50 protein-coding genes and 1 pseudogene (2 of these 51 running past the window's edge) are annotated in these 57,131 nt (G+C 70.5%); 21 read left to right on the forward strand and 30 right to left on the reverse strand.

All coding sequences use genetic code 11. The annotated features are described in order from the left end of the window. Nucleotides 1-546 carry the 3' portion of a DUF6879 family protein gene (locus ACIA5C_RS03975; protein ID WP_396050973.1) on the forward strand. 426 nt of this gene lie to the left of the window's left edge, so the window shows 546 of its 972 coding nt (coding positions 427-972); the start codon falls outside the window, past its left edge; the stop codon is at nt 544-546. A gap of 77 nt (nt 547-623) precedes the next feature. Here ACIA5C_RS03975 and ACIA5C_RS03980 read toward each other — a convergent pair whose 3' ends face one another. Continuing rightward, a complete protein-coding gene (locus tag ACIA5C_RS03980) occupies nt 624-998 on the reverse strand; it encodes a YciI family protein (RefSeq protein ID WP_396050975.1) in 375 nt (124 codons plus the stop codon). Between the two features lie 141 nt (nt 999-1,139). Between ACIA5C_RS03980 and ACIA5C_RS03985 the strand changes: the two genes are divergently transcribed. The 6 genes from ACIA5C_RS03985 to ACIA5C_RS04010 all read left to right on the forward strand — a co-directional run bounded on the left by ACIA5C_RS03985 (nt 1,140) and on the right by ACIA5C_RS04010 (nt 6,463). Next, entirely contained in the window at nt 1,140-1,967 is an 828-nt protein-coding gene (locus ACIA5C_RS03985; protein ID WP_396050977.1) for a M55 family metallopeptidase, read from the forward strand. Between the two features lie 84 nt (nt 1,968-2,051). Further along, nucleotides 2,052-3,968, forward strand: coding sequence for a putative bifunctional diguanylate cyclase/phosphodiesterase (locus ACIA5C_RS03990; protein WP_396050979.1), 1,917 nt, complete (start codon nt 2,052-2,054; stop codon nt 3,966-3,968). A gap of 10 nt (nt 3,969-3,978) precedes the next feature. Then, entirely contained in the window at nt 3,979-4,809 is an 831-nt protein-coding gene (locus ACIA5C_RS03995) for an LLM class F420-dependent oxidoreductase (protein WP_396050981.1), read from the forward strand. Beyond that, complete coding sequence (locus ACIA5C_RS04000; RefSeq protein WP_396050983.1) at nt 4,806-5,213, forward strand: TIGR03668 family PPOX class F420-dependent oxidoreductase; 408 nt, start codon at nt 4,806-4,808, stop codon at nt 5,211-5,213. The genes ACIA5C_RS03995 and ACIA5C_RS04000 overlap by 4 nt, the downstream gene beginning before the upstream one ends. A 54-nt stretch (nt 5,214-5,267) precedes the next feature. Next, a complete protein-coding gene (locus tag ACIA5C_RS04005; RefSeq protein WP_396050985.1) occupies nt 5,268-5,855 on the forward strand; it encodes a TIGR03086 family metal-binding protein in 588 nt (195 codons plus the stop codon). Between the two features lie 5 nt (nt 5,856-5,860). Next, on the forward strand, nt 5,861-6,463 hold the full coding sequence (locus tag ACIA5C_RS04010; RefSeq protein WP_396050987.1) for a hypothetical protein: 603 nt from the start codon (nt 5,861-5,863) through the stop codon (nt 6,461-6,463). On the opposite strand, the gene ACIA5C_RS04015 is transcribed toward ACIA5C_RS04010, so the two are convergent. After that, nucleotides 6,460-7,347, reverse strand: a complete 888-nt coding sequence (locus tag ACIA5C_RS04015) for a LysR family transcriptional regulator (protein ID WP_396050990.1) — start codon at nt 7,345-7,347, stop codon at nt 6,460-6,462. The genes ACIA5C_RS04010 and ACIA5C_RS04015 overlap by 4 nt on opposite strands. Nucleotides 7,348-7,418: 71 nt before the next feature. Here ACIA5C_RS04015 and ACIA5C_RS04020 point away from each other — a divergent pair, with 71 nt between their 5' ends. After that, nucleotides 7,419-8,330, forward strand: a complete 912-nt coding sequence (locus tag ACIA5C_RS04020) for a DMT family transporter (protein WP_396050992.1) — start codon at nt 7,419-7,421, stop codon at nt 8,328-8,330. Here the strand turns inward: ACIA5C_RS04020 and ACIA5C_RS04025 are convergent. Continuing rightward, on the reverse strand, nt 8,257-8,682 hold the full coding sequence (locus ACIA5C_RS04025) for a winged helix-turn-helix transcriptional regulator (RefSeq protein ID WP_396050994.1): 426 nt from the start codon (nt 8,680-8,682) through the stop codon (nt 8,257-8,259). The genes ACIA5C_RS04020 and ACIA5C_RS04025 overlap by 74 nt on opposite strands. 59 nt (nt 8,683-8,741) lie before the next feature. Between ACIA5C_RS04025 and ACIA5C_RS04030 the strand changes: the two genes are divergently transcribed. Next, a complete protein-coding gene (locus ACIA5C_RS04030; protein ID WP_396050996.1) occupies nt 8,742-9,611 on the forward strand; it encodes an aldo/keto reductase family oxidoreductase in 870 nt (289 codons plus the stop codon). 56 nt (nt 9,612-9,667) lie between these two features. After that, a pseudogene (locus ACIA5C_RS04035) lies at nt 9,668-10,009 on the forward strand (class I SAM-dependent methyltransferase); the annotation flags it as partial. Here ACIA5C_RS04035 and ACIA5C_RS04040 read toward each other — a convergent pair. The 8 genes from ACIA5C_RS04040 to ACIA5C_RS04075 all read right to left on the reverse strand — a co-directional run bounded on the left by ACIA5C_RS04040 (nt 9,999) and on the right by ACIA5C_RS04075 (nt 19,910). Continuing rightward, complete coding sequence (locus ACIA5C_RS04040; protein WP_396052010.1) at nt 9,999-10,637, reverse strand: hypothetical protein; 639 nt, start codon at nt 10,635-10,637, stop codon at nt 9,999-10,001. The pseudogene ACIA5C_RS04035 and the gene ACIA5C_RS04040 overlap by 11 nt on opposite strands. Then, complete coding sequence (locus ACIA5C_RS04045; RefSeq protein WP_396050999.1) at nt 10,634-12,229, reverse strand: dipeptide ABC transporter ATP-binding protein; 1,596 nt, start codon at nt 12,227-12,229, stop codon at nt 10,634-10,636. The genes ACIA5C_RS04040 and ACIA5C_RS04045 overlap by 4 nt, the downstream gene beginning before the upstream one ends. Continuing rightward, nucleotides 12,226-13,875, reverse strand: coding sequence for an ABC transporter substrate-binding protein (locus ACIA5C_RS04050; RefSeq protein WP_396051000.1), 1,650 nt, complete (start codon nt 13,873-13,875; stop codon nt 12,226-12,228). The genes ACIA5C_RS04045 and ACIA5C_RS04050 overlap by 4 nt, the downstream gene beginning before the upstream one ends. 15 nt (nt 13,876-13,890) lie before the next feature. Further along, on the reverse strand, nt 13,891-14,883 hold the full coding sequence (locus ACIA5C_RS04055; RefSeq protein WP_396051001.1) for an ABC transporter permease: 993 nt from the start codon (nt 14,881-14,883) through the stop codon (nt 13,891-13,893). Next, nucleotides 14,880-15,809 (reverse strand): ABC transporter permease, encoded by a 930-nt coding sequence (locus ACIA5C_RS04060; RefSeq protein WP_396051003.1) that lies wholly within the window; start codon nt 15,807-15,809, stop codon nt 14,880-14,882. Before ACIA5C_RS04060 ends, ACIA5C_RS04055 begins: the two co-directional genes overlap by 4 nt. 247 nt (nt 15,810-16,056) lie before the next feature. Continuing rightward, nucleotides 16,057-16,557, reverse strand: coding sequence for a hypothetical protein (locus ACIA5C_RS04065; RefSeq protein ID WP_396051005.1), 501 nt, complete (start codon nt 16,555-16,557; stop codon nt 16,057-16,059). Nucleotides 16,558-16,578: 21 nt separating this feature from the next. Next, nucleotides 16,579-17,295 carry a RibD family protein gene (locus ACIA5C_RS04070; protein WP_396051006.1) on the reverse strand — a complete coding sequence of 239 codons (717 nt, stop codon included), beginning with the start codon at nt 17,293-17,295 and terminating at the stop codon, nt 16,579-16,581. After that, a complete protein-coding gene (locus ACIA5C_RS04075; RefSeq protein ID WP_396051008.1) occupies nt 17,292-19,910 on the reverse strand; it encodes an MGH1-like glycoside hydrolase domain-containing protein in 2,619 nt (872 codons plus the stop codon). Before ACIA5C_RS04075 ends, ACIA5C_RS04070 begins: the two co-directional genes overlap by 4 nt. A gap of 109 nt (nt 19,911-20,019) precedes the next feature. Here ACIA5C_RS04075 and ACIA5C_RS04080 point away from each other — a divergent pair, with 109 nt between their 5' ends. Continuing rightward, a complete protein-coding gene (locus tag ACIA5C_RS04080; protein ID WP_396051010.1) occupies nt 20,020-21,927 on the forward strand; it encodes an amylo-alpha-1,6-glucosidase in 1,908 nt (635 codons plus the stop codon). 7 nt (nt 21,928-21,934) lie between these two features. On the opposite strand, the gene ACIA5C_RS04085 is transcribed toward ACIA5C_RS04080, so the two are convergent. The 4 genes from ACIA5C_RS04085 to ACIA5C_RS04100 are packed head-to-tail and all read right to left on the reverse strand — an operon-like array spanning nt 21,935 to nt 28,189. After that, nucleotides 21,935-23,035 carry an AraC family transcriptional regulator N-terminal domain-containing protein gene (locus ACIA5C_RS04085; RefSeq protein WP_396051013.1) on the reverse strand — a complete coding sequence of 367 codons (1,101 nt, stop codon included), beginning with the start codon at nt 23,033-23,035 and terminating at the stop codon, nt 21,935-21,937. Between the two features lie 35 nt (nt 23,036-23,070). Continuing rightward, a complete protein-coding gene (locus tag ACIA5C_RS04090; RefSeq protein WP_396051016.1) occupies nt 23,071-26,265 on the reverse strand; it encodes an Hsp70 family protein in 3,195 nt (1,064 codons plus the stop codon). 41 nt (nt 26,266-26,306) lie between these two features. After that, entirely contained in the window at nt 26,307-26,981 is a 675-nt protein-coding gene (locus tag ACIA5C_RS04095) for a response regulator (protein WP_396051019.1), read from the reverse strand. Further along, a complete protein-coding gene (locus tag ACIA5C_RS04100; protein WP_396051022.1) occupies nt 26,978-28,189 on the reverse strand; it encodes a sensor histidine kinase in 1,212 nt (403 codons plus the stop codon). Before ACIA5C_RS04100 ends, ACIA5C_RS04095 begins: the two co-directional genes overlap by 4 nt. Before the next feature lie 219 nt (nt 28,190-28,408). On the opposite strand from ACIA5C_RS04100, the gene ACIA5C_RS04105 reads away from it, so the two are divergent. The 4 genes from ACIA5C_RS04105 to ACIA5C_RS04120 all read left to right on the forward strand — a co-directional run bounded on the left by ACIA5C_RS04105 (nt 28,409) and on the right by ACIA5C_RS04120 (nt 31,288). Continuing rightward, a complete protein-coding gene (locus ACIA5C_RS04105; protein ID WP_396051025.1) occupies nt 28,409-28,873 on the forward strand; it encodes a DUF1707 domain-containing protein in 465 nt (154 codons plus the stop codon). Between the two features lie 116 nt (nt 28,874-28,989). Then, the gene (locus tag ACIA5C_RS04110; protein ID WP_396051028.1) at nt 28,990-29,817 is read left to right on the forward strand and encodes a metal-dependent hydrolase; all 828 of its coding nucleotides are present in this window, start codon (nt 28,990-28,992) and stop codon (nt 29,815-29,817) included. An 80-nt stretch (nt 29,818-29,897) separates the two neighbouring features. Then, entirely contained in the window at nt 29,898-30,821 is a 924-nt protein-coding gene (locus ACIA5C_RS04115) for a DUF5995 family protein (protein ID WP_396051031.1), read from the forward strand. Between the two features lie 8 nt (nt 30,822-30,829). Next, nucleotides 30,830-31,288, forward strand: a complete 459-nt coding sequence (locus ACIA5C_RS04120; RefSeq protein ID WP_396051033.1) for an NUDIX hydrolase — start codon at nt 30,830-30,832, stop codon at nt 31,286-31,288. Between the two features lie 37 nt (nt 31,289-31,325). On the opposite strand, the gene ACIA5C_RS04125 is transcribed toward ACIA5C_RS04120, so the two are convergent. The 3 genes from ACIA5C_RS04125 to ACIA5C_RS04135 form a co-directional block, all read right to left on the reverse strand. Next, a complete protein-coding gene (locus tag ACIA5C_RS04125; RefSeq protein ID WP_396051035.1) occupies nt 31,326-32,279 on the reverse strand; it encodes a zinc-binding alcohol dehydrogenase family protein in 954 nt (317 codons plus the stop codon). A gap of 74 nt (nt 32,280-32,353) precedes the next feature. Continuing rightward, a complete protein-coding gene (gene metH / locus ACIA5C_RS04130) occupies nt 32,354-35,947 on the reverse strand; it encodes a methionine synthase (RefSeq protein WP_396051037.1) in 3,594 nt (1,197 codons plus the stop codon). A gap of 150 nt (nt 35,948-36,097) precedes the next feature. Further along, complete coding sequence (locus tag ACIA5C_RS04135; protein WP_396051039.1) at nt 36,098-37,849, reverse strand: bifunctional 3'-5' exonuclease/DNA polymerase; 1,752 nt, start codon at nt 37,847-37,849, stop codon at nt 36,098-36,100. 66 nt (nt 37,850-37,915) lie between these two features. On the opposite strand from ACIA5C_RS04135, the gene ACIA5C_RS04140 reads away from it, so the two are divergent. Together ACIA5C_RS04140 and ACIA5C_RS04145 are read left to right on the forward strand one after the other, a co-directional pair. Then, nucleotides 37,916-38,236 carry an ATP-binding cassette domain-containing protein gene (locus tag ACIA5C_RS04140; protein ID WP_396051041.1) on the forward strand — a complete coding sequence of 107 codons (321 nt, stop codon included), beginning with the start codon at nt 37,916-37,918 and terminating at the stop codon, nt 38,234-38,236. Further along, complete coding sequence (locus ACIA5C_RS04145; RefSeq protein ID WP_396051044.1) at nt 38,233-39,255, forward strand: ATP-binding cassette domain-containing protein; 1,023 nt, start codon at nt 38,233-38,235, stop codon at nt 39,253-39,255. Before ACIA5C_RS04140 ends, ACIA5C_RS04145 begins: the two co-directional genes overlap by 4 nt. Here the strand turns inward: ACIA5C_RS04145 and mgrA are convergent. Continuing rightward, the gene (mgrA, locus tag ACIA5C_RS04150) at nt 39,224-40,258 is read right to left on the reverse strand and encodes an L-glyceraldehyde 3-phosphate reductase (protein ID WP_396051046.1); all 1,035 of its coding nucleotides are present in this window, start codon (nt 40,256-40,258) and stop codon (nt 39,224-39,226) included. The genes ACIA5C_RS04145 and mgrA overlap by 32 nt on opposite strands. A gap of 53 nt (nt 40,259-40,311) precedes the next feature. Between mgrA and ACIA5C_RS04155 the strand changes: the two genes are divergently transcribed. Continuing rightward, on the forward strand, nt 40,312-40,596 hold the full coding sequence (locus ACIA5C_RS04155; RefSeq protein ID WP_396052012.1) for a LysR substrate-binding domain-containing protein: 285 nt from the start codon (nt 40,312-40,314) through the stop codon (nt 40,594-40,596). Here ACIA5C_RS04155 and ACIA5C_RS04160 read toward each other — a convergent pair. The 9 genes from ACIA5C_RS04160 to ACIA5C_RS04200 all read right to left on the reverse strand — a co-directional run bounded on the left by ACIA5C_RS04160 (nt 40,574) and on the right by ACIA5C_RS04200 (nt 52,525). Beyond that, the gene (locus ACIA5C_RS04160; RefSeq protein ID WP_396051048.1) at nt 40,574-41,512 is read right to left on the reverse strand and encodes a carbohydrate ABC transporter permease; all 939 of its coding nucleotides are present in this window, start codon (nt 41,510-41,512) and stop codon (nt 40,574-40,576) included. The two genes, ACIA5C_RS04155 and ACIA5C_RS04160, sit on opposite strands and share 23 nt — an antisense overlap. Before the next feature lie 20 nt (nt 41,513-41,532). Beyond that, complete coding sequence (locus ACIA5C_RS04165) at nt 41,533-42,432, reverse strand: carbohydrate ABC transporter permease (RefSeq protein WP_396051050.1); 900 nt, start codon at nt 42,430-42,432, stop codon at nt 41,533-41,535. 29 nt (nt 42,433-42,461) lie between these two features. After that, on the reverse strand, nt 42,462-43,901 hold the full coding sequence (ngcE, locus tag ACIA5C_RS04170; protein ID WP_396051053.1) for an N-acetylglucosamine/diacetylchitobiose ABC transporter substrate-binding protein: 1,440 nt from the start codon (nt 43,899-43,901) through the stop codon (nt 42,462-42,464). Nucleotides 43,902-43,941: 40 nt separating this feature from the next. Beyond that, on the reverse strand, nt 43,942-44,850 hold the full coding sequence (locus ACIA5C_RS04175; RefSeq protein ID WP_396051055.1) for a carbohydrate ABC transporter permease: 909 nt from the start codon (nt 44,848-44,850) through the stop codon (nt 43,942-43,944). Then, on the reverse strand, nt 44,850-45,830 hold the full coding sequence (locus ACIA5C_RS04180; RefSeq protein ID WP_396051057.1) for a carbohydrate ABC transporter permease: 981 nt from the start codon (nt 45,828-45,830) through the stop codon (nt 44,850-44,852). The genes ACIA5C_RS04175 and ACIA5C_RS04180 overlap by 1 nt, the downstream gene beginning before the upstream one ends. Before the next feature lie 70 nt (nt 45,831-45,900). Next, nucleotides 45,901-47,211 (reverse strand): extracellular solute-binding protein, encoded by a 1,311-nt coding sequence (locus ACIA5C_RS04185; RefSeq protein ID WP_396051060.1) that lies wholly within the window; start codon nt 47,209-47,211, stop codon nt 45,901-45,903. Beyond that, nucleotides 47,208-48,128 (reverse strand): MurR/RpiR family transcriptional regulator, encoded by a 921-nt coding sequence (locus ACIA5C_RS04190; RefSeq protein ID WP_396052013.1) that lies wholly within the window; start codon nt 48,126-48,128, stop codon nt 47,208-47,210. Before ACIA5C_RS04190 ends, ACIA5C_RS04185 begins: the two co-directional genes overlap by 4 nt. Before the next feature lie 2,726 nt (nt 48,129-50,854). Continuing rightward, nucleotides 50,855-51,106: a hypothetical protein gene (locus ACIA5C_RS04195; RefSeq protein WP_396051062.1), complete on the reverse strand. Its 252-nt coding sequence runs from the start codon at nt 51,104-51,106 to the stop codon at nt 50,855-50,857. 546 nt (nt 51,107-51,652) lie between these two features. Next, a complete protein-coding gene (locus ACIA5C_RS04200) occupies nt 51,653-52,525 on the reverse strand; it encodes a hypothetical protein (protein WP_396051064.1) in 873 nt (290 codons plus the stop codon). 78 nt (nt 52,526-52,603) lie between these two features. On the opposite strand from ACIA5C_RS04200, the gene ACIA5C_RS04205 reads away from it, so the two are divergent. Both ACIA5C_RS04205 and ACIA5C_RS04210 read left to right on the forward strand, forming a co-directional pair. Continuing rightward, nucleotides 52,604-53,890 (forward strand): hypothetical protein, encoded by a 1,287-nt coding sequence (locus tag ACIA5C_RS04205; protein WP_396051067.1) that lies wholly within the window; start codon nt 52,604-52,606, stop codon nt 53,888-53,890. Continuing rightward, complete coding sequence (locus tag ACIA5C_RS04210; RefSeq protein WP_396051069.1) at nt 53,874-54,266, forward strand: signal peptidase I; 393 nt, start codon at nt 53,874-53,876, stop codon at nt 54,264-54,266. The genes ACIA5C_RS04205 and ACIA5C_RS04210 overlap by 17 nt, the downstream gene beginning before the upstream one ends. On the opposite strand, the gene ACIA5C_RS04215 is transcribed toward ACIA5C_RS04210, so the two are convergent. Next, nucleotides 54,248-55,417, reverse strand: a complete 1,170-nt coding sequence (locus ACIA5C_RS04215) for an FAD-binding oxidoreductase (RefSeq protein ID WP_396051071.1) — start codon at nt 55,415-55,417, stop codon at nt 54,248-54,250. The two genes, ACIA5C_RS04210 and ACIA5C_RS04215, sit on opposite strands and share 19 nt — an antisense overlap. Before the next feature lie 39 nt (nt 55,418-55,456). Here ACIA5C_RS04215 and ACIA5C_RS04220 point away from each other — a divergent pair, with 39 nt between their 5' ends. Next, nucleotides 55,457-56,011, forward strand: coding sequence for a hypothetical protein (locus tag ACIA5C_RS04220; RefSeq protein WP_396051073.1), 555 nt, complete (start codon nt 55,457-55,459; stop codon nt 56,009-56,011). A gap of 487 nt (nt 56,012-56,498) precedes the next feature. On the opposite strand, the gene ACIA5C_RS04225 is transcribed toward ACIA5C_RS04220, so the two are convergent. Next, on the reverse strand, nt 56,499-57,131 hold the 3' portion of the coding sequence (locus ACIA5C_RS04225; RefSeq protein ID WP_396051076.1) for a MalY/PatB family protein. 402 nt of this gene lie beyond the right edge of the window; 633 of the gene's 1,035 nt are visible here — the last part of the coding sequence; the start codon falls outside the window, past its right edge — the gene reads right to left on this strand; it ends in the stop codon at nt 56,499-56,501.

The raw sequence follows: 57,131 nt of genomic DNA on the forward strand, positions 1-57,131 counted from the left end.
TCGGACTTCCTCAAGGAGCTCGCCGAGGGAGGCGCCGTCACCTACTACGGCGAGGACCGGGAGTGGCTGCTCGGCCTGACCAGAAACGCTGCCGAAAGCATCGACGCGATCAGTCTCGCCGCGGTCGACCATGACCTGTGGCAGAGCGAGATCGGCCGGCGGTACCTGGACGCCCAGCGGCAGGTCGCCAGGACCGGCCGGAGGGTTCGGCGCATCTTCGTGCTGGACCGGCCGGAGGCGGAGCACGACCCGGCGCTCCGCCGCGTGTACGACGAACAACGCCGAATGCTGATCGATGTGCGCCTGCTTGATCGGTCCGCCGTGCCCGGGCCGCTCCAGATCCAGGTGCGCGACCTCATCGTCTTCGACGACGCTGTGGCGTACGAGACGACACCGACCACGTCCGACCCGGAGCAGGCGCAGGTGGCTGAGACCCGGCTGGTGCTCACCACCTCCCGGGTAAAGGAGTGTGCCCAGCTGTTCCGTGAGCTGTGGGACATCTCCCGGGACCTCGGTGATTCGCCGTTCGCGCCCGACAGCATCTAGCGACCGATTTGGCCGGCGTCCGTCCGGTCGCCGGCCGAGAGGGTGAGGGCCACGCCATGGCGACCCCCACGGCCGGGTCACCGGTGTCGGTCGGCTTCGCGGAGCATCGTGTCCTGTTCGGGGTCGGGCAGGAGCTCGCGGACCTCCTGGGCACAGCGGCAGGCGAGGGCGATCTTGCCGGCCCAGGTCAGCGCCTCCTCGCGTGAGGGCACCTCGACGATCACGAACCCGCCGATGACCTCCTTGGTCTCGGGGTAGGGGCCGTCGGTGACCGTGCCGTCCGTGGACACGACGCTCGCCCTCTGGCGTTCCAGTCCGGCGCCGTACACCCACACGCCGGCGCTCACGGCGTCCTGTATCACCGCGTGCGCGGCCTTGCCGACGTCGGGGATCTCCTCGTCGGGGATGTGGTCCATCGCGCCGTCGTTGAACGAGATCAGGTACCGCGGCATCGCATGACTCCTTCGTCCCGGCGGCCTCGGCGGCCGCCTCTCACCCGTTCTACGAACGGCTTACCCCGGATCCGACACTCCCCCGGAAGAAGTTTCGCCGGCCGGTCGATTGTCCGGCCCGGCGAGGAGAGTATTGATCACATGAAGGTGTATGTATCGACGGACATGGAGGGGACCGCGGGCATCGTCGACTGGGCGCAGTGCGTCGGCGACGGCCCCGAGGCGGCGGCGGGCCGGGAGTTGCTGCTGGCCGAGGTCAACGCGGCGATCGACGGGGCGCTGGCCGGCGGGGCGACCGAGATCGTCGTCAACGACTCGCACTCGGTGATGCGCAACCTGGCGCCGGAGCGGCTGCACGGGCGGGCGGCCTACATTTCCGGCAGCCACAAGCCGCTTTACATGATGGAGGGGCTGGATCCCTCGTTCGACGCCATTTTCTTCGTCTCCTACCACGGGTCGATGGGCGGCGACCCGGCCGTGCTGTCGCACACCTACAACCCGCGGGCGGTCGCCGAGGTGCGGCTCAACGGTCAGGTCGTCGGGGAGTCCGGGGTCAACGCGCTCGTCGCGGCCCACCACGGGGTGCCGATCGTGCTGGTGACCGGCGATCAGACCGCGTGCGAGGAGACCGTCGCGGTGGTCCCGCGGGTCGAGACGGCGGTCGTCAAGAAGTCGATCACGCGGTTCGCGGCCGAGAGCCTGCACCCGGAGGTGGCCCGTGACCTGATCCGGGCGGCGGCGACGCGGGCCGTCGAACTGGCGGATCGACCGGCGCCGGATATTGCGGTCCCGTCGACGCTGGAGGTCACTTGGCGTACGGCTGACATGGCCGAGATGGCGACCTGGATCCGGGGGGTCGAGCGTGTCGCGCCGCGGGTGACCCGGGCCGGCGACACCGACCGGTTGCGCCTGTTCCGCACGTTCATCACGAGTGTTCTGCTCACCCGCGGGATCGCCCTGGAGCGTTAGCACCGTGCCTGCCCTCGGCTCGCAGCTCATGCCGGGGCCGCCGCTGCCGATGATGGTCCCTGAGCGAGATCGAGGAGGCCACACGTGCGTTCCACCATTGCCCGCCGGCGTACGCCACGCTGGATGATGTGGGCTCTCGCCGGCCTGCTCGCGTTGCTGTCCGGTTACGCCGTGCTCGGCAGCCTGCGTCAGAGCGAGCTGCTCCAGCGGATCTCGGTCGACGCCTCGAACACCGACCTGGCCCAGGACGCCAGCTATCAGGCGATCCGGGAGCTGTCGCTGATCCAGGCGTCGCTGGTCGAGCCGGGCGGCGAGGAACAGCAGCAGCTGCCGCTCGCCGAGGTCCAGGTCACCGCCGCGATCAGGCGGCTGCTCGCCGCCGACACCGACCACCGCCCACGGGTGGAGATCATCGCCGATCGGCAGGCGCGCCTGCAGGTCGCCACCGGCACCTACCTCGACCAGCTCGACCGCTCCGACAAGGCCGCGGCCGGTGTGACCCTCGAGGGCCAGATCGAGCCGCTCACGTCGGTGATCACCAACGACCTGATGGCGGAGCAGAACGAGCACCTCGCGGTGTACACCCGCAATCAGGCCTCGGCCCGCTCCGACTCGCACCGGCTGGTCGGCGGCAGCCTCGTGATCTTCGCGCTCGGGCTGTGCCTGCTGGCGCTGTTCGCCCGGTCGAACCGTACGCACCGGCGCCTGGTCGAGCGGATGTCGACCACCGACGCCCTCACCGGCCTGCCGAACCGCAACGCCTTCGGCACCGCCGTCGAGGTCGCCCTGGCCCACGGCCGCCCCACCGTCCTGATCGCCAACCTCGACGGCTTCCGCGACGTCAACGACCGCCTCGGCCACCGCATCGGCGACCTGCTGCTGGTCGAGGTCGGCCGGCGGCTCTCCGCCTCGGTGCGCGACCTGGACGCCGTTTCCCGGCTCGGCGGCGACGAGTTCGGCGTACTGCTGCCGGAGGGCGACCCGCAGGCCGGCGCGGCCATCGCGGCCCGGCTGATCGAGGCGTTCAACGAGCCGTTCATGATCGGCGAGGTGATCATCGACCTCGAGGTCAGCATCGGCGCGTCGATCGCCGCGCCCGGCACCGACGTGACGACGCTGCTCCAGCAGGCCGACATCGCGCTGCACACGGCCAAGGAGCAGCGGTTCGGCTTCCACCTGTACGACGCCGACCACGCGCAGGACACCGCGGCCCGGCTCACCCTGCTCGGCGACCTGCGGCGCGCCCTCGAGGTCGACGACCAGATCGCGCTGCACTACCAGCCCAAGATCGACGTCGCCACCGAGGCGGTGGTCGGCGTCGAGGCGCTGGCCCGCTGGCAGCACCCGGAGCGCGGCCCGATCCCGCCCGGCGAGTTCATCGGAGTGCTCGAGACCACCAGCCTGATCCACCGTTTCACCGACCGGGTTCTGGCGATCGCTCTCGACCAGGCCCGGGCCTGGCTCGACGCCGGGCACCGGGTGCCGGTCGCGGTCAACGTCTCCACCCGTTCGCTGCTCGACACCTCGTTCCCGGACCGGGTCGCTGAGCTGCTGTCGGACACCCGTGTGCCCGGCGAGCTGCTGTGCATCGAGATCACCGAGCACACGGTGATGAGCGACCCGGCGACCACGATCGAGGCGCTGCGCCGCATCCGGGCGCTCGGCGTGAAGACGTCGATCGACGACTACGGCACCGGCTACTCGTCGATGACCTACCTGAAGCTGCTGCCCCTCGACGAGCTGAAGATCGACCGCTCGTTCGTGAGCGACATGGCGATCGATCACGCCAACCGCGCGCTCGTGCGCTCGACCGTCGAACTGGGCCGCAACCTCGGCCTGACCGTGGTCGCCGAGGGCGTCGAGGACGCGGAGACCCACGTGGCGCTGCACTCGGTCGGCTGCGACCTGGCCCAGGGCTACCACTTCGCGCGGCCGCTGCCGGCCGATGCGCTGACCGCCCGGCTGAGCCGGACGTCGGAGACCCTGCTCGTCGCGCCATAGGATGGCCCGCATGGACTTCGGCGTCGGTTATTTCCCCACGCACGACGGCATGCGGCCCGGCGACATCGCCCGGCGGGTCGAGGAGCGCGGCCAGACCGCCCTCCATTTCGCCGAGCACACCCACATCCCGGCGAGCCGGGAGTCGGCCTGGGGCGGCGGCGCGGTGCTGCCGCAGAAATACTTCCATACGTACGACCTGTTCGTGGCGCTGACCGCGGCCGCCGAGGCGACCCGTTCCCTGCGCGTCGGCAGCGGCGTCTGCCTGGTGATCGAGCGCGACCCGATCGTGCTCGCCAAGGAGGTCGCCAGCGTCGACCACCTCAGCGGGGGCCGGTTCGAGTTCGGCATCGGCTCCGGGTGGAACCGGGAGGAGATGCGCAATCACGGCACCGACCCGCGCACCCGCCTGGCGCTGCTCGACGAGCGGGTGCGGGCCATGAAGGAGATCTGGACCGCCGACGAGGCGACGTTCCACGGTGAGTTCGTCAACTTCGACCGCATCTGGTCGTGGCCGAAGCCGGCCCAGAAGCCGCACCCGCCGATCTACGTCGGCGGCGGCGGGCCGACGGTCATCGACCGGGTGCTGGCGTACGCGGACGGCTGGTTCCCGCAGTGGCACGACAACGACCTCGTGGCGCGGATCGGTGAGCTGCGCGCCAAGGCCGACCGGTACGTGCCGGTGCAGGTGCTGAGCGTGCCCCCGGAGGCGTCGGCGCTCGAGCAACTGGCGGCGGCCGGGGCCGACCGGGTGTCCTGCTGGCTGCCGTCCGGGCCGTGGAGCAAGGTCGAGCCGGCGCTGGAGAAATGGGAAGCGGCGATCGGGGAACTGACCGGGCGGTGAACCCTCGCGACCGCTTCTCCGCCGAGCCGGTGGCCCGGCTCGCGACCGTGTCCGGCGACGGCGAGCCGCACCTCGTGCCGATCGTGTTCGCGGTCGACGGCGACACGATCTACTCGGCGGTCGACGGGAAGCCGAAGCGGCTGCGCTCGTTGAAGCGGCTGGCCAACATCGCCGCGAATCCGCGGGTGAGCCTGCTGGCCGACGCGTACTCGCCGGACTGGTCGCAGCTGTGGTGGGTGCGGGCGGACGGGATCTGCACCGTCGTGGACTCGTCCGCGCCCGCCGTGGGCGCGCTGACCGCGAAATATCCGCAGTACCGGGAGGTCTCGCTCGACGGGCCGTTTCTGCACATCGCCGTCACGCATTGGTCGTCCTGGGAAGCTTCGGCCCCCGGCGAACCCTAACCCGAAGTCCGATTTCCGCCAGAGTTCCGCGGCCGGTGACGCCAGGCTCGGTGTATGACCGATCCACTTGACCGCTATCGGCGGGCCGCCGCGGGATTCGCCGCGGCGCTCGCCGAGATGCGGCCCGCGCAGCTGCGGGCACCGACGCCGTGCACCGAGTGGGACGTGCGGCGCCTGGTCAACCACATGACCCGGGGCAACCTCAACTACGCGCTGCTCGCCCGCGGCGGCAGCAGCTCCGAATTCCTTGCGCTCCGCGATCGGGACGCGGTGGGCGGGGAGCCGCTTTCGGCGTACGGGAAATCGGTGCGCGAGTGCGCCGGGAGCTTTCGCCTTCCCGGCGTGCTCGACCGGGTCCTGGATTATCCGCTCGGCAAGGTGACCGGGCGGCAGGCGCTCGCCGTGCGCACCGCCGACTCCGTGATCCACACCTGGGACCTGGCTCGGGCGCTGGGCGGGTCCGGCACCCTGGATCCGGGCCTGGTGTCGTGGATTCTCGAGGAGTCCCCGGCGATCTACGCCGGGCTGGACGTCTCCTCGTTCTTCGAGGCGCCGCTGCCGGACGCTTCCGAAAACGATCAGGATCGGCTGGTGCGGCGCTTCGGCCGTACCCCCGGCTGGCGTACTCCTGTGGGAGGGTGACCGGCATGGGGTTCTTCGATGACCGCCCGCTGCCGCCGCCCCCGCCGGAACCACCGCGCCGCCGGCGTCCGGTCTGGGACCGGCCCGAGGCGGCGGTCGGCGGCGTGGCGCCCGGCGAGTTTCTGGTCGCGAGGTCGGACGAGGCCGCGGTCGCGGTGAGCGGATTCCGGGCCTTTCCGAACGGCTTCGAGATGACCCTGACCGTGCTGCTGCGGCGCGATGACCAGTGGCGACACGGGAGGGTGTTCCAGCAGCTCCACGAGGGGCCGGAGCCCGGTGCCCCGCTGCCGGACGAGTTTCTGCGGTTCGGCGTTCTGTTCGCGGACGGCACCTCGGCCACCAATCTGGGTGGGCGGCACATCGCACCCGATGCGTCGGTGGCGCCGCCCATGCTGATGCAACGGGGCGGCGGGGGCGGCGGGCGCCGCTTCGATCTCGGCTACTGGGTGTGGCCGTTGCCGCCGCCCGGACCGATGACGCTGGTGGTCGAGTGGCCGGCGAGGGGCATCACCGAGTCGCGGGCCGAGGTCGACACGCAACCCATCCTCGAGGCGGCGTCGCGGGCGATCCAGGTCTTCGACGAGGACGAGGACGAGGACGCGAACTAGGCGGCCGCGCACTCCTGGAGCACCGCGAGGGCACGCCGGGCGGGCGGCGCCGACTCGGATGCCGTCTGGACCAGGGCGAAGATCGAGCGCAGCGGGGTCGGACCGGTGACCGGCACCGCCGTCACCGCCGGCGGCAGGCGGATCGCGCCGAGCCGCGGGAGCACGGTGATGCCGATTCCGGCCTCGACGAAGGCGATCGCGCTCGGATAGTCGTGCGCCTCGACCCGGAACGACGGGCGGAAACCCGCCGCCTGGCACGCCTCGAGCAGATTGCGCCGGCACCAGCCCCGGGCGACGTCGTTGTCGATCCAGCGTTCCTTCTGCAGCCGCGACAACTCGACGCCGCCTTCGGTGGCCAGCGGATGGTCCCGGTGCACGACCGCGAGATAGGGATCGTCGATCAGGTGGTGGGCCCGCGCCTCGCGGGTGCCGGTGAAGTCCCGCGGCCCGACCACGATCTGCACGTCGGGACGCTTGCCCGGCCCGGTACTCAGATCGTCGCGCAGGGCCAGGTCGAGCCGCAGGGCCGGGAACTCGTGCAGCAGCGTGCGGGCGACGGTCGGCATCCAGGCCGAGCCGACCGACGCGAAGTACGCGATCGAGAGCGACCCGGTGCGCCCGTCGCGCAGGTCGCCGACGAACGCCTCGACGTCGCCGAGCCGGGCCAGCACGTCGTCGATCTCGGCGGCCAGCGCGAGGCCGACCGCGGTGGGCTCGACGCCGCGGCCGCTGCGGGCGAGCAGGGTGAGGCCGGTTTCGCGCTGCAGCGCGGCGACCTGCTGGCTGACCGCGGAGGCGGTGTAGCCGAGGTTGCTCGCGGCGGCGTTCACCGAGCCGCCGGCGACCACGGCCCGGAACACCCGTAGGCGGTGAACGTCGATCATAAAGCGCAACTTAACAGAAGTGCAGAAATCATTGCTTGTCCTTCATTGAGCGCTAGAGGAGCGTGATCGTCATGAGCCGTTACGGAGCCGTGGCCGCCGCCGGCATCACGATGCTGCTGTGGGCGTCCGCGTTCATCGTGATCCGCGCGGTCGGCCCCCACTACAGCCCGGGTGCGCTGGCGCTCGGCCGGATGCTCGTCGGAGCGGTGGCCCTCTCGGCGGTCGCACTGGTGGTCCGGCCCCGCCTGCCGCGTGGCCGTCCGCTCCTGCTGGTCATCGCGTACGGCGCGCTCTGGTTCGGCCTCTACACCGTGCTGGTCAACGCGTCCGAGCAGCACGTCGACGCCGGCACCGCCGCACTCATCGTCAACGTCGGCCCGATCCTCATCGCCGTCCTGGCCGGCCTCTACCTGGGCGAGGGCTTCCCCCGCAGCCTCCTGGCCGGTCTGGCCGTCGCGTTCGTCGGGGTGGCCGTCATCGCCGTCGCCACCTCGACCGGCCGGCACGACTTCGTCGGCGTGCTGTTCGCCCTCGGCGCGGCCGTCCTCTACGCCGTCGGTGTCCTCCTGCAGAAGCAGGCCCTCGGCACGGTCGGCGCCTTCGCCGCGACGTGGATCGGCTGCCTGTTCGGCGCCGTCGTCTGCCTGCCCTTCGCGCCCGGCCTGGTCCGCGAGGTCGCGTCGGCTCCCGCCGCCGCGAGCCTCGGCGTCATCTATCTGGGGGTCTTTCCGACGGCGATTGCCTTCGGCACCTGGGCGTACGCGTTGAAGCGCACCACCGCCGGCAAGCTCTCCTCGTCGTCGTACCTGGTGCCCGGAATCGCCGTCCTGCTGTCGTGGCTGGCCCTCGGCGAGGCCCCGACCTGGCTTGCCCTGGCCGGCGGCGCCCTGTGCCTGGCCGGCGTGGCGGTCACTCGGCTGCGCGGTCGTACGCCCCGCGATGCGCCAGCACCTCGTCCATATGCGTCTGAGCCCACGACTTGAGGGCGCGCATCAGCCGATGCAGCGAGAGGCCGAGCTCGGTCAGCTCGTAGGTGACGGTCACCGGCACGGTCGGGGTCACCGTACGGGTGACCAGGCCGTCCCGCTCCAGCGAACGCAGCGTCTGGGTCAGCATCTTCTGACTCACCCCGGCGAGCAGCCGGGCCAGCTCGGAGTAGCGCATCGCCCGCGGCTCGCCGGCACAGTCGGGGCCGCTGCCCAGCGCCGCCAGGATCAGCGTGACCCATTTGTCGGAGATCCGGTCGAGCAGCCGGCGGCTCGGGCACCCCGCCAGGAACGCGTCGTACTCCACCTTGGCCTGCGCCCTCTTCTGGGCCGCGGTCGTCGTCGGCATGTTACGAACCTCCAGGTGCCTACTTCCCGTAAGGAAGTTACCCCCTCAGAGTAGAGCGCATGATCTCCACTCCTTCCCTCCCCGGCGGCACCTGGACCCTGGGCGACCTGACCGTCACCCGCTTCGGCTACGGCGCGATGCAGCTCGCGGGCCCCGGCGTCATGGGACCGCCGGCCGACCGGCCGGGCGCGCTGGCCGTCCTCCGGGAAGCCGTCGACCTCGGCATCACCCACATCGACACCGCCGACGCGTACGGGCCGCACATCACCAACGGCCTGATCCGCGAGGCGCTGCACCCGTACCCGGCGTCGCTGCAGATCGTCACCAAGGTCGGCGCCACCCGCGACGGGCGGGGCGGCTGGCCCCCGGCGCGTACGCCGGGCGACCTGCGCCGGGCCGTACACGAAAACCTGACCCACCTCGGCCGGGACGTGCTCGACGTGGTCAACCTGCGCCTCGGCAACGCACAGGGCCCCCGGCCCGGCTCGGTGGCGGAGGCGTTCGGGACGCTGGCCGACCTGCAGCGGCAGGGCCTGATCCGCCACCTCGGCGTGAGCAACGCGCAACCCGAACAGGTCACCGAGGCCCAGTCGATCGCGCCCATCGTGTGCGTACAGAACATGTACAACCTGGCCCACCGCGACGACGACCAGCTGATCGACGCGCTGGCCGCCCAGGGCGTGGCGTACGTCCCGTTCTTCCCGCTGGGCGGCTTCAGCCCGCTGCAGTCGTCGGCGCTGTCGGCGGTGGCGGCCCGGCGGGAGGCGACCCCGATGGGGGCCGCCCTGGCCTGGCTGCTGCAACGGTCACCCAACATCCTGCTGATCCCGGGCACGTCGTCGGTGGCCCACCTGCGCGAGAACGTCGAGGGCGCAGGTCTCGCCCTCTCCGACGAGGACCTCACCGACCTGGACAAGATCGGTCGTTAGCCGGGCGCCGAGCCCTCCCCGGCGATGCGTGCCCAGGCGCGTCGCGCACCCGGAAGTTCCGCGACCGGGTCCGGCTGGTCGACGCCACCGCCGGCTCCCTGAGCCTGCCGGCGGCCGGTGCCGACGCGGTCTGCGCGATCAACAGCGTGCAACTGTGGCAGCCGCTGCCCCAGTCCCTCGACGTCGTCCACAACCTGTTGCGTCCCGGCGGCACGCTGGCCCTCGGCCGCACGGAGCACGCTGTGCTTCCGGGTGGCGGCTCAGTGGGAAGGGATTATGAAGTTTTCCTCCGGCCCCACCTGCTCGAGGCGGGCTTCGAGGTGACGACCGCGGAGTGGGAGCCGGGCGGGAACGGCCACGAACTGCTGCTGACAGCGCGCCGACAGGTCAGCGGCTGAGTGCGCGGCCGGCCGGGCCCGCATTGCGGCTCAGGTGGTCGACGATGACGGCGTGCGGGTCGGGCAGATGGCGCCCCCGCAGGGCGTGCAGGCCCAGCCCGGCGATCACCAGGACCAGGCCGACCAGGGTTTCCCACCAGGCGATGAAGAACAGCTGCGCGCCTGCGGCGATCAGCCCCAGCGCCGGGAGTAGCGGTCCGCCCGGCAGCCGGATCCCGGCGGTGGCCCGGTCGCCCGGAGCCGAGCCGGCGCCAACGGCCGGGCCCCGAAGCCAGGCGGTGCCGGCGTCGGCCCGAGCCGAGCCGACGCCGGCGGCCGGGCCCCGAAGGTCGGCCGTGCGGGCGTCGGCCGGAGCCACCGGCCGCCGGCGCTGGGCTCGGATCGCGGCCGCGTTGACCAGGATCATCGCGGCGATGGCGGCCACGTTGCCGAGGGCGACGATCGTCTGGATGTCGCCGGTCAGCAGCAGGATCACCGAGATGACCGCGCCCCCGAGGACGCTTGCCGCCGGGTGGCCGTGCCACAGCCGGCCGGCCGCCGTCGGCACCTGGCGGTCGGCGGCCAGCCGCACCATGATCTCGGAGGAGCCGAGCGTGTTGGCGTTGGCCGCCGACAGGGTCGAGATCAGGGCGCCGACCGGGACGCCCGGCGCGACGCTTGTTCGACCGGATCCGCGACCGGCGCGGCCGCCAGCAACCGCTGCGTGTAGGGGTCGGACGGGGCGAGCAGCACCGACGAGGGCGGCCCTTCCTCGACGATCCGGCCCTGATGCATCACCGCGACCCGGTCGGCGAGCCGCCCGACCACGGCCAGGTCGTGGCTGATGAACAGGCAGCCGAAGCCGAACTGCTCCTGCAACGACTCGATCAGGTCGAGGATCCGCGCCTGCACCGACACGTCGAGCCCGCTCGTGGGTTCGTCGGCGATCAGCAGCGCCGGATTCAGAGCGAGAGCCCGCGCGATCGCGACCCGCTGCCGTTGGCCGCCGGACATCTCGTACGGGAACCGGGCCCGGAATTCCGGGCCCAGCTGGACCGCCGAAAGAAGTTCGTTCACCCGTTCCTGCTGTTGCGCCGGGGTAAGCGAGCGGTGCACCACCAGCGGCTCGGCGATGCTGTCGGCGACGGTCCGGCGCGGGTTGAGCGACGACGCCGGGTCCTGGAAGACGATGCCGATGTCGGCCCGCAGGTCGCGCATGCCGCGCCGCGACACCGTGCCGAGGTCCGTGCCGTTGACCAGCACGGTTCCGGCGGCGACCGGCACCAGCCCGGCCAGCGCGCGCCCGGCGGTCGACTTGCCCGACCCGGACTCCCCGACCAGCCCGAGCACCTGACCTCGGGTGATCTCGAGCGAGACGCCGTCGAGGGCCCGCACGTGGCGCCGCCCCCTATATTCGACGACGACGTCCCGCAGGGACGCGACCGGAGCCGCGGGCGGGGACGACGACCCCGGCCGGATCGTCGGCACGGCACTCAACAGCTCGCGGGTGTATTCCTGCGCCGGGGCGGCGAACAGCGACGGCACCGACGCCGACTCGACGATCGAGCCGCGGCGCAGTACCACCGCCGCGTCGGCCAGGTCGGCGACCACCCCCATGTCGTGGGTGATCAGCAGGATCGCCATGCCGAGCCGATCCCGCAGGTCGCGCAGCAGATCGAGGATGCCGGCCTGCACGGTCACATCGAGCGCGGTCGTCGGCTCGTCGGCGATCAGCAGCATCGGGTCGCAGCTGATCGCCATCGCGATCATTGCCCGCTGCAGCTGGCCGCCCGAGAGCTCGTGCGGATAGGAGCGGACGACCCGGTCCACGTCGGTCAGCCCGACCGTCGCGAGCAACTCGCGCACGCGGGCGCGTACGGCCGAGCGGGAGAGCGCCCGATGGGCGCGGATCGCCTCTTCGATCTGGTTGCCGATGGTGAAAACCGGGTTCCAGGCCGTCATCGGCTCTTGGAAGATCGTGCCGATCTGCCCGCCGCGCAGCTCGCGGAGGCGGTCCGGGGGCGCCCCGAGCAGCTCTTCGCCGTCGAGTTCGACGCTGCCGGTGACGGTCGCGGTGCCGGGCAGCAGGCCGAGCACGGCCATCGCGGTGACGCTCTTGCCCGAGCCGGATTCGCCGACCAGCGCCAGCACCTGCCCGCGGCGCAACTCGAAGGTCACGCCGCGGGTGGCCGCGACATCGCCGAAGGCGATGTCCAGGTTCGAGACGGCAAACAGGCTCACTGCTTCAGCGACACCTTCAGGTAGTTGGGGTACGCGGGGAAGGCCGCCACGAAGAAGTTCTGGACGTTCGATCCGTGCAGGAACGAGTTCTTGGTGTAGATCAGCGGCACCACCGGCGCGTCCTGCATGATCCGCTTGTCGGCCTGTGCCCAGAGCGCCTGCGCCTTGGTCTGGTCGACCTCGGCGGTCGCCTGGTCGATCAGCTTGTCCACCTCGGGCGAGGAGTAGCGCGAGATGTTGTAGCCGCCGCCCCCGATCTCCTTGGTGGCGAACAGCGGCTCGATGTTGCCGTTCGCGCTCGGGAAGTCGGGCTGCCAGCTGCTGACCGTCAGGTCGTAGTCGGACCGGTCGCTGGTCACGTCGGCGACGTAGCTGTCCTGGTCGGTCGGCTTGATCGTCGTCGCGATCCCGGCCCGCTGGAGGCCCTGCTGGATCGCCTGGGCCTGGGCCAGGTTGACCTGGTCGTTCTGCGACAGCAGCACCAGCTTGGGCACGGTCGTACCGGCCAGCAGTGTCTTGGCCTTGGCCGGGTCGCCCGCCGGGTCGGTCGGGTAGAGGTTGTAGTCGGCGCGCCCGGCGATGCCCGGGGTGATCAGCGTGGTGGCCAGGTCCCCGCCGGTCGGGCCGCCGGCCGCGATCTGGAAGGCGTGCTTGTCCACCGCGTACTCGATCGCCTGCCGGACCTTCGGGTTCTTGAGGACCGGCCGCTGGGTGTTGATCGCGAGGTACTGCAGCGCGCCGGCGTCGGAGGTGACGAGCCGCGACTTGGCGGCCGGGTTCTGCTGGATCTGTGCGAGCTGGGCGGGCGGGACGAAGCCGGCCCCGAACGCGTTCTTGTCGGCGCCCGAGTCGGCGATCAGGCGCTGGGCGGCGACCGTGGTGTCCTGGCCCAGCTGGAAGACGATTTTGTCAGGGCCGCCGGTGCGCGCCTGGTCGGTGCTCGCGACCCACTTCGGGTTGCGGGTCAGCGTGACCGCGGTGCCCTGCTGGTAGCTTTCGATCTGGTAGGGCCCGGACGCGACCGGCTTCTGGTCGTACGTCTTGAGGTCGTCCTTCGCCTTGGGAACCGGCGAGAAGGCCGGCATCGAGGCGATCCAGGGCCAGTCGCCGTACGCGGCCTTCAGCTTGAACGTGATCGTCTTGGTGTCCGGGGTCTCGATCGAGGCGAGTTCACCACCGGTGTACGGCCCCTTGTACGTGTCCCCGCCGATCAGCAGGCTCTTGTGATAGCCCAGGCCACCCGAGAGTTCGGGGGCGAACGAGCGTTCCACGCCGTACTTGATGTCGGCCGCGGTGATCGGCGTGCCGTCGGCGAAGGTCAGGCCGTCCTTGAGCGTGTACGTCCAGGTCTTGCCACCGTCGGTGGTCTTGCCGGTGTCGGTGGCCAGGTCGGGCACCACCTGGGCGGTCTTGCCCGGCTCGACGTCCCACGCGGTGAGCCGGCGCAGCACCAGCCCGAGCGACGTGATGGCCAGGCTCTGGCTCTTCGCCGGGTCGAAGTGCATGACCGTCTGCGCGTTGAGGATGGTCAGCGTGCCGCCCTTGGCGGTGCCGGTCGTCGTGCCCTTGTCCGACGTGGTGCTCGGGTTGGCGTCGCACGCCGCCAGGCTCAATACGGCGGCAAGCGCGATAAGGGTCCGTCTCATAGGTGCCTCTTTCCTTTACCGCGCGACTCGTGGGTCGAGCAGGCTGTAGACCATGTCCACGACAAAATTCGCGAAGATCACCAGAACGGCCGCGAACAGCGTCACGCCGACGATCAGCGGCAGGTCGGTGCTGCTCACCGCGTCCAGCAGCAGCGCGCCGAGGCCCTGCATGCTGAACACCCGTTCGCTGATCACCGCGCCGCCGAGCAGCGTGCCGAGGTCGAGCCCGAACACGGTGATCACCGGGATGAGCACGTTGCGTAGGCCGTGCCGGCCGATCACCCGGCGCTCGCGCAGGCCCTTGGCCCGGGCCGTACGGATGTAGTCCTCGCCGAGCACCTCGAGCATCTGCCCGCGGGTCAGCCGGGCATAGACCGCGGCCGAGAGCAGCGCGAGCACGCACCACGGCAGGATCAGGTGCCAGGCCCAGTACAGCGGGTTCTCGGTCAGCGGCACATATCCGCCGACCGGCACCATGTTGAGCGTGAAGCCGAAGAGCAGAATGCCGAGCAGGCCGGCCAGGTAGGCGGGCGTCGATACGCCGATCGTGGAGAACACCATCGCCGCCCGGTCGACCACGGTGCCGCGCCGGACCGCCGCGATCACCCCGGCGCCGACGCCGAGGAGCAGCCAGAGCACGGCCGCGCCGATCGCGATCGAGAAGGTGATCGGCGCCCGCTCGACGATCAGCTGGGTGACGCTCGCGTTGAGCCGGAACGAGTAGCCGAAGCAGGGCGCGGAGCAGTCGACCGCGGCGGCACCCGACCCGAAGTGCCGGCCGGCGACGATACCGCCGAGGAAGTCCAGGTACTGCTGTGCCCACGGCTTGTCGTAGCCCATGAACGCGCTGGCCTCGGCCAGCCGCTGCGGGGTGCAGGGCCGGCCGCACGACAGCAGCGCCGGGTTCGACGGCAGCAGATAGAAGATCGCGTACGTGATGACGCTGATCACCAGCAGGGTGGCCACCATGCCGAGCAGGCGCAGGACGATGTAGCGGAAGGTTCTCATCGGCGCGTCCGGGGGTCCAGGGCGTCGCGCAGGCCGTCGCCGAACAGGTTGAAGGCGAAGGTCACCAGGAAGAGCGCGGCGCCGGGGAAGACGAGGAACATCGGGTCGGTCTGCACCCACGAGACGGCCTCGCCGATCGAGCGTCCCCAGGCCGGGGTCGGCGGGGGTACCCCCACGCCGAGGAACGAGAGCGCGGCCTCGGCACCGATCATGCCGGGGACGGTGATGGTGGCGTAGACGATGATCGTCGACCAGAGGTTGGGCAGGTACTGCCGGCGGAGCTGGTGGGCCGGGCCGGCACCGAGCGCGGCCGAGGCGACCACGAACGTGCGGCGTTTCAGGGCCAGCGTCTGGCTGCGCACCACCCGGGCGATCGACGGCCAGCCGAACAGGCCGATGACCAGGATGACCAGGAGCTGTTTGGGGAACCCGGCCGGGGCGATCGCCCCGATCGCGATCACGAAGACCAGCCAGGGGAAGCCGAACAGTACGTCGATGATCCGGCTCATCACCTGGTCGTACCAGCCGCCGAAGTAGCCGGCGGTGAGCCCGGCGAGCACCCCGATCAGCACCGCCATGACCGTCGCGGCGAAGCCGACCAGCAGCGACGTGCGGGCGCCGTGCACGACGACGGCGAACAGGTCGCGGCCGGTCACCGGCTCGACGCCGAACCAGTGCGAGCCGCCGATGCCGCCGCCGAAACCGAGCGGCTGACCCGAGTCGTTGAGGGCCTTGGTGTCGTAGGTGTAGGGGTCGTGACCCTCGATCGAGGAGAGCAGCGGAGCCGCGACGGCGAGGACGATGAAGAACAGGACGATGGCGCCGCCGGTCATCGCCCAGCGGTCGCCGAGCAGCCCGCGCAGCGGGTGCCGGGCGGGCCGGAACTCCGGCGGCTCGGACGAGACTCGGGCAACATCGACTACCATCGTTCCTTCTCTACCACAATTCCGGCACGGTGGAGCGGCCGTGATCAATGGCGACGACGGTAGGTCGTCTCCGAGGTAATGGGAAGAGACCCGCAACACATATAGGGCCAATAGGCTTTGCGACGTTGATCACCCGGGGTTTTCGGCCCGGACTATTCGCGTCGGGCCGGCACCACCGAGGTCACCGAGGTCGCCGGCGGGAACGCGTCGGTGATCTGCGCGTCGAGCGTCGCGTCGTCGAACGAGGTCACCAACCGGCCCTGGTGAGCACCTCGCGGGCGGTGTCGGCGATCGGGCGGTCGTGGGTGCTGACCCGGAAGTCACGGATGCGGTCGAGGTCGGTGCGGGAGTCGAACAGGTCGACGAAGGCCAGCAGGCGGTCGCGCCAGAACTCGTTGGGTTCGCGCGCCGTCACCCGCGCCTCCAGCACCGGGCGGGGCGCGGTCAGCTCGCAGACCTGGAAGCGGTCGCACGGGACGGCGGCCCGCAACGACGCCAGCTCGGCCTCGTCGGCGATCACGCTCGGCAGGATCAGCCGGAGCCCGGGAACGGCGGCGTAATGCGGCCAGATCGCCGCGAGGTTGCGCAGCGCGAAGTCGCGGCCCGGCGACGGGAAGATGATGCTGATCTCATCGAGGTCGATCGCGGCGTGCGCCTTGCCGTCGACCCGCAGCAACTCGGCGATCGGCCCGGCGAGCGTCGACTTGCCCGACCCGGGCGAGCCGTGCAGCACCAGCACCTCGCTCATGTTTCGAACCTAACAAGACCCTCAACCGATTTCGTAGCGGGTCCAGACCGAGCCGTGCGAACCGACCTGCACGTCGACCGTTCGCAGCTTCACCGGCGCCTCGGACAGGCCCAGCGGCGGGCCGTCGAACATGGACGGGGTGCCGAGTCCACCGACCAGCGCCGGCACGGTAATGACGTGCAGCTCGTCGACCAGGCCGGCGCGGAGCAGGGCGCCGTTGAGGCCGCCGCCCGCCTCCGAGACGACGCAGGTCGCGCCCAGTTCGGACCGGAACTTCTCGAGCATCACCGGGAGGCCGGAGGCGCACAGATAGGGAATGCCGGAGGACCGAAGGAAGCCGAGGTAGCCCGACGGCGTCGACTCGTTGACCACGACCAGCAGGCGGGTGGTGTCGTCGCCCTTGAACGACCACTCCATCCGCCCCCGCCCGTCGACCACGGCGAACCACCGCGGGCTGCCCACCGCCGGCAGGAAGTCACCGGGCGGCACGTTGACCGGCGCCAGCGGCAGCGACGGGGCGGAATCGGGTACGAACGTGCCGCTCCCCTCCAGCACCACGGTCGGCGCCGACTCCTCGAGCACGGCCGACCCCCGCGCCAGCAACTCGGGCACATCCGGCGGCCAGGCCGACTCCCACAACTGCCGGGCCGACGCATCGAGCAGCCGCGACCACCGGTTGAGAGCCACCCGGCCGTCGACGGTGGCGATGACGGAGACGATCACACGAGCACGAATCACCGGTGCAGTGTAAGGATCAGATCGACGACCAACGCGGTCCAGCCCGTCTGATGCCATGCTCCCAGCCCGGCCCCGTTGTCGCCGTGGAAATACTCCGGGAAGACGATCAGATCCTTCCAGTCCGGATGCGTCTGCAGCGTCTCGTTGGCGCCGTAGATCGGCCGATGACCCCACGAGTCCGGGATGAACAGCGAGATCAGCCGCCGGGACAGGTCGTCGGCCACCTCGCTGAGCCGCACCTTGTGCTGCGATCCGGTCGGGTATTCGACCAGCAGGTCCTCGCCGAAGAACGCCGCGAACTCGCGCAGTGCCTCGACCAGCAGATAGTTGACCGGCATCCAGACCGGCCCGCGCCAGTTCGAATTGCCGCCGAACAGCCCGCTCGTGCTCTCCGCCGGCTCGTAGCCGACGGTGAAATCGGAACCGCCGAGCGACACCGTGAACGGCTTCTCCAGATGCGCCCGGGAAAGAGTCCGCAGACCGTGCGGGGAAAGGAACTCCTCCGGGTCGAGCATGCGGGCGAGGATGCGCAGAAGCTGATCCTGGCCGACCATCGACAAAAGGCGTTGCTGCTGGCCCTCGGGCGAGAGGCGCCGGGCGCTGATGACATCGGCGTACTCGCCCTGCGCGGTGCGCAGCCAGCGCAAGCGGGCGCTCAGGTCGGGAAGTCGATGGAGGGTCGCGGCGGTCAGCCGTGTCGTTGCCGCAAGCGGCAACAGGCCCACGATGGAACGGGTTTTCAGCGGCAGCCGATGGCCGTCCGGCAGCCGGAGTACGTCGTAGAAAAAGCAATCCTCGTCGTCCCAGAGACCCTGCCGATAGGCGGCCTCCGCGATGTACGCGAAATGCTCGAAGAACTTCGTGGCCATGTCCTCGTAGGTGCGGTCGTGCAGCGCGAGCCGGATGGCCATGTCGAGCAGGTTGAGCGCGTACATCGCCATCCAGCCGGTGCCGTCCGACTGCTCGAGCACCCCGGCGACCGGCAGCGCCGCCGACCGGTCGAACGGGCCGACGTTGTCGAGTCCGAGGAAGCCGCCCTCGAAGACGTTGTTACCGCCGACATCCTTACGGTTGACCCACCACGTGAAGTTGAGAAGCATTTTGTGCATGACCCGGGCGAGGAAGTCGTGATCGCGGCCGCCGTCGATCTCGAACACCTGCAGCGCGGCCCACGCGTGCACCGGCGGATTGACGTCGCCGAATGCCCATTCGTAGGCCGGGATCTGCCCGTTGGGATGCATGTACCACTCGCGGAGCAGCAACAGCAGCTGCGACTTGGCGAAGCCGGGGTCGACGCGGGCGATCGAGACACAGTGGAATGCCAGGTCCCACGCGGCGTACCACGGGTATTCCCAGGGATCGGGCATGCTGATGACATCGAAGCTGTTCATGTGCCACCAGGCGTTGTTGCGCCCGTAGCGCCGGCCCGGCGGAGGTGGCGCCGAGCCCGGGTCGCCGGTCAGCCACTGCTTCACGTCGAAGTGGTAGAACTGCTTGCCCCACATGAGACCGGCGACGCCGGCCCGGACGACCGCCGCCTCCTCGGCCGAGGCGCCGTCGGGGATCAGGTCGTCGAAGAACTCGTCGGCCTCGGCGAGCCGCTCCCGCATCACGCCGGCCCAGCCCGCGCCGAGGTCGAGCGGGCCGGGCCCGTCGTCGGCCTGCACCAGGCGCAGCCGCAGCGTGCGGGTCTCCCCCGGCCCGAGCGTCAGCTCGTAGTGCAGCGCACCCTTGGTGCCGGTGCCGTCCGGGTTGACCGTCGGGGCGCCGTTGACCAGGTGGTCGTTGATGCCGTCCTTCGGGTACAGGCTGGTGCCGGGCAGGCCCCACAGCCGCTGCGAGTTGGTCTCGTTGTCGCACATCAGCGCCGGCACCGGACGGTCCGCCTCGAGCACGAGGTGGCCGAGCGAGCGGTGCTGCGCCTCGAGCCGCCCCGGGGTGCCGGCCATGGTCGGCACCGGACGGTTGGTCAGGCCCCACGACCAGGTGTTGCGGAACCAGAGTGTCGGCAGCACGTGCAGGGTCGCCGCTTCCGGCCCCCGGTTGGAGACGGTGACGGCGATGCACATGTCGCGCGGCGTCGCCTTGGCGTAATCGACGGTCACCGCCCAGAACCGGTCCTCGGCGAAGACGCCGGTGTCGAGCAGCTCGTACTCCGCCTCCTCGCGCGACCGCTGCCCGTTGACCCGCACCAGGTCGTCGTAGGGGTAGGCGGCCTGCGGGTAGTGGTAGCGCCAGCGCATCCACGAGTGGGTGGGCGTCGAGTCCTGGTACCACCAGTACTCCTTGGCGTCCTCGCCGTGATTGCCGCCGTCGCCGCCGAGACCGAACATGCGCTCCTTGACGATCGGATCCTGACCGTTCCAGAGGCCGAGCGCGAAGCAGAACGTCTGCCGATCGTCACAGAGGCCGGCCATGCCGTCCTCGTTCCAGCGGTACGCGCGGGAGCGCGCATGATCGTGCGGGAAGTAGTCCCAGGCCGTCCCGTGCTCGCTGTAATCCTCACGGACGGTGCCCCATGCGCGTTCCGAGAGATAGGGACCCCACGCCCGCCACGGCTGCTCTCCGGAGTCGGCTTGCGCCAGGCGTTTCCGCTCCGCCACGCCGTGCTTCACCCCCATAACTCTTTTCATCGGCTCCCGTACGGCGACACTGAGATTGTCCCCTCCCGGTGTTACAGACGTTGACACCGAATGATTGTGCCCGACAACCGGAGGTCATCTGATGGCTACCGTGCGCCGCCTGGCGTTCGGCCCGCAGGTGTGCGGGCGCCTCGACGAGGGCTCGGCCCGCGAGTGGCTGGTGCCGGACGGCTGCGGCGGCTACGCCATGGGCACCGCCGGCGGTCTGCGTACCCGCCGCTACCACGGACTACTCGTGGTCGCCGGGGAGCAGAGCCGTCGTCTCGCGCTGGCCTCGCTCGACCCGGTCGTGACCCTGCCGTCGGGCACTTCGGTGCGGCTCGGCACCCACGAATGGGCGGACGGGACGATCGCCCCGCGAGGGCACGAACTTCTCGCCGGGTTCGAATTGGTCGACGGCCTGCCGCGCTGGCGGTGGCGGATCGGCGACGTCGTCATCGAGCGGGAACTCGCCATGGCGCCCGGCCGCCCGGCGGTCGCGGTGGTCCATCGGTTGCTGACCGGCGGCCCGATCACGCTCGCCTTGGACACGCTCTGCACATGGAGAGACGTACACGGAGAGCGAACCGCCGACGGTCCGCCACTTTCCGTGGTCGACGCTTCGGACGGCTTCGTGGTCGACGACGCGTACCGTCTCCGCGGCCCCGGCTTCCGCCGGGCCGGAACCTGGTGGCGGGGTGTTCATCATCGCGCCGAGGCGGCCCGCGGCCTGACCCCGTCGGAAGACCTCTGGCATGCGGGCCGTTTCCACGCCGAGCTGCGCCAGCCCGGGGCGACGGCCTCGGTGACCGCGTGGGCCACCGACCTGCCGTCCGCGCCGGCGCCCGCCATCGACGTCGTCGCGGCCGCCCGCGCCCGCAATCGCGCGATCGTGGCGGCGGCCCGGCCGGCCGACGACGCGCAGGCCACGCTGGCGCTGGCCGCCGACGCCTTCATCGTGCAGACCGCCGCCGGACCCGACGTCGTCGCCGGCTACCCCTGGTTCGGCGCCTGGTCGCGCGACACGATGCTCAGCTACGAGGGCCTCTTCCTGGCGACGGGTCGCGCGGCCGAGGGCCGCTCACTCCTGCAGGCGTACGCGGGACGGCTGTCCCGCGGCATGCTCGCCAACACCGCCGACACCGGCCGGGTGGAATACAACACGGCCGACGCGACCCTGTGGTTCCTGCACGCGGTGGGCCGGCACGTCGCCGTCACCGGCGACACCGACCTCGCCGCCTCCCTGCTGCCGGCGCTCCGCGACGTCGTCGACCACCACTTGGCGGGCACCCGCTACGGCATCGGCGCCGACCCGTCCGACGGGCTGCTCCGCCAGGGCGCCCCCGGCGAGGCCCTGACGTGGATGGACGCCCGCGTCGACGGCGTACCGGTGACCGCCCGCGCCGGCAAACCGGTCGAGATCAACGCCCTCTGGGTCAACGGCCTCGCCATGGTCATCAAGCTGGCGTGGCAGGTCCGGGTCAGCGCCGGCGCCGCCGCCCGGGCCCACCCGGCCGCGCTGGCCTCGTTCGCCCGCCGCTTCCCCGCGCCGACCGGCTGGCTCCACGACGTGGTCGACGGCCCGTCCGGCGACGACGCCTCCCTGCGACCCAACCAGCTGCTGGCGTGGTCACTCCCCTACGCCCCGCTGCGCCCCGACCCGGCCGCCCTGCAGACCATCGGCTCGGCGCTGATGACCCCGCTCGGCCTGCGCAGCCTGGCCCCCGGCTCCCCCACCTACCACGGCGTACACCGCGGCGACCCGGCCGAGCGCGACACCGCCTACCACACCGGCACCGTCTGGCCCTGGCTGATCGGCCCGTTCGTAGCCGCCTGGCACCGCCTGGGCGTCTCCGCCGACCAGACCCTCTCCGACGCCGACGACCACCTCGGCGAGTACGGCCTGGGCTCGGTGTCGGAGACTGCCGACGGCGACGCCCCGCACGAGGCGACCGGCTGCCCCTTCCAGGCCTGGTCGGTCGCCGAGACGCTGCGCGCCCGCCGCCTCTAATGGGTGTTCAGGGCAGTGCCGGCACCGCGGCCGGGGCCGCGTCGCCGAGGCGGGCAGCGTCGCCGAGGCGGGCAGCGTCGCCGAGGCGGGCAGCGTCGCCGAGGCGGGCCGCGTCGCCGAGGCGGGCCGCGTCGCCGAGGCGGGCAGCGTCGCCGAGGCGGGCCGCGTCGCCGAGGCGGGCCGCGTCGCCGAGGCGGGCCGCGTCGCCGAGGCGGGCCGCGTCGCCGAGGCGGGCCGCGTCGCCGAGGCGAGCGGCGTCGCGGAGGCGGGCGGCGTCCTGGCCCGGTGGGGCGCCGAACTGGCGGCGGTACTCCCGGCTGAACTGCGACGGGCTGTCGTAGCCGACCCGGTGGCCGACCCCGGCCACGTCGGCCGGGCCGGACGCCAGCAGCAGGCGGGCCTCCTGCAGGCGGATCTGCTTCTGGAAGCGGATCGGGCTCATCGTCGTGACCGCCTGGAAGTTGCGGTGGAAGGCGGAGACGCTCATGCCGGAGGCGCTGGCCAGGTCCTGCACGCGGAACGGCTCCCCGTAGTTCTCCCGGATCCAGCGGACCGCCCGGGCGATCTGGGTCAGGCCACTGTCGGCCAGGCCCAGCTGGCGCACCGTGCCACCCTGGTCACCGGTGATGACCCGCCAGAGGATCTCCCGGATGACCAGCGGGGCCAGCACGTCGCGGTCGCGCGGCGAGTCGAGCAGGCGCAGCAGCCGCACCACGGCGTCGACCAGTTCGTCGCCGGCGTCGCTGACCGCGATCGCCGGGGCCGCCGGACCGGTGCGGAGCTGGTCGCTGTCCTGCAGGAGCAGCTCGGCGACCGCGGCCGGCTTGAGCACCAGTCCGAAGCCCAGCGCGGGCGCCTCGGTGAACTGCCCGATGATCGGCATGTCGACCGAGGCCACCACGTACTGCCCGGCACCGTAGTCGTAAACCCGGTCACCCAGCGCCAGCCGCTTCGCGCCCTGGGCGACCAGCGCCACCACGGTGCCGGTCATCGAGACGGCCGGCTTGCTCGGCCGGTCGACCCGGGAAAGCAGCACACCGTCGATCGGGGTGCTCAGATCGGGGCGGGCGTGGCGGGCGATCAGGGCGCGGAGCTCGTTCAGGCGCACTACCCGATTCTGCTCCGGCGAGCAGAATCGGGCAATCAGCCGGGGTCCGCGCCTTCGGAGGGCGGGTCCGACTTCGGCGGGTCCGAGTCGGGCGGCTCGGAGGACGGCGGGTCAGAGGACGGTTCGCTCGACGGGGACTCCGACAGCGACGGGTCGGCGCGGTGATGGGCGGGCGGGTCGTCGCCGCCGACCGGCGGCCGGTCGGTCGGCTGCGGGGTCGCGGTCGGCGACGAGCCCAGCCCGGCCGCGATGCCGGGCGGCCGCAACGCATAGAGGGTGCCCGACCCGCCGAGCAGGAACAGACCGCCGTCGTCGCCCGACGGGTCCGCGGACGGCGCCTCCGGGATCGTGTACTGCCAGCGCGGGGCGCCGGTGCGAACGTCCAGCCCGGCGAGGCGGCCGTCCGGGTAGGCGACGTCGATCTCGCCGGTCCGGACCAGCAGCCGACCCGCGTCGGCGGAACCGGCCGGCGGCCGGTAGACCCAGCGCTGCTGCCCCGACATCGGCTCCCACGCGCTGACCGAACCGTCGGAACCGGCCGCGAAGACGAGCCCGCCACCGCCGGCAATCGACGTCACGGCGGCGCCGTCGGCCCGGATCAGCGGCAGCAACGAACCGTTGCCGGCGTCCACGCAGCGCACCGAACCGTCCCTCAGCGGCAGGCAGGCGGCCCCGGCGGCGGCGACCGGGCCGGCACCGGCCGGGCCGACCGACGGCTTCCACATCGGGGTTCCATCACGGTCGGTGCCGTAGAGGCGGCCGTCGGCCGCGAAGGCCACCGCGACCGTACCGACCAGGGCCGGGCTCATGCTGAAACGGTCGTCGGCCCACACCCGCCAGCGGGTGTGGCTTCCGCTCAGGAGGTACGCGTAGAGCACCCCGTCCCGGCCACCCGCGTAAACCCGGCCCGCCCCGACGACCGGCCGGGAGTCGAACGTCGTGCCCGTCGTACGCCGCCACACCGTCGCACCGGTTCCGGTGTCGACGGCGAGCACGGCACCGCCGGTCGTCACCGCGTACGCCCGGCGGCCGGGAATCCCGGCCGCGACCCGCGCCCCGGCCCCGACCGGCACCGACCAGGCGAGGCTGCCGTTGTCGCGGCGATAGCCGAGCAGCTTGCCGTCCGCCGACGAGAGCACAATGCGGTCGGCGCTGACCGCGGGCGGCTCGGTCCCCCCGGAACCGGTCGGAACCTTCCACAGCAACGCCACCGGCGGCGTGGCCGGCTCGGCAGCCGGCCCGGCGGGCGGGGCCCCGTCACCCGGCCGCAGCGCGACAACGGTGACGGCGGCCGCAACCGCAAGACCGGCCAGCCCGACGGCGATCGGCCAGCGGTAGGTCCAGACCCGGCCGCGCCGCCTCCGCACGACGGCCTGGGTGTCGGGGTCGCTGTCAACCGCCGGCCGCACCGCAACGGTCTCGTCGAACGAGCCGGCCAGGAACGGCCCGGCCGCCAGGAAGGACGGCGCAACCGGGGCGGCCGGCGTCGGCGAGGAGCCCGCAGGACCAACCGCGAACAGGGACACGGCGGAGTGCGAGACGCCGCCCGACGAGAAGGCCCCCGGAGAAGCGGCAGCGCCCAGGGAGGCCGGGGCACCCACGGAAGCCACGGCACCCGACGAACCAGCAGCACCCGACGAACCAGCAGCGGCCGACAGAGGAGCGGTACCCGACTCCGAGGAGTTCCCCGACGTCAACGACGCGCCTGACGATGACGACGCCGTCGAGGGCGCCGCCGCCTGGGTAGCCGACACGGCCGATGACAACGGTTCCCCTGTGGAGACTGCCGGGGGCGAGGACGCAGCCGGGGGCGAGGACGCAGCCGAAGACGCGGCCGGGGACGACGCAACCGGCGCAGACAGCTCGGCTGGGGACGACGCAACCGGCGCAGACAGCTCGGCCGGGGACGACACAACAGTCGATGACGACAGCTCGGCCGTGGAGGAAGGGGCGCCGGTAGACGACGACGCAATCGCCGTGGAGAGCTCGGCCGGGGACAAAGGCGCGGCCGGGAACAGCGACGCAGTCGGCCCTGACGGCTCGGCCCGGGACGAAAGTGCGGCTCGGGACAGCGGCGCGGCCGGCGTGGAGGGGTCGGCCGGGAAGGGCTCGGCCGGCGAGGAAGGCGCGGCCACGGGCGGCGGTGTCTGCGGCGCCCCGGGGGGCGGGGGCGTGGGTGGGGTGCCGAGGAGGATGGCCGGGAAGGCGACCGAGACCGCCAGGTCGGCGCCGGGCAGGCTCAGGCGGGCGGCGCCCATCGCGACGGCCATCTCGGGCTGTTCGCCTGGGGGGACCGAGCGGCCGATCGCCGCCGAGACCAGGGCGCCGACCAGGGGGATGCGGGCGGAGCCGCCGGCCAGGACTACGGCGTCGGCGTCGTCGGCGCGTACGGAAGCTGCCGCGAAAGCGCGCCGCAAGGCGGCGACCGTTTCGGTCAAGGCCGGGGAGATGAGTTTTTCGAGGTCGGACCGGCGGTAGGTGATGCGGGTGTGTACGCCCGGCAGGTCGACCGCGATCTCGGCTTCGGTGTCGAACGAGAGGCTCTCGACCGCCTCGGCGCACTCGCGCCGCAGGCGGGCCAGGTCGGCCGGCGCATCGGCCGCGGTGATGTCGAAGCGGGCCCGGATCTGTTCGTAGACCATTCGGTCGAAGTCGACGCCGCCGGCCCGCTCGGTGGCGAGGATCTCGGTGCCCTCGTCGGTGCGCCGCAGAACCGTTGCCCGGAAGGTCGCGCCCAGGTCGTAGACGGCGACCAGGTCGCCGGGCCGGTAGCGTGCGGCGGCCGCCGACGCCTCGTCGTGCAGGGCGATCTCGGGGAGACCGGCCAGTTGGGCCGCCCGGCGCAGGGCGTCGACCGAGTCGGAGCCGACCGGGTGGGTGAGCACGACCCGGCCGAGCCGGCCGGACCGGCCGCGGGAGGCGGTCGCGATGACCTGGTCGAGGAATTGGGCCATCAGGGCCGGGCCGCTGAGTTCGGTGTCGCCGAGCATGATCGGCGCCGGGTCGTCGAGCCGGGTCAGCAGGTCGACGGCCAGCCGCGACGGATCCGACTCGCCCCTGCGCCGGGCGCCCTCGCCGATCAGGACGGTGCCGTCGGGGCGGAGGTAGACCGCCGTGGGAATCTCGGTCCGCCGCCCACCCAGACGCACCGCTTCCACGGCGCCACCGGCCGTGATCGCGGCAGCCGTGAACCTGCTCCCGAGATCGATCCCGAGGCCGTACTCCCCCATCCGATTGATGCTAGGCGATCGCCGCGAGTGCCTTCGGGCGGTCAGCCCAGCCAGCCGGGGCGGATGAGACCGGCCTCGTAGGCGTAGACCACCAGCTGGGCACGGTCGCGGGCGCCGATCTTGATCATGGTGCGGCTGACGTGGGTCTTCGCGGTGGCCGGGCTGATCACCAGGCGGCCCGCGATCTCGTCGTTGGAGAGGCCCTCGGCGACCAGCACCAGCACTTCGCGTTCGCGGTCGGTGAGCTGGTCGACGTGGGCCGGCGGCGCGGCCTGTCGCCCCGGGCCGCCCGCCCCGGCGAACTCGGCGATCACCCGGCGGGTGACGCTCGGTGAGAGCAGGGCGTCGCCGGCGGCGACGGCCCGGATGCCCCGCAGCAGTTCGACCGGTTCGGTGTCCTTGACCAGGAACCCGGACGCGCCGGTGCGGAGTGCCTCGAATACGTACTCGTCGAGTTCGAACGTGGTCAGGATGATCACCCGGGTCTCGGAGAGCGCCGGGTCGGCGGCGATGCGCCGGGTCGCCTCGAGGCCGTCGACGCCGGGCATGCGGATGTCCATCAGCACGACGTCGGGCCTGGTCAGCTGGGCCTGCCGCACCGCCTCGACGCCGTCCGACGCCTCGGCCACCACGCGAATGTCGGCCTCGGCGTTGAGCAGCGCCCGGAATCCGGCCCGGACCAGCGCCTGGTCGTCGGCGAGCAGCACCGAGATCACTGTTTGTCCTCCGTTGGTAGAAGCACCGACACCAGATAGCCGCCGTCGACCGGGCCGGCTTCGAGGCTTCCCCCGAGGGTCTGGGCGCGTTCCCGCATGCCGGCGATGCCGGTGCCCTCGGACGGCTCCAACCCCTCGGGAGCCAGGCCACCCTCGTTGCGGATCGCCAGGTGCAGGGCGGTCGGTAGGTAGTCGACCGCGATCGTCGCCGACGCCTCCGGACCGGCGTGCTTGCGCACGTTGGTCAGCGCCTCCTGCACGATGCGGTATGCCGCGCGGTCGACCTCGGCCGGCAACTCGCGCCCCTCACCGCTGACCGTGGTGGTGACCGGCAATCCGGCGTCGGCGGTCAGGTCGCCGAGCCGGCTGATGCCGAGCGCCGGCTGCCGGGGCGCGGCCTCGTCCTCCGTGCGCAGGACGCCCAGCACCGCCCGCACCTCGCGCAGCGCCTCCGAACTGGCCGTCTTGATCGCGCTCAACGCCTCGCGGGCCTGCTCGGGCTGGTTGTCCATCAGGTGCAGCCCGACCCCGGCCTGCACGTTGATCAGCGACAGGTGGTGGCCGAGCACGTCGTGCAACTCGCGCGCGATCCGCAGCCGCTCCTCGGAGGCCTGCCGTTTCTCCTGCTCTTCGCGGGCGCGGGCCTTCTCGGCCCGCACCTTCATGACCTCGGCCATCTGCTCGGAGCGGATCTTGGCAGCGCCGCCGAGCAGCATGAGCACGAACAGCCAGATCGCCAGCACGATCGAGTCGCCGAGATCGGGCCGGGTGCGCGGATCGAGGCCGAGGCGACTCGCGAAGACCACGGTGACCAGAAGGTAGGCGAGGTAGGCGACGGCCGCGCCGATGACCGGGAACCAGCGGCGGCCGCGGCGGGTGAGATTGAACAGGGCCATCGCCGGGGCCACCGCGTAGGACCACTTGGGCTCGGCGAACGTCACGAAGCCGATCGACGCGGCGGCGGCCAGCACGAACACGACCTCGGGCGCCTTGCGCCGCCAGAGCAGCACGAACGGACCGGCCAGCAGTAGCGCGTAGGAGAGGTTGTCCATCGGGCGGAACACCAGGCCGTGCCTGGCTGCCTCACGCGCCGACCAGATCTGGATGACCGCGGCCAGGACCGCCGCGCCGGGCGGGAAACGATGCGGTGGGCCGCCACGCCGCTGAAAGCCCTCGCGGGGCATTCGGCGGTGCGGTTTCTCGGTCACAGGGGAAAACTACGGCACCTTGCGGTGCCACGGCATCGGCTCGCGGCAGGGGCATCTCCTACGCCCACGGGCGTACGCGGTGAGCCCGCACTGCTCCCACGGGAGTACCCGGACGGTGGCCGCCGGGCCAATTGACGCCCGGAAGATGCTCCCGGGAGCCGACGTCCGGCGCGGCCGATCGGGCGACTCTGGGTTCACAACGCCACCAAGGAGGACACGGTGAACCCCGAGAACAACTGGAGCGTCCCGAACGGCCGGATCCGCACCTCCGACCAGGAGCGCGAGAAGATCGCCGAGATCCTGCGTGCGGCCATGGCCGAGGGCCGGCTCAACCTCGAGGAGGGCGAGGAGCGGCTGGCCGCGGCGTACGCGGCAAAATATCGCGACGACCTGAGGCCGCTGACGGCCGATCTCCCCGACGGTGGCCGGCGTGCCCTGGCCGACACGCCGGAGGCACGTCAGGCGACACGCCGCCACCTCAGCCGCCACGCCGGATTCGTGGTCTTCGTGGGCCTGGTGCTGACCGGCATCTGGGCACTCTCCCACGCGGTCTTCTTCTGGCCCGCGATCCCGCTCTTCTTCCTGGTCATGGGTCTGGCCCGGCACGCCGGCATGCGCCGGCGCGGCTTCGGACACCCGTACGCCGAGCGGCTCGCACCCTGGAACGCGCCCGGCCACCGGTGATCTACGACATTCCTTAATGGACGTGTCGGTCGTTGATCGACTCCCCCCGCTCTGTCACAGTGACCGGGTTTGCCCCCGGTCACGTCGGAACGGGGCGCGGGGAGGGTCAACTACACATGATGGGTCCGTCGCACGCCCTGTCCGGAGCGGCCGCATGGCTCGCCGGAAGCTGGGCGCTCGATCAGTACGCCGGATACCACCAGTCGCCGCTGGCGATCTCGGTCGGTGCCCTGGTTTGCGCCGGGGGCGCCCTCTTACCCGACCTCGACCTGTCCGGCCGGGTGACCACCAACCAGGGCGGCGCCACCGTGGCCCACACGTTCGGCGTGTTCTCGCTGTTCGTGGCCGAGGTGATCGAGAAGTTCAGCCTCGGCGTCTACACGGCGACCCGGCTCTCGAAGGACCCGCGGCGCAACAACGGTCACCGTACGTTCACCCACACCCTTCCGTTCGCCGCGCTGGTCGGCTGGGGAACCACGGCGCTGGCCGCGCACTTCGGCAAGTGGGCGGTCGTCGCGATCGTCTTCCTGATGGCCGGCATGGCGCTGCGCGGCCTGTTCGAGGAGTGGGCCGAACGGGCCGGATGGGTCATCGTCGCCCTCGCCTCGGGCGGCATCGCCTGGTTCACGGCGGCCAACCTGCCCGGTGACCGCGGCTATCCGATGCTCGGATTCGCGGCCGGAGTGGGCTGTTTCGTTCATCTGATGGGCGACATCGTCACCAGTGCCGGCGTACCCATCGCGTGGCCGATTCCGACCGGACGCCGGATGTGGCGCATGATCGGCATCCCGAACGCCATAGCGGTCAAGGTCGGCGGCAAGGTCGAGGTGTTGGTGCTGCGTACGGCGTTCACCATCATCTCCCTGCTCGCCATCGCGGGACTGATCGCACCGTGGGCCCTGCATCGGTTCGCGCCGTCGACGTTCGCCGGGAGTGACCACTAGGGACCACTGTGTGGTAGATCCTGCGACATTTTGCCGACAGGGCGATGGTGTCCGGGTCGCTCATCGTCGAGGCTGGCCCGATGACCACCTCGCTCAACCACGGCGAACCCACCCCGTTCGACCGGGAGCTCGCCCGCACCAGCGCCGAAACCCTGCGCGAAAAGCGGAATCGGCTCACCGGCCCGGCTGCGCCCCTGGTGCGCGGCTGGGCCCCGCTGCAGGCGGCGATGCACGACGCCCTGGTCAATCCGCCCAAGGGCATCGCGGACGTGCTCGCCATCCAGGTCGTCGTGCAGGCGATCCTCGACCAGCTGCCGCCGAGCCCCGCCAACAACCGCGTCGCCGCTTTCAACAAGCTCTATCTGACGATCACCCGGCGGGTCGACACGGCGCTGCAGACGACGGCCCAATGGCCGGAATTCCTGGAACGCCTCGACGTCGAATTCGCCAAGCGTTACTTCCTCGCCCTCGACCTGTGGAACCGCGACCAGGCGGAGACGCCGGACGTCTGGGAGGTGCTGTTCCGGCGGGCCGGCGACACCCAGATGAGCGAACTGATAGCCGCTGTGCTCGGCGTCAACGCGCACATCAACCATGACCTGTCGCTGGCGCTGATCTCGACGTGGGAGCAGCTCGGACCGCCGCCGGACGACAAGATCTACCCGGACTACGAGCTGGTCAACAAGATCTTCTACGAGGAGATCCAGCCGTTGCGCCGAGGGTTCTCGGACGACTGGCAGATGGATATCGACAGGCTTGTCGGGCCGTTGGACGACTGGAGTCAGCGGATTCTGGTCAAGGTCACCCGGGCGCAGGCGTGGGAGCAGGCTCGGCGGTTGTGGCCTCTCCGGGATGATCTCGAGGATTTCCGGGCGGCGTGCCATTTGATGGATCGGGCCGCTTCTCTGGTCGGGGAGTGGCTCCTTTTCGGCGATCGGTTCGTCACCGATGCGGGGCACGTTGTGGTCGGTGGCCGGCGTTTCCTTCAGAAGATCCTGGACTGAGCGGAACGGTGCCGGCGATTCCACGGGCGGTTGCGGTTGTCATTTCCGGGTCCCGGGTGTTGGTGATCAGGCGATACCTGCGGCAACGGTCGGCCGCTGAGTGCGTCATGTGCGAGGACGCCGGGGTGGCGGGCCCATCCTGTGCGGGGCATCGGTACGCGGTGTTGCCGGGCGGGCACGTCGAGAACGGCGAGAGTGCCGCGGGAGCGGCCGAGCGGGAGCTTGCCGAGGAGACGGGGCTTCGGGGTACGGCTGGGCGGCTGGTGTGGACCGGGCGGCACAACGGGCGACCGGCGTTCTACTTCCTGATGGACGACGTTTCCGGCGTGCCGGTGATGTCGGGGCCGGAGGCGGCCGAGAACGGGCCGGACAACAGCTATGAGCTGCTGTGGGCTGAGGCTGATCAGCTCGAGGGGCTTCACCCGCCCGATATCGGGCCGGTTGTGGGCCGGATGTTAGCCGCGTAGGAGCGGCTCGGCCGTTCAGCGCCCGGCAGGCCATCGGTCAGGCCGCCTCGGTGACGAGCACCGTGCGCACACCGGGTTCGTCGGGAGCGGTCCAGACCGATTCGACGTCGGCCAGCGGTACGGCCCGGGCGGTCACCTCGAGACCGCCACGGTTGATCTCGTCGACCAGCGACGGGAGCTCCTCGAGGTAGGCGCGGGTGGAGACGGCTCCCTGGCCGTTGCCCTGGAGGCGGAAGTTGGCCGAGCGGAGGCCGACCGACGGCAGCTCGATCGTCGGGCCGGCCATCGAGCCGATCTGGATCCAGTTGAGCTCGCGGCTGCGGTCGGACCGGGCGGTCAGCAGCGCCATGATCGCGGACGCGGCGGGTTTGCCCCACAGATAGTCGATGACCAGGTCGACCTCGGCCGCCTCGGTGGCGAGAGACGAATCGTCGAGGCCGACGGCGGTGGCGCCCAGACCGGGCAGCAGCGCGAGGCGGCGTTCATCGCGGCCGGCGCCGACGACCCGTCCGGCGCCGAGCCGCTTGGCGACCTGGATCGCCATCCGGCCGGCGTTGCCGGTCGCGCCGAGGACGAGTACGGACTGGCCGGGCTTGATCGGCACGCGGCGGCGCAGCGCGACCCAGGACGACATCGCCGGGTTCATCGCGGCGGCGACCTTGACCACATCGACGCCGTCGGGCAGCGGGAGGCAGCGGCGGGCGTCGATCACGGTCCGGGTGGCCATCGGGCCGGTCAGCTCGTCGTCGGCGACGAAGTAGACCAGCTTGCCGTCGGGCAGCCGGCCGACGCCGTCGACGCCCGGGACCATCGGGAGCTTGCCGGTGCTCGTGTAGTGCTTGCCGGACGCACCGGTGCGGACCCGCGGGTGCAACCCGACCGCGAGCACGTCGAGTAAGACCTCGTCGTCGCCGCACGGCGATGGCAGGTCGAAGGCTTCGTAGCGCGGCGGGTGGTCGAACGAGCGGACGACTGCGGCGAGAGTTTCCATCTTCGCTCCAAGGTAAAGGTACGTGACACGAACTAAATTAGTTCGCGCCACGTACTTTTACAAGGCGTCGCCGCTCAGATCTCGTACGCCAGGTTGGGCCGCAGCCAGCGCTCGACCTCTTCGACCGACATGTTGCGCCGGGCCGCGTAGTCGATGATCTGGTCCTTGGCCAGGCGGCCGACGGTGAAGTAGCGCGACGACGGGTGCTGGAAGATCAGGCCGCTGACCGCGGCGGCCGGCGTCATCGCGTACGACTCGGTGAGCCCCACCCCGATCGTGTCGCTCCCGAGCAGCTTGAAAAGCTCCTTCTTCTCGCTGTGATCGGGGCTCGCCGGGTAGCCCAGGGCGGGCCGGATGCCCCGGAACCGCTCGGCGTGCAGGTCTTCCAGCTTGGGCTTGGAGCCGGGCTCGAACCACTCGCGGCGGGCCTGCAGGTGCAGGTATTCGGCGAACGCCTCGGCCAGCCGGTCGGCCAGCGCCTTCACCATGATCGCGCGGTAGTCGTCGTGCTCGGCCTCGTATTTGCGAGCCAGCTCGTCGGCGCCGTGGATGGCCACCGCGAAACCGCCCAGATGATCACCGCTCGGCGCCACGTAGTCGGCCAGGCACCGGTTGGCCCGGCCGGAAGGCTTCTCGGTCTGCTGGCGCAGCATCGGGAACTTGACGCCGTTGTCGAGCACGATGTCGTCGCCCTCGCTGTGTGCGCCCCAGAAGCCGTACAGGCCGCGGGCCTTGAACGAACCATCCGCGATGATCTTGTCGAGCAGCACGTTGGCGTCGTCGTAGAGCTCGCGGGCGACCGGCTGGTCGAGGATTGCCGGGAACTTGCCCTTCAGCTCCCAGGCCAGGAACAGGAACTGCCAGTCGATCATGTCGCGGAGCCCGGCGATCGAGGGCTGCACCTCGCGTACGCCCGTGAAAGCCGGAGTGGGCAGGTCGCTGAAGTCGACCGCCTCGCGGTTGGCCCGCGCCGCCTGAAGGGTGAGCATCGGCTGAGCCCGCCGGTTGGCGTGCTGCTCGCGAAGCCGCTCCTGCTCGGCGCGATTTTCCTCGTCGAGCACCGCGGCCCGCTTCGGGTCGAGCAGGCTGCTCACCACGCCGACCACGCGCGACGCGTCCAGGACGTGCACGGTCGAGCCCGCGTACGCCGGGGCGATGCGCACCGCGGTGTGCTGCCGCGACGTGGTCGCCCCACCGATCAGCAGGGGCAGGTCGAGGCCGCGCCGCTGCATCTCGGCACCGACCGCGACCATCTCGTCGAGCGACGGCGTGATCAGCCCGGAGAGCCCGATGAAGTCGGCCTGCTCGTCGATCGCGGTCTGCAGGATCTTGGCGGCGGGCACCATCACGCCGAGGTCGATCACCTCGTAGTTGTTGCAGCCGAGCACCACGCCGACGATGTTCTTGCCGATGTCGTGCACGTCGCCCTTGACCGTGGCCAGCACGACCCTGCCCTGCCCGCGGCCGCCCGCCTTCTCCTTCTCCATGTAGGGCTCGAGGTAGGCGACCGAGCGCTTCATGACCCGGGCGCTCTTGACCACCTGGGGCAGGAACATCTTGCCGGAGCCGAACAGATCGCCGACGATCTTCATGCCGTCCATCAGCGGGCCCTCGATCACGTCGAGCGGCCGGGGCAGCAGCTGCCGCGCCTCCTCGGTGTCGTCCTCGATGAAGTCCACGATCCCGTGGATCAGAGCATGCGACAACCTTTCGGCCACCGGCGCCTCGCGCCAGGACAGATCGACCGTACGCTGCTTGCCCTCCCCCTTGACCGTGGCGGCGAACTCGACGAGCCGGTCGGTCGCGTCCGGGCGCCGGTCGAACAGCACGTCCTCGACCAGCTCGAGCAGGTCGGCCGGGATGTCCTGGTAGACCGTGAGCTGACCGGCGTTGACGATGCCCATGTCGAGGCCGGCCTGGACCGCGTGGAACAGGAACGCCGAGTGCATCGCCTCGCGCACCACGTCGTTGCCGCGGAACGAGAACGACAGGTTGGAGATGCCGCCGCTGGTGCGCGCGCCCGGGCAACGCTCCTTGATCAGCGGCAGCGCCTCGATGAACGCCTTCGCGTAGCCGTTGTGCTCGCTGATGCCGGTCGCGACGGCCAGCACGTTCGGGTCGAAGATGATGTCGTCGGGGGCGAAGCCGGCCTCGTTGACCAGCAGGTCGTAGGCGCGACCGCAGATCGCGACCTTGCGGTCGCGGGTGTCGGCCTGGCCCTTCTCGTCGAAGGCCATCACGACCACGCCGGCGCCGAAGTTGCGGATCTGCTGCGCCTGCTTGAGGAAGGACTCCTCGCCCTCCTTGAGGCTGATCGAGTTGACCACGCCCTTGCCCTGCACGCACTTGAGGCCGGCCTCGAGGACCGTCCACTTCGAGCTGTCGATCATCACCGGGATGCGGGCGACCTCGGGCTCGGTGGCGATGAGGTTGAGGAAGGTGGTCATCGCCTGCTCGCTGTCGAGCAGGTCGGCGTCCATGTTCACGTCGAGCAGGTTGGCGCCTCCGCGCACCTGTTCGAGGGCCACGTCGACGGCACCCTGGTAGTTGTCGGCCTCGATCAACCGGCGGAACCGGGCCGAGCCGGTGACGTTGGTGCGCTCGCCGATCATGACGAAGCCGGTGTCGGGGCCGATCGCGAAGGGCTCCAGGCCGCTGAACCGAGTGGTTTCCGCCTTGTTCTCCATCACGCGCGGCTGAACGCCCTGCACCGCCTCGGCGATTTTCCCGATATGCGCCGGGGTGGTGCCGCAGCACCCACCGACGATGTTGACCAGGCCGGCCCCGGCGAACTCGCCGATCAACTCGGCGGTCTGCACCGGGGTCTCGTCATAGCCGCCGAACGCGTTGGGCAGGCCCGCGTTGGGGTGGGCCGCGACGAAGGTGTTCGAGATGCGGGCCAGCTCGGCCACGTGGGGCCGGGCCTCGGTCGCGCCGAGCGCGCAGTTGACCCCGACGATCAGGGGCTGGGCCCGCTCGATCGAACGCCAGAACGCCTCGACGGTCTGGCCGGAGAGGGTGCGCCCGGAGAGGTCGACGATCGTGACCGAGATCCAGAGCGGCAGGTCGGGCGCCACCTCACGGGCCGCCGCGATGGCCGCCTTCGCGTTGAGCGTGTCGAAGATCGTCTCGATCAGCAGCAGGTCGACGCCGCCCTCGGCCAGCGCCCCGATCTGCTCGGCATAAGAGGCCTTGACCTGGTCGAAGGTGACGGCGCGGAAAGCCGGGTCGTCGACCTTGGGCGACAGCGAGAGGGTCACGTTGAGCGGGCCGACCGAACCGGCGACGAACCGGCGGCCGGGGGCCTCGTCGGCCGCCTGCCGGGCCAGCCGGGCGCCCTGCAGGTTCATCTCGCGCACCAGCGACTCGAGGCCGTAGTCGGCCTGGCCGATGCTGGTCGCGGTGAACGTGTTGGTCGTCGTGATGTCGGCGCCGGCGGCCAGGTACTGCCGGTGGACGTCGAGGATCAGATCGGGCCGGGTCAGGTTGAGCAGATCCGGGTCGCCGGTGACATCCTTCGGATGATCGGCCGGGACCACACCGCCGGCCTGGTAATCGTCGGGCTTCAGCTTCGCCGCCTGGAGCATCGTGCCCCAGGCGCCGTCGAGCACCAGGATCCGCTCGCTCAGCAGATGCCGCAGCTCAGTAGTTGTCAGACTTCTTTTCACACCGACCACCTCCGGGTAACAACGGAGGCGCCCTTGGTCGGGTATTGCATCTCTTGCCACAACCAGAAGCGCGGAAAGAGGGGACGAGCGTGGCGGGGGCGGGCCCCCGTTGCAGCGCCTCTCGTCCGGGCTGCTAAAGATACCCGATTTTCATTTCGCATCGGAGTAAGCCCCAACCACTGAGACCTCCAGCGGGAATCGCACCTCAGTGTCGCCGAACACCAGCCGTTTGGCCTGCTCGGCACTCGCCTGAACTGCGGATACCACGTCGTCGGCGATCTCGGCCGGGCAGTGCACGACCACCTCGTCATGGACGAAAAGCACCATTTCGGCGGCCGTGCCGGCGAGCGCGGTGCGGAGTGTGGCGAGCAACACGAGCGCCCACTCGGCGGCGGTCGCCTGCACGACGAAGTTGCGGGTGAACCGGCCGCGGGCGCGCCCGCTGGCCCCGTCGAGAGCCGGCTCGGCGTCGGGCGGGTCGAGCCCGGCCTCCTGACCGCCCCGGCCGGCCGGCGGGCAGGTGCGCCCCAGCCAGGACCGGACCAGTCCCCCGGCCTCGCCGGTGCGGGCGGCCGCCTCGACGTAGTCGAACGCGATCGGGTAGCGCTGCCGCAACACCGCCAGGGCCGGGATGGCGTTGCCGCCGGTCTGGCCGTACATCGCGCCGATCAGCGCCACCTTGGCCTTGGCCCGGTCACCGTCGAACGAGTCGGCAGCCAGCGCGGCATAGAGATCACCGGCCGCCCCCGCGGCCGCGAACCGGGCGTCACCGGAGACCGCAGCCAGCACGCGCGGCTCGAGTTGCCCGGCGTCGGCGACCACGAACCGCCACCCCGGGTCGGCGATCACCGCCCGGCGCACCACCTTGGGCACCTGCAGGGCGCCGCCGCCACGGGTCGCCCAGCGGCCGGAGACCACGCCACCCGGCACGTATTCGGCCCGGAACCGCCCGTCGCTCACCCAGGCGTCGAGCCAGGTCCAGCCGTGCGCGGTCCAGATGCGGTAGAGCTCCTTGTATTCGAGCAGGGGCCGCACCGCCGGATGGTCGACCTTACGCAGCACCCAGGCCCGCGTGTTGGGCACGTCGACCCCGGCCCGCGCGAACGCCCGCACCACCTCGTGCGGCGAGTCGGGATGCAGCCCGCGCACCCCGAACGCCTCGTTGATCTCGGCGGTCAGCTCGGCCAGCCGCCGCGGCGGCCCGACCGGCTGCGGCGCCCCGAGCAGCTCACGCAGCAACTCGTCGTGGATGTCGGCCCGCCACGGCAACCCGGCGTGCCCCATCTCGGCCCCGAGCAGCCCACCCGCCGACTCGGCCGCAACGAGCAGCCGGAACCGCCCCGGATGCTCGGTCCCACCGATGCGCCGCTGCTGATCGCCATAGACCTCGCACACCGCGGCAAGCACGTCGAACCCCCCGGCCGCGGCCGGCGGCGGCCCGGTCGTCTCGAACAGCGCACCCTGAGCGAACCCGGGCGGCTCGGCGACCCGCGGAGGCGGATCGGGCGGCACCGGCAGCCCGTGCAGCCGGGCCCGCGCGGCAGCCAGCGCCCGCGGCTCACCCCAGCGTCCGGCGTGGCCGAGCAGCAGCGACTCGGTCAGCTCGAGGTCATGGCAGCGGGCCACCCGCACGCCGGCCCGCAGCAGCGCCGGATAAAGATCGGCGGTCGACGCCCAGACCCACCGGGGCTGATCTTCCCGCTCGCGCACGGCGATCGCCGCCGCAAGGTCCCCGGCCACGACGGGCGGGCCCAGCGGCGTGCCGTCGGCCCGCAGATCCTGCAGCCGACCATCGGAAACCACCGCCACCAGCACCCGGCCATTCTCCCGCCCGGGTACGACACTTTCCGCCGGTCGCCGCGCCCTCGCCTGCACCGGGGCCACGGCGAGAGCCTCGCGCATGCTCCAGAGGTACGGCGCGGCGCCGCCGGCCGGCATGCCGCCAGCCCGCCATGCCGCCGACCTGCCATGTCGCCGGGTCGCCGGGTCGCCCGGTCGCCCGGTCGCCGGGTCGCCGGGTCGCCGGACAGCCGGTCGCCCGGTGGGTCGGAGAGGCATCCGGTTCGGGCTCGCGTCGGCCTGCGGGTCGGTGCCGGCGAGACGGTGTGCGTGGTCGGCCCGAACGGCGCCGGCAAGTCGAACCTGGTCAACGCCATCGCCGGGATCCACCCGGCGGCCCGCGGCCGCATCGTCGTCAACGGCGTCGACACGACCGGGCTGGCCGGGCACGGGGCCGGCCACCACGGCGTCGCGGTCGTCCCGAGGGCCGCCGCGTCATACCGCGGATGACAGTGGCTGACAACCTGCTGCTGGGGCCGTACCGGAAGGAAGCCCGCCGCGAGCACAAGGCCACGCTGGCGTCGGTGCACGAGATGTTCCCGCGGCTCGCCGAACGATCCGGCCAACCGGCCGGCAACCTCAGCGGCGGCGAACAGCAGATGCCGGCGATCGGCCGCGCCCCGATGGCCCGGCCGGCGCTGCTGCTGCTCGACGAGCCTTCGCCGGCGGTTGTCCCGGTCCGCGTCGACGAGGTCTTACGACGATCGAGCGGATCGCGGCACCGGCGTCAGCGTCCTCGTGGTCGAGCAGGACGTCGAGCGGGCTTGACGGCCATCCGATCTGCTGGTGGGTGCGGCACGGCTGCGGTCCAGGCGGGCCGGATCGGTGGCGGCATCTGCGGGCCGGTGAAAGCTATCCGTTCGGATCGCGGTGGCTTCGGGGTCACGCTTTCCGCGGTGCCGGAGTTGAGGTTGTTCACCGCATTCGAGGCGCGATACCCCGATGTCGTCCGGCCGCCCTCCGGGCGCCGCCGACCGAGGAACTTTGGTCTTGCGGTCGGGAGCGCTTCTTCGCGTACGGGAAAGCTGATTGCCGACCCGGCCGGAACCCGCCCCTGGAGCTGGTGTCGCTCCTGGCCGGGTCGACCGTTGCGCATGCGCGACCGGTGCGCGCCCTGCGCCCGTTATGTCCCCACAGGCTCGCCGGAGCGCTGCCCTCGCTGCATGGCTGCCGCGCCGCCCGCCCTCACCCCGGCAGGACGGCCACCGGCGGGTCGAATAGCCGGCCGACGTGCTCGCTTCGCTGCCCGAGGCGTTGCAGGCGGCCCTTCGGGGGCGGTTCTCCCCCGGAAGCCAGAACGCCCCTGGCCACCCGAAACGGTGGCGAGGGGCAGTCCGGCCGGAAACCTAGGAGTGGATCGGGTGCCGAGCAGAACGCGCACACCCTTGGACCCGTTAGGCAGGTTGCGCCCGATGGTCACCCGGCCCATGTCGGTCATTAATTGTCGCTGGACTGCTTCCAGAGATTGATGCCCGACTCGGTGGCGTACTTGTCGATCTCGGCGAGCTCGTCGTCCGAGAATGACGTATTTCCGAGCGCGGCCACATTGTTTTCCAGCTGCGTGACGCTGCTCGCGCCGAGCACGGTCGAGGTCATCCGCGGGTCGCGCAGCACCCAGGCGATCGCCATCTGGGCCAGGGTCTGGCCGCGGCGCTGGGCGATCGCGTTCAGCGCCCGCACCTTCTCCAGGCTGTCCTCGCTGAGCAGGTCGGACGAGAGCGACTTGCCCTCGGTCGCCCGGGAGCCCTCCGGCACCCCGCCGAGGTAGCGGTCGGTCAGCATGCCCTGGGCGAGCGGCGAGAACGCGATGCAGCCGGCGCCGACCTCTTCCAGCTGGTCGAGCAGGCCGTTCGTCTCGGTCCAGCGGTTGAGCATCGAGTACGACGGCTGGTGGATCAGCAGCGGGGTGCCCAGGTCACGCAGGATCGCGGCCGCCTGCGCGGTCTTCTCGGCCGAGTACGACGAGATGCCGGCGTAGAGCGCCTTGCCCGCGCGGACGGCCGCGTCGAGCGCGCCCATCGTCTCCTCGAGCGGAGTCTCCGGGTCGACCCGGTGCGAGTAGAAGATGTCGACGTAGTCGAGGCCCATCCGCCGCAGCGACTGGTCGAGCGAGGCGGTCAGGTATTTCCGGGAACCGTAGTTGCCGTACGGGCCGGGCCACATGTCGTACCCGGCCTTGGTCGAGATGATCATCTCGTCCCGGTAGGGCGCGAAGTCGGTGGCCAGGATCCGCCCGAAGTTCGACTCGGCCGAACCGTACGGCGGGCCGTAGTTGTTGGCCAGGTCGAAGTGGGTGATCCCGAGGTCGAACGCACGACGGAGGATGGCGCGCTGGGTCTCCAGCGGCTTGTCGTCGCCGAAGTTGTGCCACAGGCCGAGCGAGACGGCGGGCAGCTGGATGCCGCTGCGCCCGGTGCGGCGGTATTCCATGGTGTCGTAGCGGGCGTCGTCGGCGACGTAGGTGGTTGGCATAGTTCCACCCTGGTACCAGACGATCCCGGCGTCCAACAGAAGAAACCGCTCGAATTCAGCACGTAGACACGGTCCGCCGCCTCTGTGTCGAGGTCAACGACGTGCACACGCTGCTCGATTTCGTGCACCAGGGGCTCGGCGTGGCGCTGGTGCCGGCCCCGGTGACCCGCAAGCCGCATGCGGCGGGGCTGCACGTGGCCGTGCTGGAAGCGGCCGACGCGGCGTCCTGGCCGGTCTCGATCGCCGTGCCGGCGGCCGCCCCGCTCGGGCCGGCCGCCGAAGCTCTACTTGATTCGCTGACGCTTCCAGAGGGCTTTACTTCACTGCGCCCGAGGTGAGACCGGACTGGATCTGCCGCTGGAAGATCGCGTAGACCACGATCATCGGGAGGATCGACAGGGTCAGCGCCGCGAACAGCGTGCTCCAGTCGGCGTGATAACCGGCGCTCGTGCTGATGTTCGCGATGCCCTGGGTGAGCACCCACTTGGAGTCCGCACCCGCGCCGGAGAGCACCACGGTCGGCAGCAGGTACTGGTTCCACTGGCCGACGATGTTGAAGATCGCGATGCTGACCAGGCCGGACCGGGCCATCGGCATCATGATCTGCCCGAACCGCCGGATGTGGCCGGCCCCGTCCATGACGGCCGCCTCCTCGATCTCCTTGGGCAGCGTCTGGAAGAACGAGACCAGGAAGAAGACCGTGAACGACAGCGAGTAGGCGATGTAGACCAGGATCAGCCCGGTGAAGGTGCCGAGCAGGTTACCGCTTTCGCTCGGGAAGGGAATGCTCTGCAGGATGCCGAACAGCGGGGCCAGCGCCATGAACGTCGGGAAGGCCAGGCCGGAGATGAACACGTAGTAGAGGATCCGGTTGCCGGCGAACTTGTAGCGGGCCAGCACGTAGGCGGCCATCGCGCCGAGCACCATCGTGCCGGTCGTGCTGATCGCGACCACGAAGACGCTGTTCAGGAAGTACGTGCCGACGTGGGCGGTCTCCCAGGCGTGCGCGTAGGTCGAGAACGAGAAGTGCTTCGGCAGCGCGAACGGCTTGCCCAGGAACAGCTCGGTGTTGTTCTTGAACGACGCCAGGATCACCCAGATCAGCGGCCCGGCCGTGGCCAGGGCCCAGAGGATCAGCGCGATGTGCGCGACCGCCCCGAGCGGGTTGATCCCGCCGCCGCGCTCGCTCTTTCGCCCGGCCGCGCGGGGCTTGCTGGCCGGCACCGCGGGGACGGCCTCGGTGAGGTTGGACATGTCTCTCGCCTCCTACCGGCTCAGGCTTCGACGTCGCGCCGGGTGACCCGAAGGGTCAGCGCCGCGAAGGTCAGGGTCAGGAAGAACAGCACGACGCCGATCGCCGACGAGTAGCCGGCCGCCCCGTTGAACGCGTTCTTGTAGATGTCCATGCTCAGCAGCATGGTGGCGTTGTTCGGGCCGCCCTGGTTGACCGTCATGAGGTTGACCAGCGCGAACCCGTCGAAGGCGGCGATGCCCAGGTAGACCCAGGCGACCTGCAGAGTGTTCCAGAGCAGCGGGATGGTGATCCGGAAGAACAGCACCGGCCGGGTGGCGCCGTCCAGCGCGGCGGCCTCGTAGATCTCCGGAGCGATCGATCCCATGGCGGCCGAGAAGAGCACGACGTAGAAGCCGATCTGCTGCCAGACCAGCACGAGCAGCAGGCAGGTCAGCGCCCACCGCTCGTCGGCCACGAACAACCACGGATGCCACGACGAGGGGAACAGACCGTTGATCATGCCGCTGCGGTCCGAGCCGAACACCCGCCCGAAGATCACCGCGACGATGACCAGCGCCAGCAACTGCGGGAAGAAGAAGATGATCCGGTAGCCCTTGGAGCCCCACACGCCGCGCGTGACCCCGCCCTTGGAGTTGCCGCCGACGTTGAGCAGGAACGCGAAGAACAGCGAAATCGAGATCGCGATGATCGGCAGCAGGATCAGGAGGAACAGGTTGTGCCGCAGCGCGGCCCAGAACACGGTGTCGTGCCACAGCCGCTGGTAGTTCGCGAAGCCGTTGCCGTGCGCGGCCCCGAAGCCGGTCCAGCTGGTGAACGACAGCGTGAACATCTGCACGTAGGCCCAGATGACGAACAGGCCGTAGAGCGCCACCGGCACGACAAGGAAACCGATGATGAAGGGGTACTTGCCGTGCCGCATGGCGCCCTGCCTATCTGACTAACGGTCTTTCAGGAACGGGGGAACTTGGTGACCGAGGAGTCCTTGGCGACCTTCTGGGAGGCGGTCTCCATGGTGTCGCAGAACTTCTTGGCGTCGCCGCCCTTGAACATCAGCTCGTTGGCCGCGTCGCGGGACGCGTCGTCGAGCGGCTTGTACCAGGTGTCGAACAGGTAACCGACGAAGACATCCTTGCCCGCCTTGGTCAGCATGTCATTGGCGCTGGTCAGGCCCGGCGAAAGGGTGAGGCCCTCGGTCGCGCCCTGCACCACGGTCAGCGACTTGGTGAGGTCGGTGAAGCCCTTCGCGGCTTCCTTGGAGAGCATGGTCCGCAGGTACTCCTTGCCGCCCTGCGGGTTCTTCGCCTTCGACGGGGCGAAGTAGATCTCGCCCGCGGCGGCGTTGATCGCGGTGGCCGGCAGCTGGTCCGAGGTGGTCACGCTCGGGATCGGCATCACCGCGTACTCGTAGCCGGTCTTCGGCGTGTCGGCGGCCATCTCGTTCTCCAGCCACGAGCCGCACGGGTACATCGCCAGCTTGTTCTGGTCCTGTTGGAGCTGCACCTGGGTGTGCTTCAGGCCGAGGAAGCTCTTGTCGATGTACTTCGCGCCGATCTGGCCCCAGGCCTGCGCGGCCTGCATGACGGCCGGGTTCTGCCAGGCGCCGGCCTTCAGGTTGTCGATGTCCTTGGTGACCTGCTCGGTGCCGATCTTCACGGCGCTGGTCAGGATCGCGCGGACCATGTAGTACGAGGCGTTGGCGCCAGCGAAGCCGAACGGCGTGATGCCGGCCGCCTTGATCTTGTCGCACAGGGCGGTGAAGTCGGCCCACGTGGTCGGCGGGGTCCAGCCCTTGCTGGCCCAGAGGACCTTGTTGTACCAGAGGCCGTAGATGGTGAAGGAGTAGTTCACCGCGTACGGCTTGCCGCTGTACGAGCCGATCTCGATCGCACCCGGGACCAGGGTCTCGGAGACCTTCTTGCCGGGAATGTCGAGCGACGGCGCGGCAAACAGGTCGGTCAGCTCGGACGCCTGGCCGGCGTTCACGATCGCGCCGAAGTCCATCAGGTCGGAGCCCGAGTTGTTGACCATGTCCGGCGGGGTGCCGGCGTTCAGCCGCGGCTTGACGACCGTCGAGACCGTCTGGGTCGACTGGAAGGTGACCTTCGAGTCCGGCCACTTCTTGGTGTAGAGCGGGGTGTCGACGTCGGTCGAGTACTTGGTGCCGAGACCGCCGTCGAAGATCAGGATCTCGATGCCGGTCTTGGGGTCGATACCCAGCGGGTTATCGGCCGAGACCGTGCCCTTCGACTGCTTCTGGGTGGTGTCGTCGCTGCCGCCGGCGCAGGCGGCCAGCATGCCCACGGCGGGCGTCGCGAGCAGACCGACGGCGCCGGCCCGGCGCAGCAGGGTACGACGGTCGAGCTCGGGCTTGGCGAATATGTCAGTCACAGCATCTCCTCGGTACTTGACGTTCCTTACTGGCCCTGATTCAGCCCTTCACCGCGCCGGCGGTCAGGCCGGTCGCGATGTTGCGCTGGATGATCAGGAAGAAGACCACCACCGGAATCGAGGTGATGATCGCACCGGCCATGAGAGGACCCCAGGCGGTACCGCGCATCGTCTGGTTCTGCAGGAGCCAGGCCATCAGGTTCTGCTTCTGCGGGCTGTTCAGGGTGTTGATGATGATGTATTCATTCCACGCCTGAATAAAGCCGTAGACGCTTGTCGCGACCAAACCGGGACCTGTGAGCGGCAGGATGATGCGCCAGAAGGTCTGGAACCGGTTGCAACCGTCGATGAGCGCGGCCTCGTCGAGCTCGCGCGGGATGGCGGAGATGAAGCCACGCAGCGTCCATACGGTATACGGAAGAATCAGGACCAGGTACACGAGACTGGCACCAACCAAACTGTTGGTCAAGTGCCATCCCTGCAGCTCCAGGAAGAGCGGGATGATCAAGGCGATCAGGGGCACCAGCTGCACACCCAGGATCACCATGATCAGCGACTTACGGCCGAAGAACCGGAAGCGCGCGATGGCCAGGGCGGCCAGGAAGCCGACGACCAGCGCGGCGAAGACCGCGACGACCGTGATGATCAGGCCGTTCGCCATGTCCTTGAGGAAGAGCGGCGCCTTGAGAGCCGACGTGAAGTTGGCCAGCGTCGGGTGCCGGGGGAAGAACGTCGGGTCGAAGACCAGGATCTCGTTCGACGGCTTGAACGCCGTGTTGAGCACCCAGTACACAGGGAAGATCATGACCAGCGCGAAGACGATCCCGAAGGCGTTCGCCAGGATCGTCCCCGTACGGCTACGACCGACCGTGACCACCGAGTCCGAGGAGGCGGCCCGGCGCCGGCGCTTGGCCCGCAGCGGCGTGGGCGTGGGGGTGGTGGCGACCATCAGTCCACCTCTCCGATCTTGAACATCTGCCGGATGTACAGCACCATCACGCCGAGCAGCAACAGCACCGTGAGGACCGAGATGGCCGAGCCGGGGCTGTACTTGGCCTGGCCGAAGGCCTGCGAGTACGAGTAGGTGGCCAGCGTCTGGAAGGACTGCTCGGGCTTGGAGTCACGCAGCACCCAGACCTGCGTGAACAGGCCGAAGTTCCAGATCACCGACAGCGTGGTGACGATCGTCAGCAGCGGCTTGAGGATCGGCAGCGTGATGCTGCGCAGGGCCTGCCAGCCGCTGGCGCCGTCCATGGTGGCCGCCTCGAGCAGCTCCTTGGGCACCTGGGTCAGGCCCGCGTTGAGCGTGATCGCCAGGAACGGAATGCCGGCCCAGACCACCAGCGTGGTGATCACGATCCAGCCCTGCGCCGTGCTGATGAACCAGGCGTGGTTCTGGAACGAGACGCCCGGCAGCTTGTCGATCAGGTAGTTGACGACGCCGAAGTCGGAGTCGGTCATCCACCGGAAGCTCTGGGCGGCGACCAGCTGCGGCATGGCCCAGACGAACATCAGGGCGACGACCATGGCGATGCGGACCCACGGGTGTACGCGGCGCATCACCAGCGCCACACCGAGGCCGATCAGGACCGTCGACAACACCGAGACCACGGTGAACAGAGCGGTGTGCCAGACCACGGTCCAGAACACCGAGTCGGTGAGGACCTTCTGGTACTGGTCGAACCCGACCCACGGCGGCGCCTCGCCGGTGAACAGCTGGCGCAGGCTCAGGTTCTGGAACGAGAGCATGATCATCTTGAGCATCGGCCAGCCGAGGAGGCCGATCAGCAGGATCAGGGCCGGCACCGACAGCAGCCAGGCGGTCCGGTTCTCACCATGACGGCGCAACCGGCGTACGGCCGGCCGGCCCGGCCGCGCGCCGCCCGTCCGGGCCGATCGCGCAGTCGTCGGGGAGTCGACGGCGGTCATCTTTGCTTCCCTCCCTAGAAAAGGCGACGGCGCCGCCCGCCCGGAGGCCCGGGCGGGCGGCGCCCGCTCGTCACTCGGCGAGCGTGCTGTCGATCTGCTGGTCGGCCCACTTGGTGGCGTCCGCCACCGACTTCTTGTTGGTCAGGATGTCGGTCAGCATCTGCGGGAGGATGTTGGCCTTCTCCACGTCGGCCCACTTGCCGGAGTTCGGCGGGAACCAGCTGGTCTTCGCAGCCTGGGCGGCCGCGGACAGCGACGGGTTCTCGGTGGCCGTCTTGTCCAGCAGCGCGGTCGAGTTCGGCAGCGCGTTGGCCTTGATCAGGCCGTCCATCGAGGTGCTGTCGGTGAAGTACTTGATCCACTGAGCGGCCAGGGCCGCGTTCTGGCTCTTGCTGGTGACGCCCAGGTTGGAACCGCCCAGGAAGGACGGGATGCCCGGCATGGCCGCGGCGGCCAGCTTGCCCTTGACCTTGGTGTCGATCTTCGGCGAGTTCGGGTCGTTGGGGTCCTTGGCGACCTGCTCGGCCGAACCCTGCTCCCAGGTGTTGCCGTAGAACATGCCGGCCTCGCCACCCTGGCCGAACACGCCGGCCTGGTCGCTCTCGTCCTTGGTCACGTCGGCCTTCGAGTACTTGTGGACCAGGTCGACCCACTTCTGCAGGCCCTGCTGCGCGGCCGGCTGCTCGAGCTGGCCGACCCACTTGCCGCCGTCCTGCTTGGCGATCTGACCCTGGTTCGCGTAGACCCAGGACATCGCGGCGTACCAGTACTTGCCCGGCATGTAGACGGGGCCGAACTTGCTGTCGTTCTTGTTGGTGTCCTGCAGCTTCTGCGCGTCCGCGAGGAACTCGTCGTAGCTGGTCGGAGCGGCCGCGATGCCGGCCTTCTTGAACAGGTCGGTGCGGTAGAGCAGCACCCGGGCGCCCGCGTAGTAGGGCACGCAGTAGGTCTTGCCGTCCAGCTCGCAGGCACCGTCGAGACCGGTCAGCCAGGTGCCCGAGTTCTCGAAGTCGCCCTTGTTCAGGCCGGCGAACGCGCCGGTGGTGACGTACTTGGCGAACTCGGTGTTGCCGAGCTCGACCACGTCCGGCACGTCGCTGCCGGCCAGCGTCGCGTCCAGCTTGGTCAGGTGGTCCGCCCACTGCTGGTACTGGACGTCGACCTGCGCGCCGGTGGCCGCGGTGAACCGCTTGCTGGCGTCGTCGACGACAGCCTTCCAGCCGGTCTGGGCGTCGACCATGAGCCAGACCTTGACGGTCTTGCCCTTGCCGTCGACCGCGCCGTTGGCCGAGGTCGTGTCGTCGCTCTTCTTATTGCCGCAAGCAGCGGCGCCGAGCAGCGTCGCGGCGAGGGCCGCGGCAACCGCGATCTTGCGCTTCACGCTTCCTCCATTTTGTGTTCGGTTTTATCCGTTTTGTTCGTAGATCCATCTTTGGCCGCTTTGTGGCCGTGTACGGCCTGCGCGGTTCGCTGGAACGCAGCGTGCGAACGTTCGTGGGTCCGCTGCGCGACCGCGACGTAGAGGAGGTCGAGAACGACCAGCTGGGGATGCCGGGCGCTGAGCGCGTCCGGTCGGAACGTCGTGGCCTGGGTGGCGGTGAGCAGGACGATGTCCGCGAGCTCGGCCAGCGGCGAGCGCGGAAAACTGGTGAGCGCGATGGTGGTCGCCCCGCGGCTGCTGGCCTCCGCGAGGAGCTCGATGGTTTCCCCGGTCTCCCCGCTGTGCGAGATGCCGAGCGCGACGTCGCCGGCCCGGGACAGCGCAGCGCTGGCCAGGCCGTTGTGCACGTCCGTCCAGGCCCACACCGGAACGCCGATGCGGTGCAGGCTGAACTGCATCTCCTCGCCGACCAGCGCACTGCCGCTGGCGCCGAAGATGTTGACCCGCGGCGCACTGGCGATCGCGACCGCGGCCCGCTCGACCTCCCGCAGATCCAGGAGAGCGGCGGTGTCGTGCATGGCCTGCGTGTCCGAGGCCATGATCTGCCCGAGCACCCGCTCCAGCGGGTCGCCCGGCTGGATCTCGCGCCCGATGTCGACGGTCCAGCCGGCGCTGCGCGCCCGCCCGGTCTCGGCGGCGATGCCGAGGCGAAGGTCGGCGTACCCGTCGAACCCGAGCGCGCGGCAGAACCGGGTGACGGTCGCCGGCGAGGTGCCGCTGCGCTCGGCGAGCTCGACGATGGTGGCCCGGGAGGCGGCGGCGGGGTCGGCGAGCACCTGCTCGGCCACCCGGCGCAGCGCCCCGGTGAACTCCGGAAGAAGCGACCGCACCCGGACCAGCGTCCCGTCCGAGTTCATCTTGCTCTCAGACCCGGAACCCCCCGAGACACCCGGGTTCCCGTCCCCTCCCAGCCCGGTGACCTGCCGGTCGGCCCGCTGGCTTCCCCGCCGGCTTCCCTGCTGGCTGCCCTGCTGGCTTCCCCAGTCGCGAACCAGGGATCGGACAACCGCGGTCGCCGCGGCGCCGTCCACTTCTGGCTCGCTCATTGGCCACCCTTTCAGGAAGGACTGTTTACTGTCGCGGTAAAAGTTCTTACTAAAGACACCTTCCTGTCAAGGCCGTGGGCGAAGTTTTCAAACCGTTACCTGACCTGCGGTGATGAAGACCGGTCAGCCCTCCCCCACTTGACGCCCATCGATCCCCAAATCCCCGTTAAGACGTGACCGCCATCACTAGTGCCCTTTGCTCCGCTTTTGTCATAGGCATTTCGTAGCCAGGCACCACCCGTCCGGCCCCGCCCGACTCCGCCGTTCAGCCCATCCGCCGGGCATTTGAAACGATTCGGAAACCTTACAAATCAAGGTCCACCCGCCCCGTACGCCGCCCCGCCGACGTCTCTTCGCACTGCTCACCACCCCCTGCGGCAGCCACGTCCCACTCGCCGTCGACCGACCCGCCGCCCGCCGCCCGCCGCCCGATCACGCAGAGCAACCGCCCAGGCCGGCCGCCGCGCACATGCGCACTTCCGTCGCCGCTTGACCCGGCGCCGCTTTCTGCGCTCCACGGCCCGCTTGCTCTCCGCGGCCCTGACCACCGACCAGTCGTCATCGGCAACTCCGGCCGGCTATCACGGCGCAGGCATCCCGCAGCCCGCGAGCCGAAGACCGCCGGCGACAGCCGCCGCCCACCGCCGCCCCGGACCGCGGCGATCGCAAGCCCCCGAGCCGGGATGAGGTTTGGCCCCCGCTCAGCGGTCAGCGGTCAGCGGGGTCATGGTCACGATTGGGTTTTCACTACACCAAAGCCGTGAGGTGAACCGGATGCTGCTTTCCCTACCAACAAAGGAGGGGGCAGCATTGATCAGCGAGCACCGACGCTGCCTAGATTAGAGTTTTGGCATGATCGAGTGCTGACACGAGAGCTTGATTCTGCGGGACAATTCTCTGGTGGGGCAGCTACAGTTTTTCAACTCGAAACAATTGGCACAGATGCGCGACCGGACCGCGGCGAGAAACTATTCCCCTGAGGCAGATGAATTCCGCCGCGCACACGAGTTTCACCGCGCGTGGGGCCTGAAACGTCGATATGCCGAGAAGCAGCGACGCCTGGATTCCGAGGCAACATCGCCCCGCGCCGCGCCCGAGGCCGTCTCGCAGCACGACCAGGAGCCCCGTCGGGACGACCGACAATGGCAGCTCCGACCGGAGCGGTCAGCTCCCAGCGAGCCGTCCGCGATGCCACGGCCCGGCGGCCGCTCCGAGACTTCCGCCCAGCCGAGGCCGATCACCGAGCGACCCGAGGAAGGCTGCCGCACATCGACGCCTGCCCGACTGTCACCCAAACAAATCATCAGCGCCAAGACAGCCCCGAACGGGCCAGCTCTCAGCCCACCGCCCGCCGCAGCATCGCAACCGAGTTCGGAAGTCTCCACCCTTCCCGCTGCCGAGCCGGGCGCCTCGGCCAGGCCGACTACTCCATCGGCGAAAGCGCACCCACGAAGCCCAGCATCCTGGCGAAACCCAGCGAGCCGCGCCCCACAGCCGACCGGAGCAAGCCGAGCACTCCTGCTAGACCTGGCGCCCCAGGAATGCCAGACGCCCTCAGAAAACCGGCCGCTCTCGCGCGGCCAACGCTGCGCGTCCCGATTGGTCCGGCCGGCTCAAGGAGACAGAGCACCCCAGCCGAGCTCACCAGCCCAAGAGCGCCTGGCATCGCGGCCGAGCCCATCACTTCAGGAGTCGCTTCCCCGCCCAGGACGAGACCTTCCTTCCGCGTGCCGGCCGTGCGGGCAAGCCCCACGCCAGGCGAGCTGGACGCCCCGGCAGAGCGGACCAGCCCAGGACCGCCGAACGCCTCAACCCCGCCGACCAGCCCAGGAGCGCCGAGGGTCCCAACCGAGCCGACCAGCCCAGGAGCGCCGAGGGTCCCAACCGAGCCGACCAGCCCAGGAGCGCCGAGGGTCCCAACCGAGCCGACGATCCCGGGAGCCGAAGGCCCCAAGCCAGTCCACGATCCCGGGAGCACTGGCGTCCCAGCCCGGCGGACCGACCCAGGAGCGTCGAAGGCCCCAACCGAGCCGACGATCCCGGGAGCCGAAGGCCCTACCCGGCCTACGATCCCAGGAGCGCCGGTGTCCCACCCCGGCCGACCGACCCGGCCGACCGACCCGGAGTGCCGTAGGCACCCGCCGAGCCGACCTCTTCAGGAGAGTGGGTCGCCAACCGACGCGCGCACACCAGCCGAGTCAATCGCGCAAGGCATTGAAGGCGGCCCAGATGATCGCGCAGCCGTCGCATGGCCAGATCCGGTTCCCGCTTCGCGAAGTTCGGGTCGGCCGCCTGGGAAAAGCTTTCCGCCGGATTGCGGCCTACGAAACGGCTGGAGCGATGGGCCCACCCACCGTTCCGAGCGGGCCGCTTGGTTCGGTCCACCTACGCAGCGCAGCCGGGCTGATCCCGCAAGGCAAGCCCGCACGCCAGCCAAGTCGATTGCCGACCTGAACCGAGCCGAGCGAGCGGTCCGTCGGTCGGTCGGTCGAGACCACTCGCGTCGGCCGGCACGAGCCGATGGCGCAGCCGCACGGTCAGAACAAGCCGAACATTGTCGCCGAGCCTTGCACCTCCGCTGGGCCGAACGCCAAAGAAAGGCGACTATCCGCGGCTGGGCAGAGCGTCCCGACCGAGTCGAGCGTCGCGGCCGGGCCCAGCGTCGCGGCGAAAATCAGCGTCACGGCTGGGCCAAGCGCCCCGGCCAGATCCAACGTCACAGCTGGGCCGAGCGTCGCAGCTAGGTCCAGCTTCGCCACGCGGTCCAGCATCGCCACCCGGTCCAGCACCGCGGCTGGGTCGGGAACCCCCCTGAAATCGCGGCCCCCGCCTCAATCGAGCATTCGGGTGGTCGAGCACCCCGCGTGAATCGAGCGCCGACCCGAGTGGGCACCCCGCGTGAGGCCGAGCACCCCGCGTGAGGCCGAGCACCCCGCGTGAGGCCGAGCACCCCGCGTGAGGCCGAGCACCCCGCGTGAGGCCGAGCACCCCGCGTGAGGTCGAGCACCCCGCGTGAGTCGAGATCCGAATGGGGTCAAATGTTGCCGCCGGGGCGGGTCCTCCCGGCCGCGGCCAGGCTGACTGGGCGGAATTACGATTCCCGGCCGACTTCAGGCGCCGGCCACAATCGCCGTCCCCGGCTTATCCGGGCGCCCGACCAAACCGGCCGAGCGAAACAGCTCCGCGGGACACCCGAGGAAAGTTGAGTGCGAAAGCCCCACGAAGGCGCGCCGGAACGGGGCCTTTGATAAGAATGGCCGGGTGGCGCAATTGCCGTCGGTGCAATCGGAACGGGGTGCAGGAAAGAAAGAGTTTCGGGAATGGCTGCCGCGGGGTCAGGCGGGCAGCGGCGTCGGCGGGATGAAGGCTGACACTGCGGCTGCCAGGTCCGACTTTGCGCCGACCACGTCTATGCCAAGGCCGTCCAAGACGGCCAGGGCCACGCACAAATCGCGGGCCGCGTCGTCGCCCTCGGCCTGCAAGGTGGTGCGTGGGAACAGGGCCTCGTCGCTGCAGAAGGCTGCGTCGGCTTCAATGCGGAAGCGGGAGTCGGCGGCGCCCGCCGGGATGGGCGGGAAGCGGTTCAAGTCGACTATGCCGCGGATGGCGTCGCGGAGGGACAGGTTGGCGCCGTCGACCACGATCATCTCCGGGCCGTGGCGGAGCAGCGGGAGCTGATCGTCCCAGGAGGCGGGAGTCGGCCCGGTCAGCACGGCCACCCGCGGTGACACCGTCAGGTCGGCGCAGTCGGCCGCCGACAGCGCCACCACATATTCCGCACCGGCCGGCAACGCCAGCAGTGGGCCGCCGGTCACCACCGGGCGATCGAAAGCCGCCATCAGATGCGCGATCAGAGCGGCCGCCATCGAACTATCAGTCACCCCGACCGTGCGCGCAGCGTGATCGGCCATCCAGAGGGCGCTACCAGAGGTGACCGGTATTCCCCGGGTCTTCAGCTCGTCGAGCCAGGGGTGCCCGGGAACCGAACCGACCACCACGTCGGCCGTCACCAGGGCGGGAAAAGCGTGGTCGCCCCCGGCCAGCGGGGCCAGGGAGGAATCCCAGGCAAGAGTGGCGTAGTCCGCCCGGTCGGAGACCGCCAGCAGGCGGGACGGCTGCACCTCGGCCAGGGCGCGGAGCGCGGCCCGCGCCGACGCGTCGGTCCCCCACACCGCCACCGACCGGCCCTTCAGGTCTGTCAGGCGCACGCGCAAGCCTCCTCGATGAGTCGCACTAGTATTGCGCTTCGGTCTTCCGACGGGAGTTTGCGGGTGCAGTTCCACGCGATGCGTTTTCCGAAGTACGCCTTCGACCCGGCCACCGGGACGGCGACGTTCGACTACCTGCTCGACGGCCCCGAGCCGCTCGAGTTCACGGAAACGATCACGTTCCCGACCACCGGCGACGAGCCGCCCGCGGCGTTCTACAAGGTGCTCGACCTGCTGCACGTGGTGGCCGGCGTCAGCTATTACAAGGTCGGGGCCCCGGCAAAAATCTACGCCCCGAAACCGGTCCCCCAGGCGGCCAACGACCTGTTCACCGCCGTCTACACCTACGGGCTCGCGGAATACGCCTACCGCAACCAACTCCCGTACGTCCTGGAACTGGCCGTGGAAACGCCCGGAGTGAGCGGAAACGCCGCGCCGATCGACAACAGCGACCGCAGGCCCCTTTCGCCGGTCGGCGGTGGCAAGGACTCCATCGTCACCCTCGAGATGCTCCGCGACGCCGGCCTCGACCCGGTCCCGTTCTCGGTCAACCCCAACTGGGTGATCAAGGCGGTCAACGAAGCCTCCGGCCTCGAGGCGCTGAGCGCGAAACGCCGGCTCGACCCGCGCCTGTTCGAGCTCAACAAGGCCGGCGCCCTCAACGGCCACATCCCGGTGACCGCCATCAACTCACTGATCGCGATCGCCACCGCCACTCTGCACGGGCTCGGACCGGTGGTGATGTCGAACGAGCGTTCCGCCTCCGACCCCAACCTGATCTGGAACGGTCACGAGATCAACCACCAGTGGTCCAAGGGGATCGACGCCGAGGGTCTCCTCCGGGCCGCGGTCACGGCCCACGCCGGCCTCACCGAGCCTTACTTCTCCCTGCTGCGCACGCTCTCCGAGCTGCACATCGCCCAGCTGTACGCGCGGCACGACCGTTACGACAGCGTCGTCACCAGCTGTAACAAGGCCTTCCTGCTCCATGACCCGACGGCGCGCTGGTGCGGTGACTGCCCGAAGTGCCGGTTCGTCTTCCTGGCCATGGCGCCGGCCATGAGGCACGACCGGCTGGTCGACATCTTCGGCCGCGACCTGTTCGCCGACGAGAAGCAGGTGCCCGGGTTCCTCGAGCTGCTCGGCATCGACGCGCACAAGCCGTTCGAGTGCGTCGGCGAGGTCGAGGAGTCGCTGGTCGCCCTGTCGATGCTCGACTACGACGCGCCGGTGCTGCGGGCGCTGCGGGCGGCCGTACCGGAGACGGCGTGGGCGCAGGCCGACCGGGACACGGTGCTCACGCCGGGTGGGCCTGGTTACGTCCCACCCGCGTACGCGAAGGTGCTCAATGACGCGGTCGCGTAAGCAAAGCGAGATCTACGTCGGCAACGCCGACGTTGATGCCCCCGGCGACCGCGGCTGGCTTCTCGGCTATTTCAAGTCGCCCGACGATCCGCGGCACAGCACCGACGTGGAGATCAAGTGGGGCCGGCATCCGAAGGGTGACCGGCGCGAGCAGTGGGTGCACGGCGAGGAACGCACCGCCCTGTTGATGCTGATCAGCGGCCGTTTCCACGTCGAGCTGCCGGACCGCACCGTGGTGCTGACGACGCCCGGTGACTATGTGTTGTGGGGCCCGGGCGTCGACCACTCCTGGGTGGCCGAGGAGCCGTCGGTCGTGGTCACCGTCCGCTGGCCGTCACTGCCGGGTTACGCGTTGACTCACTCCGGAGCGTCGTGATGGATGTGGTCGGGCGCCACTCCCAGTAAACGCAGGGCGGCCGAGGTTGCCGCCAGCATCAGCGGCGGCCCGGCCAGATAGACCTCGTGCCCCGACCACTCCCCGTAGGCCGCCACCGCGTCGGTGACCAGCCCCGACGCGTAAGGGCCGGGGTCGCCCTCGGACACCACCGGCACCACGGTCGCCCGCCGGGCCGCCCGGGCGATATCCGCGATCTCCTCGATGTCGTAGAGCTCGTCCAGGTTGCGTACGCCCCAGAACAGCACCGCCGACCGCGGATCTCCGGTGTCGGCCAGTTCGGCGAGCAGCGCCTTCAACGGCGCCACCCCGGTGTCCCCCGCGATCATCAGCAGGTTGCGGTCGGGCTCGGACGGGATGCCCATGTTGCCCTCGGCCCGGCTCAGCCGCACGTGGTCACCGACCTCGGTGCTGTAGACCAGCGTCCCGCTGACCCCGCTGCGTGTCTTGGCCCGCACGTGCAGCTCGATCAGGTCGTCCCGGCGAGGCTTTCCGGCCAGCGAGTACGGCCGCCAGACGCCCGGCAGCTCGGGCACCTCGACCCGCACATATTGCCCCGGCCGGAACGGCATCGGCAGGTAGGGCCGCAGCCGGATCACCGCCAGGTCGTGCCGCCGCAGCTCGTGCTCGACGACGACCGCGGTCCAGACCGTCGGCTGGTACTGCGTCAGCGTCTCCCCGTGCACAATCCACTCGTACGCGTGCTGCCACGTCGACCGCCACGCCACGTCGAAGTCTTCGCGCCAGGCCCCGGGCGGCATGCCCGACCGGATCGCCTGCGCCAGCGCCGCCCCGACGAGCTGCAGCTGATAGGGCCGCACACCGCATTCGGCGAGCGCCGCCCCGAGCAGCCCACACCCGGTGACCAGGCTCGGCGGCTGGTCGAGGTTGTGCACGAGCCAGGTCAGCCCCCGAGCCAGCTGATCGGTCTGGGTCTGCGCGTTCCCGGGCAGCGCTTGGAGCAGAGTCGGCTGCGCCTGGCGCAGGGCCGCCCGGAACCGCTCCGCGACCTCCCCCGGCCCACCGGCGAACGTCAAACTGGTGCTGAGCAGCCGCTGCGTCTCCCGCAACAGGGCATCGTCGGCCGGATCCATCCCGTCGATCGCCGCCCCGACCCGCCCGATCCCGGCCACGTGCGGATGCTCGGCATGCCCCCAAGGCGAGGCGGCCGCTTGCGGCCCGTCGGAGGCTCGGCCGACGACCGTACGTTCAAAACCCCCGCGGCCTTCCGCCGCCTGCACAGCTCCCGCAGCGTCCCCGATTTCCGTACGCGCGGAGCCCGCGCCAGCCGAACCAGCCCCGTCCCCGGCGTCTCTCTCCCCAGCGCGCGCACCCCCCGCCGGCTCACCACCGTCCCCAGCCCCAACCACACGCCCGCCCGCCTCACCCAGCCGGAACTGTGCCGCCGCGCCCTCGACCGCCCGCACCGGGCCGGCCCCGCGAGGCGCAGGCTCGACATCGCTGCCGATCTCTCCGCTACGGTCACCGCGCCCCAACCGCATCCCGGCCGCACCCGGCTGACCGTCGACCTCGCCGCTACCGTGACTGCGCTCCACCCGGCGCTCGGCCGCACCCAGCTCACCGCCGACCGCGCCGTCGCGGTCACCGCGCCCCGACCGACTCCCGGCCGCACCCGGCTCACCGCCGACCGCGCCGATGCCGTCGCCGCGGCCCGACCGGCTCCCGGCCGGACCGGCGGCGTCGTCCGGGTGCCGGCTGTCGAGTGACGGAAGCCCCGCCGGCCGCAGCTGGGGCCCATGCTCGAAGGGCGACACCGCCCCCACCTTCCGCGCCGGCCCGTCATCGAGCGCCTCGCCGGTGGTCGCCCCCGGCGTGGACCGCCCGAAGAAGTCAGCGGTCGCCTCCGGCGGGAACTCCTGCGGCGTCGCCGGCTCGCTGCCTGCTTGATCGTCCTCGGAGGAGTGCGGCATGGCCCATCCCGGCCGCGGCGGCTGGTCGGCGGCGGCCGGGAGCGCAGACTGCTGCCCTTGACCGAGGTCGGTCAGCGCCGCGGCGGTGTCGGCGACTCCGGCCGCCACCGCGTCGGGCGCCGCCTGACGCAACCGGATGGCCCGCAGAAGCGCCAGCAGGTGCTGATCAGCGCCGGAACCCGACCCCGAACCGGACGACACAGACACACCCCCGAGACGGCGGGACAGGAACAGTACAACCGTACTGCCGCGCGGCCTCACCTGTGAGGCCGACCTGGCGACGTCACAGACCGGGCACTGCCGCCATGCGCGAAACGGCCTCGTCGAGGATCTCGGGGCTGGTGGCGAAGTTGAGCCGTACGAAGCCGGCTCCCGCAGCTCCGAACCGGGTGCCCGGTTCGACCGCCACCCGGCCTTCCTGAAGGAACCGGGCCGCCGGCACCTCGTCCGGGCCCCACGCCGAGCAGTCGAGCCACGCGAGGTACGTCGCCTCGGGCGGATTCCACCGGACGTGGGGCATCCGCGTGGCCAGCAGGTCGGCCAGCTGGGCACGTCTCGCCGCCAGCGTGCCGAGCAGGGCGTCCAGCCAGGAGTCGCCCGCCGTGAACGCCGCGATCGACGCCAGGACGCCGAGGTGTCCGGTCCGCTCGTGTACCTCGGCCGGCATCCGGGCGACCAGCGACGCCATCCGCGGGGAGCCGGTCACGATCGCCGCGCACTTCAGGCCGGCCAGGTTGAACGCCTTGCTCGCCGACACCACCGCCACCGCCACCGAGGCCGCGCCCGGCACGCTGAGCAACGGGGTGAAGACGGCGCCCGGCAGCACCAGCGGCGCATGGATCTCGTCGCTGATCAGCAGTACGCCGTAGAGCCGCGCCAGCCGCACCAGCGCCGCCAGTTCGTCGAACGTGTGCAC

It is taken from the genome of Actinoplanes sp. NPDC051343 (assembly GCF_044455125.1).
Taxonomy (GTDB): Bacteria; Actinomycetota; Actinomycetes; order Mycobacteriales; family Micromonosporaceae; genus Actinoplanes.

Bases quoted from the DNA above. Each gene is read 5' to 3' on its own strand.
- ACIA5C_RS03980 (WP_396050975.1), bottom strand. From the start codon at position 998: ATGCCGCGGTACCTGATCTCGTTCAACGACGGCGCGATGGACCACATC.
- ACIA5C_RS03985 (WP_396050977.1), top strand. From the start codon at position 1,140: ATGAAGGTGTATGTATCGACGGACATGGAGGGGACCGCGGGCATCGTC.
- ACIA5C_RS03995 (WP_396050981.1), top strand. From the start codon at position 3,979: ATGGACTTCGGCGTCGGTTATTTCCCCACGCACGACGGCATGCGGCCC.
- ACIA5C_RS04005 (WP_396050985.1), top strand. From the start codon at position 5,268: ATGACCGATCCACTTGACCGCTATCGGCGGGCCGCCGCGGGATTCGCC.
- ACIA5C_RS04010 (WP_396050987.1), top strand. From the start codon at position 5,861: ATGGGGTTCTTCGATGACCGCCCGCTGCCGCCGCCCCCGCCGGAACCA.
- ACIA5C_RS04015 (WP_396050990.1), bottom strand. From the start codon at position 7,347: ATGATCGACGTTCACCGCCTACGGGTGTTCCGGGCCGTGGTCGCCGGC.
- ACIA5C_RS04020 (WP_396050992.1), top strand. From the start codon at position 7,419: ATGAGCCGTTACGGAGCCGTGGCCGCCGCCGGCATCACGATGCTGCTG.
- ACIA5C_RS04025 (WP_396050994.1), bottom strand. From the start codon at position 8,682: ATGCCGACGACGACCGCGGCCCAGAAGAGGGCGCAGGCCAAGGTGGAG.
- ACIA5C_RS04030 (WP_396050996.1), top strand. From the start codon at position 8,742: ATGATCTCCACTCCTTCCCTCCCCGGCGGCACCTGGACCCTGGGCGAC.
- ACIA5C_RS04050 (WP_396051000.1), bottom strand. From the start codon at position 13,875: ATGAGACGGACCCTTATCGCGCTTGCCGCCGTATTGAGCCTGGCGGCG.
- ACIA5C_RS04055 (WP_396051001.1), bottom strand. From the start codon at position 14,883: ATGAGAACCTTCCGCTACATCGTCCTGCGCCTGCTCGGCATGGTGGCC.
- ACIA5C_RS04060 (WP_396051003.1), bottom strand. From the start codon at position 15,809: ATGGTAGTCGATGTTGCCCGAGTCTCGTCCGAGCCGCCGGAGTTCCGG.
- ACIA5C_RS04065 (WP_396051005.1), bottom strand. From the start codon at position 16,557: ATGAGCGAGGTGCTGGTGCTGCACGGCTCGCCCGGGTCGGGCAAGTCG.
- ACIA5C_RS04080 (WP_396051010.1), top strand. From the start codon at position 20,020: ATGGCTACCGTGCGCCGCCTGGCGTTCGGCCCGCAGGTGTGCGGGCGC.
- ACIA5C_RS04090 (WP_396051016.1), bottom strand. From the start codon at position 26,265: ATGGGGGAGTACGGCCTCGGGATCGATCTCGGGAGCAGGTTCACGGCT.
- ACIA5C_RS04110 (WP_396051028.1), top strand. From the start codon at position 28,990: ATGATGGGTCCGTCGCACGCCCTGTCCGGAGCGGCCGCATGGCTCGCC.
- ACIA5C_RS04115 (WP_396051031.1), top strand. From the start codon at position 29,898: ATGACCACCTCGCTCAACCACGGCGAACCCACCCCGTTCGACCGGGAG.
- ACIA5C_RS04125 (WP_396051035.1), bottom strand. From the start codon at position 32,279: ATGGAAACTCTCGCCGCAGTCGTCCGCTCGTTCGACCACCCGCCGCGC.
- ACIA5C_RS04135 (WP_396051039.1), bottom strand. From the start codon at position 37,849: ATGCGCGAGGCTCTCGCCGTGGCCCCGGTGCAGGCGAGGGCGCGGCGA.
- ACIA5C_RS04140 (WP_396051041.1), top strand. From the start codon at position 37,916: ATGTCGCCGGGTCGCCGGGTCGCCCGGTCGCCCGGTCGCCGGGTCGCC.
- ACIA5C_RS04145 (WP_396051044.1), top strand. From the start codon at position 38,233: ATGACAGTGGCTGACAACCTGCTGCTGGGGCCGTACCGGAAGGAAGCC.
- mgrA (WP_396051046.1), bottom strand. From the start codon at position 40,258: ATGCCAACCACCTACGTCGCCGACGACGCCCGCTACGACACCATGGAA.
- ACIA5C_RS04160 (WP_396051048.1), bottom strand. From the start codon at position 41,512: ATGTCCAACCTCACCGAGGCCGTCCCCGCGGTGCCGGCCAGCAAGCCC.
- ACIA5C_RS04165 (WP_396051050.1), bottom strand. From the start codon at position 42,432: ATGCGGCACGGCAAGTACCCCTTCATCATCGGTTTCCTTGTCGTGCCG.
- ACIA5C_RS04175 (WP_396051055.1), bottom strand. From the start codon at position 44,850: ATGGTCGCCACCACCCCCACGCCCACGCCGCTGCGGGCCAAGCGCCGG.
- ACIA5C_RS04180 (WP_396051057.1), bottom strand. From the start codon at position 45,830: ATGACCGCCGTCGACTCCCCGACGACTGCGCGATCGGCCCGGACGGGC.
- ACIA5C_RS04190 (WP_396052013.1), bottom strand. From the start codon at position 48,128: ATGAACTCGGACGGGACGCTGGTCCGGGTGCGGTCGCTTCTTCCGGAG.
- ACIA5C_RS04205 (WP_396051067.1), top strand. From the start codon at position 52,604: ATGCGTTTTCCGAAGTACGCCTTCGACCCGGCCACCGGGACGGCGACG.
- ACIA5C_RS04210 (WP_396051069.1), top strand. From the start codon at position 53,874: ATGACGCGGTCGCGTAAGCAAAGCGAGATCTACGTCGGCAACGCCGAC.